General features: G+C 73.0%; 55 protein-coding genes (2 of these 55 running past the window's edge). 13 read left to right on the forward strand and 42 right to left on the reverse strand.

Annotated elements, in window-relative coordinates:
* From ACFO9I_RS19690 to ACFO9I_RS19705, 4 genes are all read left to right on the forward strand, one after another.
* On the forward strand, positions 1-108 hold the 3' portion of the coding sequence (locus tag ACFO9I_RS19690) for a YeeE/YedE family protein (protein ID WP_379183999.1). It extends 1,173 nt beyond the left edge of the window; 108 of the gene's 1,281 nt are visible here — the last part of the coding sequence; the start codon falls outside the window, past its left edge; it ends in the stop codon at positions 106-108.
* A gap of 175 nt (positions 109-283) precedes the next feature.
* Positions 284-1,198: a serine protein kinase RIO gene (locus tag ACFO9I_RS19695; protein ID WP_379184001.1), complete on the forward strand. Its 915-nt coding sequence runs from the start codon at positions 284-286 to the stop codon at positions 1,196-1,198.
* A 25-nt stretch (positions 1,199-1,223) separates the two neighbouring features.
* Positions 1,224-2,330, forward strand: a complete 1,107-nt coding sequence (locus tag ACFO9I_RS19700) for an LOG family protein (protein WP_379184002.1) — start codon at positions 1,224-1,226, stop codon at positions 2,328-2,330.
* A gap of 11 nt (positions 2,331-2,341) precedes the next feature.
* On the forward strand, positions 2,342-3,952 hold the full coding sequence (locus ACFO9I_RS19705; protein ID WP_379184004.1) for a TIGR03767 family metallophosphoesterase: 1,611 nt from the start codon (positions 2,342-2,344) through the stop codon (positions 3,950-3,952).
* 34 nt (positions 3,953-3,986) lie between these two features.
* Here the strand turns inward: ACFO9I_RS19705 and rlmN are convergent, their stop codons facing one another.
* Both rlmN and ACFO9I_RS19715 read right to left on the reverse strand, forming a co-directional pair.
* On the reverse strand, positions 3,987-5,141 hold the full coding sequence (gene rlmN / locus ACFO9I_RS19710; RefSeq protein WP_379184006.1) for a 23S rRNA (adenine(2503)-C(2))-methyltransferase RlmN: 1,155 nt from the start codon (positions 5,139-5,141) through the stop codon (positions 3,987-3,989).
* Between the two features lie 27 nt (positions 5,142-5,168).
* Positions 5,169-5,543 carry a hypothetical protein gene (locus ACFO9I_RS19715; RefSeq protein WP_379184008.1) on the reverse strand — a complete coding sequence of 125 codons (375 nt, stop codon included), beginning with the start codon at positions 5,541-5,543 and terminating at the stop codon, positions 5,169-5,171.
* 110 nt (positions 5,544-5,653) lie between these two features.
* Between ACFO9I_RS19715 and ACFO9I_RS19720 the strand changes: the two genes are divergently transcribed.
* Positions 5,654-6,634, forward strand: a complete 981-nt coding sequence (locus tag ACFO9I_RS19720) for a CorA family divalent cation transporter (RefSeq protein WP_379184010.1) — start codon at positions 5,654-5,656, stop codon at positions 6,632-6,634.
* 103 nt (positions 6,635-6,737) lie between these two features.
* The gene (locus ACFO9I_RS19725; protein ID WP_379184012.1) at positions 6,738-8,336 is read left to right on the forward strand and encodes a hypothetical protein; all 1,599 of its coding nucleotides are present in this window, start codon (positions 6,738-6,740) and stop codon (positions 8,334-8,336) included.
* A 15-nt stretch (positions 8,337-8,351) separates the two neighbouring features.
* On the opposite strand, the gene ACFO9I_RS19730 is transcribed toward ACFO9I_RS19725, so the two are convergent.
* From ACFO9I_RS19730 to rpsB, 6 genes are all read right to left on the reverse strand, one after another.
* Positions 8,352-8,867, reverse strand: a complete 516-nt coding sequence (locus tag ACFO9I_RS19730) for a histidine phosphatase family protein (protein ID WP_379184014.1) — start codon at positions 8,865-8,867, stop codon at positions 8,352-8,354.
* Between the two features lies 1 nt (position 8,868).
* On the reverse strand, positions 8,869-9,747 hold the full coding sequence (locus ACFO9I_RS19735) for a phosphatidate cytidylyltransferase (RefSeq protein WP_379184016.1): 879 nt from the start codon (positions 9,745-9,747) through the stop codon (positions 8,869-8,871).
* A gap of 20 nt (positions 9,748-9,767) precedes the next feature.
* Positions 9,768-10,322 (reverse strand): ribosome recycling factor, encoded by a 555-nt coding sequence (gene frr / locus ACFO9I_RS19740; RefSeq protein ID WP_379184423.1) that lies wholly within the window; start codon positions 10,320-10,322, stop codon positions 9,768-9,770.
* 82 nt (positions 10,323-10,404) lie between these two features.
* Complete coding sequence (gene pyrH / locus ACFO9I_RS19745; RefSeq protein ID WP_379184018.1) at positions 10,405-11,118, reverse strand: UMP kinase; 714 nt, start codon at positions 11,116-11,118, stop codon at positions 10,405-10,407.
* Positions 11,119-11,332: 214 nt separating this feature from the next.
* Complete coding sequence (gene tsf / locus ACFO9I_RS19750; RefSeq protein ID WP_379184020.1) at positions 11,333-12,145, reverse strand: translation elongation factor Ts; 813 nt, start codon at positions 12,143-12,145, stop codon at positions 11,333-11,335.
* 92 nt (positions 12,146-12,237) lie between these two features.
* A complete protein-coding gene (gene rpsB / locus ACFO9I_RS19755; protein WP_379184022.1) occupies positions 12,238-13,161 on the reverse strand; it encodes a 30S ribosomal protein S2 in 924 nt (307 codons plus the stop codon).
* 394 nt (positions 13,162-13,555) lie between these two features.
* Here rpsB and ACFO9I_RS19760 point away from each other — a divergent pair, with 394 nt between their 5' ends.
* Complete coding sequence (locus tag ACFO9I_RS19760) at positions 13,556-14,221, forward strand: M23 family metallopeptidase (protein WP_379184024.1); 666 nt, start codon at positions 13,556-13,558, stop codon at positions 14,219-14,221.
* Here ACFO9I_RS19760 and ACFO9I_RS19765 read toward each other — a convergent pair.
* The 5 genes from ACFO9I_RS19765 to ACFO9I_RS19785 form a co-directional block, all read right to left on the reverse strand.
* Complete coding sequence (locus ACFO9I_RS19765) at positions 14,197-15,096, reverse strand: tyrosine recombinase XerC (protein WP_379184425.1); 900 nt, start codon at positions 15,094-15,096, stop codon at positions 14,197-14,199. The two genes, ACFO9I_RS19760 and ACFO9I_RS19765, sit on opposite strands and share 25 nt — an antisense overlap.
* Positions 15,097-15,192: 96 nt before the next feature.
* Positions 15,193-16,329 (reverse strand): DNA-processing protein DprA, encoded by a 1,137-nt coding sequence (gene dprA / locus ACFO9I_RS19770; protein ID WP_379184025.1) that lies wholly within the window; start codon positions 16,327-16,329, stop codon positions 15,193-15,195.
* Positions 16,326-17,915, reverse strand: a complete 1,590-nt coding sequence (locus ACFO9I_RS19775; protein WP_379184027.1) for a YifB family Mg chelatase-like AAA ATPase — start codon at positions 17,913-17,915, stop codon at positions 16,326-16,328. Before ACFO9I_RS19775 ends, dprA begins: the two co-directional genes overlap by 4 nt.
* Positions 17,915-18,289: a YraN family protein gene (locus ACFO9I_RS19780; RefSeq protein WP_379184029.1), complete on the reverse strand. Its 375-nt coding sequence runs from the start codon at positions 18,287-18,289 to the stop codon at positions 17,915-17,917. The genes ACFO9I_RS19775 and ACFO9I_RS19780 overlap by 1 nt, the downstream gene beginning before the upstream one ends.
* A gap of 147 nt (positions 18,290-18,436) precedes the next feature.
* Entirely contained in the window at positions 18,437-18,745 is a 309-nt protein-coding gene (locus tag ACFO9I_RS19785) for a DUF2469 domain-containing protein (RefSeq protein WP_180933790.1), read from the reverse strand.
* Between the two features lie 69 nt (positions 18,746-18,814).
* Between ACFO9I_RS19785 and ACFO9I_RS19790 the strand changes: the two genes are divergently transcribed.
* Both ACFO9I_RS19790 and ACFO9I_RS19795 read left to right on the forward strand, forming a co-directional pair.
* On the forward strand, positions 18,815-20,053 hold the full coding sequence (locus ACFO9I_RS19790) for an NAD(P)/FAD-dependent oxidoreductase (RefSeq protein WP_379184031.1): 1,239 nt from the start codon (positions 18,815-18,817) through the stop codon (positions 20,051-20,053).
* A 10-nt stretch (positions 20,054-20,063) separates the two neighbouring features.
* Complete coding sequence (locus ACFO9I_RS19795) at positions 20,064-20,828, forward strand: YqjF family protein (RefSeq protein ID WP_379184033.1); 765 nt, start codon at positions 20,064-20,066, stop codon at positions 20,826-20,828.
* Here the strand turns inward: ACFO9I_RS19795 and ACFO9I_RS19800 are convergent.
* From ACFO9I_RS19800 to rpsP, 7 genes are all read right to left on the reverse strand, one after another.
* Positions 20,745-21,506, reverse strand: coding sequence for a ribonuclease HII (locus tag ACFO9I_RS19800; RefSeq protein ID WP_379184035.1), 762 nt, complete (start codon positions 21,504-21,506; stop codon positions 20,745-20,747). The two genes, ACFO9I_RS19795 and ACFO9I_RS19800, sit on opposite strands and share 84 nt — an antisense overlap.
* An 18-nt stretch (positions 21,507-21,524) precedes the next feature.
* Entirely contained in the window at positions 21,525-22,313 is a 789-nt protein-coding gene (gene lepB, locus ACFO9I_RS19805) for a signal peptidase I (RefSeq protein WP_379184037.1), read from the reverse strand.
* A 35-nt stretch (positions 22,314-22,348) separates the two neighbouring features.
* Positions 22,349-22,699, reverse strand: a complete 351-nt coding sequence (gene rplS, locus ACFO9I_RS19810) for a 50S ribosomal protein L19 (protein ID WP_379184039.1) — start codon at positions 22,697-22,699, stop codon at positions 22,349-22,351.
* 265 nt (positions 22,700-22,964) lie between these two features.
* A complete protein-coding gene (gene trmD, locus ACFO9I_RS19815; RefSeq protein WP_379184041.1) occupies positions 22,965-24,122 on the reverse strand; it encodes a tRNA (guanosine(37)-N1)-methyltransferase TrmD in 1,158 nt (385 codons plus the stop codon).
* Positions 24,122-24,700: a ribosome maturation factor RimM gene (rimM, locus tag ACFO9I_RS19820; protein ID WP_379184042.1), complete on the reverse strand. Its 579-nt coding sequence runs from the start codon at positions 24,698-24,700 to the stop codon at positions 24,122-24,124. The genes trmD and rimM overlap by 1 nt, the downstream gene beginning before the upstream one ends.
* A 105-nt stretch (positions 24,701-24,805) precedes the next feature.
* On the reverse strand, positions 24,806-25,048 hold the full coding sequence (locus ACFO9I_RS19825) for an RNA-binding protein (protein WP_379184044.1): 243 nt from the start codon (positions 25,046-25,048) through the stop codon (positions 24,806-24,808).
* A gap of 5 nt (positions 25,049-25,053) precedes the next feature.
* Positions 25,054-25,593 carry a 30S ribosomal protein S16 gene (gene rpsP / locus ACFO9I_RS19830; RefSeq protein ID WP_379184045.1) on the reverse strand — a complete coding sequence of 180 codons (540 nt, stop codon included), beginning with the start codon at positions 25,591-25,593 and terminating at the stop codon, positions 25,054-25,056.
* Between the two features lie 180 nt (positions 25,594-25,773).
* Here rpsP and ACFO9I_RS19835 point away from each other — a divergent pair, with 180 nt between their 5' ends.
* The gene (locus ACFO9I_RS19835) at positions 25,774-26,418 is read left to right on the forward strand and encodes a hypothetical protein (protein WP_379184047.1); all 645 of its coding nucleotides are present in this window, start codon (positions 25,774-25,776) and stop codon (positions 26,416-26,418) included.
* A 29-nt stretch (positions 26,419-26,447) separates the two neighbouring features.
* Here the strand turns inward: ACFO9I_RS19835 and ACFO9I_RS19840 are convergent, their stop codons facing one another.
* Positions 26,448-30,740 (reverse strand): BTAD domain-containing putative transcriptional regulator, encoded by a 4,293-nt coding sequence (locus ACFO9I_RS19840; protein ID WP_379184049.1) that lies wholly within the window; start codon positions 30,738-30,740, stop codon positions 26,448-26,450.
* A gap of 140 nt (positions 30,741-30,880) precedes the next feature.
* Between ACFO9I_RS19840 and ACFO9I_RS19845 the strand changes: the two genes are divergently transcribed.
* Positions 30,881-31,171 carry a hypothetical protein gene (locus ACFO9I_RS19845; RefSeq protein WP_379184051.1) on the forward strand — a complete coding sequence of 97 codons (291 nt, stop codon included), beginning with the start codon at positions 30,881-30,883 and terminating at the stop codon, positions 31,169-31,171.
* Between the two features lie 62 nt (positions 31,172-31,233).
* On the opposite strand, the gene ACFO9I_RS19850 is transcribed toward ACFO9I_RS19845, so the two are convergent.
* Positions 31,234-32,319, reverse strand: coding sequence for an amidohydrolase family protein (locus ACFO9I_RS19850; protein WP_379184053.1), 1,086 nt, complete (start codon positions 32,317-32,319; stop codon positions 31,234-31,236).
* A 70-nt stretch (positions 32,320-32,389) separates the two neighbouring features.
* Positions 32,390-34,390: a glycoside hydrolase family 3 protein gene (locus ACFO9I_RS19855; protein ID WP_379184055.1), complete on the reverse strand. Its 2,001-nt coding sequence runs from the start codon at positions 34,388-34,390 to the stop codon at positions 32,390-32,392.
* A 168-nt stretch (positions 34,391-34,558) separates the two neighbouring features.
* Here ACFO9I_RS19855 and ACFO9I_RS19860 point away from each other — a divergent pair, with 168 nt between their 5' ends.
* Positions 34,559-35,725 (forward strand): ROK family transcriptional regulator, encoded by a 1,167-nt coding sequence (locus ACFO9I_RS19860; RefSeq protein ID WP_379184057.1) that lies wholly within the window; start codon positions 34,559-34,561, stop codon positions 35,723-35,725.
* A gap of 35 nt (positions 35,726-35,760) precedes the next feature.
* Here ACFO9I_RS19860 and ACFO9I_RS19865 read toward each other — a convergent pair whose 3' ends face one another.
* The 12 genes from ACFO9I_RS19865 to ACFO9I_RS19920 all read right to left on the reverse strand — a co-directional run bounded on the left by ACFO9I_RS19865 (position 35,761) and on the right by ACFO9I_RS19920 (position 50,992).
* Positions 35,761-36,132 carry an NYN domain-containing protein gene (locus ACFO9I_RS19865; RefSeq protein ID WP_379184059.1) on the reverse strand — a complete coding sequence of 124 codons (372 nt, stop codon included), beginning with the start codon at positions 36,130-36,132 and terminating at the stop codon, positions 35,761-35,763.
* Between the two features lie 73 nt (positions 36,133-36,205).
* Positions 36,206-37,777, reverse strand: a complete 1,572-nt coding sequence (gene ffh, locus ACFO9I_RS19870; RefSeq protein WP_379184061.1) for a signal recognition particle protein — start codon at positions 37,775-37,777, stop codon at positions 36,206-36,208.
* Positions 37,778-37,831: 54 nt separating this feature from the next.
* Positions 37,832-40,054: a [protein-PII] uridylyltransferase gene (locus tag ACFO9I_RS19875; RefSeq protein WP_379184063.1), complete on the reverse strand. Its 2,223-nt coding sequence runs from the start codon at positions 40,052-40,054 to the stop codon at positions 37,832-37,834.
* A gap of 10 nt (positions 40,055-40,064) precedes the next feature.
* Positions 40,065-40,403, reverse strand: coding sequence for a P-II family nitrogen regulator (locus ACFO9I_RS19880; RefSeq protein WP_379184065.1), 339 nt, complete (start codon positions 40,401-40,403; stop codon positions 40,065-40,067).
* Positions 40,400-41,806 (reverse strand): ammonium transporter, encoded by a 1,407-nt coding sequence (locus ACFO9I_RS19885; protein ID WP_379184067.1) that lies wholly within the window; start codon positions 41,804-41,806, stop codon positions 40,400-40,402. The genes ACFO9I_RS19880 and ACFO9I_RS19885 overlap by 4 nt, the downstream gene beginning before the upstream one ends.
* Before the next feature lie 207 nt (positions 41,807-42,013).
* Positions 42,014-42,352, reverse strand: coding sequence for a P-II family nitrogen regulator (locus ACFO9I_RS19890; protein WP_379184069.1), 339 nt, complete (start codon positions 42,350-42,352; stop codon positions 42,014-42,016).
* Positions 42,349-43,653 carry an ammonium transporter gene (locus tag ACFO9I_RS19895; RefSeq protein WP_379184071.1) on the reverse strand — a complete coding sequence of 435 codons (1,305 nt, stop codon included), beginning with the start codon at positions 43,651-43,653 and terminating at the stop codon, positions 42,349-42,351. The genes ACFO9I_RS19890 and ACFO9I_RS19895 overlap by 4 nt, the downstream gene beginning before the upstream one ends.
* 296 nt (positions 43,654-43,949) lie before the next feature.
* Positions 43,950-45,110, reverse strand: a complete 1,161-nt coding sequence (gene ftsY, locus ACFO9I_RS19900) for a signal recognition particle-docking protein FtsY (RefSeq protein WP_379184073.1) — start codon at positions 45,108-45,110, stop codon at positions 43,950-43,952.
* Positions 45,111-45,174: 64 nt separating this feature from the next.
* Complete coding sequence (locus ACFO9I_RS19905; protein ID WP_379184075.1) at positions 45,175-45,411, reverse strand: hypothetical protein; 237 nt, start codon at positions 45,409-45,411, stop codon at positions 45,175-45,177.
* A gap of 118 nt (positions 45,412-45,529) precedes the next feature.
* A complete protein-coding gene (locus tag ACFO9I_RS19910; RefSeq protein WP_379184077.1) occupies positions 45,530-45,997 on the reverse strand; it encodes an acyl-CoA thioesterase in 468 nt (155 codons plus the stop codon).
* Complete coding sequence (gene smc, locus ACFO9I_RS19915) at positions 45,997-49,551, reverse strand: chromosome segregation protein SMC (protein WP_379184079.1); 3,555 nt, start codon at positions 49,549-49,551, stop codon at positions 45,997-45,999. Before smc ends, ACFO9I_RS19910 begins: the two co-directional genes overlap by 1 nt.
* A 193-nt stretch (positions 49,552-49,744) precedes the next feature.
* Positions 49,745-50,992 carry an MFS transporter gene (locus ACFO9I_RS19920; protein WP_379184081.1) on the reverse strand — a complete coding sequence of 416 codons (1,248 nt, stop codon included), beginning with the start codon at positions 50,990-50,992 and terminating at the stop codon, positions 49,745-49,747.
* Between the two features lie 103 nt (positions 50,993-51,095).
* Between ACFO9I_RS19920 and ACFO9I_RS19925 the strand changes: the two genes are divergently transcribed.
* The gene (locus tag ACFO9I_RS19925) at positions 51,096-51,518 is read left to right on the forward strand and encodes a hypothetical protein (RefSeq protein WP_379184083.1); all 423 of its coding nucleotides are present in this window, start codon (positions 51,096-51,098) and stop codon (positions 51,516-51,518) included.
* Positions 51,519-51,609: 91 nt separating this feature from the next.
* Here the strand turns inward: ACFO9I_RS19925 and ACFO9I_RS19930 are convergent, their stop codons facing one another.
* The 7 genes from ACFO9I_RS19930 to coaD form a co-directional block, all read right to left on the reverse strand.
* The gene (locus ACFO9I_RS19930) at positions 51,610-53,109 is read right to left on the reverse strand and encodes a hypothetical protein (RefSeq protein WP_379184085.1); all 1,500 of its coding nucleotides are present in this window, start codon (positions 53,107-53,109) and stop codon (positions 51,610-51,612) included.
* An 86-nt stretch (positions 53,110-53,195) separates the two neighbouring features.
* The gene (locus tag ACFO9I_RS19935; RefSeq protein WP_379184087.1) at positions 53,196-53,405 is read right to left on the reverse strand and encodes a hypothetical protein; all 210 of its coding nucleotides are present in this window, start codon (positions 53,403-53,405) and stop codon (positions 53,196-53,198) included.
* A 77-nt stretch (positions 53,406-53,482) separates the two neighbouring features.
* Positions 53,483-54,370 carry a bifunctional DNA-formamidopyrimidine glycosylase/DNA-(apurinic or apyrimidinic site) lyase gene (mutM, locus tag ACFO9I_RS19940; RefSeq protein WP_379184089.1) on the reverse strand — a complete coding sequence of 296 codons (888 nt, stop codon included), beginning with the start codon at positions 54,368-54,370 and terminating at the stop codon, positions 53,483-53,485.
* Between the two features lie 15 nt (positions 54,371-54,385).
* Positions 54,386-55,141 carry a ribonuclease III gene (rnc, locus tag ACFO9I_RS19945; RefSeq protein WP_379184427.1) on the reverse strand — a complete coding sequence of 252 codons (756 nt, stop codon included), beginning with the start codon at positions 55,139-55,141 and terminating at the stop codon, positions 54,386-54,388.
* Complete coding sequence (rpmF, locus tag ACFO9I_RS19950) at positions 55,138-55,323, reverse strand: 50S ribosomal protein L32 (RefSeq protein ID WP_135080093.1); 186 nt, start codon at positions 55,321-55,323, stop codon at positions 55,138-55,140. Before rpmF ends, rnc begins: the two co-directional genes overlap by 4 nt.
* Before the next feature lie 43 nt (positions 55,324-55,366).
* Positions 55,367-55,750, reverse strand: coding sequence for a YceD family protein (locus ACFO9I_RS19955; protein ID WP_379184091.1), 384 nt, complete (start codon positions 55,748-55,750; stop codon positions 55,367-55,369).
* Between the two features lie 263 nt (positions 55,751-56,013).
* Positions 56,014-56,467: the 3' portion of a pantetheine-phosphate adenylyltransferase gene (gene coaD, locus ACFO9I_RS19960; RefSeq protein ID WP_379184093.1), read on the reverse strand. It continues 44 nt past the right edge of the window; the window shows 454 of its 498 coding nt (coding positions 45-498); its start codon lies beyond the right edge, outside the window; its stop codon occupies positions 56,014-56,016.

Raw genomic sequence — 56,467 nt, forward strand, 5'->3', positions numbered from 1 at the left:
CACGGCTGGCTGTGGGGCGTGATGGCGATCGTCGGCACCGTCGCCGGCCTGGCCCTGCGTCCGCTGTTCGGGCTCACGAACCCCAGGCCGACGGACTCCGTCTGCTGACCGGCTCGCGTTAATTCGGTTGCAGCGCCCGGGCACTCGCCAGCACCATGGTCGGACCCGGGCGCTGCACCATCCGCAGCCGTGCCCATGACCGAGAGGAGCAGTGACATGACCACGACTGTCACCGGCCTGTCCGCAGACCGTTCTTCCCTCACCTCATGGAGCACCATCAGCGATGTCCCAGGACTTCACGCAGCACCAGCAGTACTTCTCTGACAACCTCGTCCGGCTCCCGCAGCAGGAGCTCGACGAACCCGATCTCGGCGGCATCGACCCGTCCTTCGTCTTCGACTTCACGGCGTACGACGAGATCGACGACGCCTCCCAGCGCTGGTCCACCTGGCTCAGCGTCGAGCCGCTGTGCCGTGGCCCGGAGCCGCGTCCGGACTGGGTCGTGACCTCGCAGGGCGCGATCGACACCGAGCTCGGCATCCTCAAGACCGGCAAGGAGGCCGACGTCTTCCTGCTCGAGCGGGCCGACCCAGCCGACCCGGAGGGCGGCGTGGTGATGGCCGCCAAGCGCTACCGCAGCACCGAGCACCGCAACTTCCACCGCGCCGCGTCCTACACCGAGGGTCGCAGCACCAAGCGCTCCCGCGACGAGCGCGCCCTCAAGCGCAAGAGCACCTGGGGCAAGGTCGTCGCGGCCGGCGAGTGGGCGGTCTCGGAGTGGGACGCGCTCAAGCGGTTCTGGGAGATCGGGCTCCCGGTCCCCTACCCAGTGCAGATCGACGGCACCGAGATCCTGATGGAGTGGATCACCGTCGACGGGGACAGCGCTCCCCGGTTGGCGCAGACCCGCCCGGAGCCCGCGCTGCTCGCGTCGTACTTCGAGCAGCTGCGGGACGCGATGGCCACCATGGTGCAGCACGGCGTCGTCCACGGTGACCTGTCGGCGTACAACATGCTCGCCGCCGGCGAGCGCCTGGTCATCATCGACCTGCCCCAGATCGTCGACCTGGCCGGCAACGCGGCGGGGATGGACTTCCTGCTGCGCGACTGCACCAACGTCTGCACGTGGTTCCGCTCGAAGGGGCTCGAGGTCGACGAGCACGCGCTGTTCGGGGAGCTGGTGGCGCACGCGTTCTGACCGGACGGGGCGCTAGGTTTCGGCTGTGAAGCGCACCCGGGGCCGCGTCGTCGAGGTCGAGTCGCTGGCGGAGCTCGACCGCCGCATCGCGTGTGGGGCGAGCAGCATGTCCGGCTGGTGGGTGCAGGGGGTCGACCTGTCCGGGCGCAGCGCGGAGCTCGGCCGCTGCGACGTCGCCGGCGCGTCGTTCCTGGGCTGCACCTTCGCCGAGGGCGACGCCGAGCGGATCGACGCCCGGGGTGGGACGGTCTTCCCGCCCATCCCGGGCGTCCCCGTCGACCCCTACCGCTCGGCGCTCTACACCGCCCCCGAGCTGTTCGACGCGCCGTCGTACCCCGCGACACTGGACGCGCGCGCCTTCGCCTGGTCGCGCGACCCGCAGGACCAGGAGGCGATGCTGGCCCGGGCCCTGCACGACCACGCGATCGACCAGGCGCTCGTCGACTGGGTCCGGAAGCGCACGCTGGTGGGGGTCATGGGCGGCCACGCCCTCCAGCGCGGCGAGCCGGGGTACGCCGACGCGGCCCGCCTCGGCCGGCTGCTGTCCGGGTCCCACACCGTCACCACCGGCGGCGGGCCCGGGGCGATGGAGGCCGCCAACCTCGGCGCCCGGCTCGCGGACCGGTCCACGGACGAGCACGACCAGGCGCTCGCGCTGCTCTCCGCGGTGCCGGGGTTCCGGCCGTCGGTGGGTGCGTGGGCGGCGGCCGCGTTCGAGGTCCTCGACCGCTGGCCCGGCAGCACCGAGTCGCTGGGCATCCCGACCTGGCACTACGGCCACGAGCCGCCCAACGTCTTCGCCACCGCGATCGCCAAGTACTTCCGCAACGCCACCCGCGAGGCGATCCTCGTGGAGGTCTGCGACGCCGGGATCGTGTTCCTGCCCGGCGTCGGCGGCACCGTGCAGGAGGTCTTCCAGGACGGCTGCGAGAACTTCTACGCCGACGAGTCCTCGATCGCGCCGATGGTGCTGGTGGGCCGGCGCTACTGGACCGAGACCGTCCCCGCCTGGCCGCTGCTGTCGTCACTCGCCCGGGGCCGGGTCATGGAGTCGCACGTGCACCTCGTCGACACGGTCGAGGAGGCCGCCAACCTGATCGAATCGACCACGCGGGACCGCGCCGGAGCCTAGGGTTTCGGCTCGTGAACCTCACTCGCCGCGACCTCTTCCGCTCCGCCGCTGCCGTCGGTGGCGCCACCGCCCTCACCGGGCTCGGCCTCGGCGGTCTCGCCGAGGCGGCCGTGGCAGGCACCACCACACGACCTGGCCGGACCACCCTCGACCGCGTCCTGGTCAAGGGCAGCGCGGGCCGGGACGGCTGGCGCCCGGTCGTCGCAGGGGCCGGCGAGCAGCACGCGGTGCGCACCGACCTGGGCCCTCGCGCCAAGGCCGGGCGGAAGTCGCGCCGCACTCCCCTGCTCGCCTTCGTGCAGCTGTCCGACGTGCACGTCGTCGACGCCCAGTCGCCGCTGCGCAAGGAGATGGCGGAGGTGCTGTCGAGCTCGGCCTACCGACCCCAGGAGATCCTCACTGCCCACATCGCCGAGGCCATGGTCCGCGAGATCAACCGCGTGGGCCGCGGCCCGGTGACGGGCAGGCCCCTGGCCTTCGCGATCCAGACCGGCGACAACTCCGACAACGGGCAGTACAACGAGACCCGCTGGAACATCGACCTGCTCGACGGCGGCGAGGTCCGGCAGGACTCCGGTGACCTGACCCGCTACGAGGGCGTCATGGACAGCGACCCGACGTTCTACGACCCGCGGTACTGGCACCCCCATGGCGCACCCGCCGGGTTGCCGATCGACGACTACCGCGCGAAGAGCGGATTTCCGCGGGTCCGCGGCCTCCTCGACGACTGCCGGCGCCCCTTCCGGGCCCACGGCCTCACCATGGAGTGGTTCACCGCCTTCGGCAACCACGACGGCCTGTGGCAGGGCAACTTCGTGCACACCGGGCCGGACAACGACATCGCGGTCGGCGACCGGAAGAACACCTCGAAGGGCGTTCGCACCGTCACGCCCGATCCCGACCGCCGCCTGCTCAGCCGCGCCGAGATGGTCGAGGAGCACTTCGTCACCACCGGGCAGCCGCTCGGACACGGGTTCACGGAGAGCAATCGACAGGCCGGCACGGCCTACTACGCCGTCGACCGCGGCGTGAACGACCTCGTGCGCTTCCTCGTCCTGGACTCCGTCAACGAGAACGGCGGCCAGAACGGGTCGCTGGACCAGGCGCAGTTCGCGTGGCTGCAGGAGCAGCTGGCGACGGCGACCGACCGGCTCGTGGTCGTGGCCTGCCACCACCCCTCGTGGTCGATGAACAACCCGACCGCCGGTGCGAGCGGCGCCCGCGTGCTCGGTGACGCGGTGGTGAGCGAGCTGCTGGCCCACGAGAACGTCATCGCGTGGATCAACGGCCACACCCACAGCAACGCCGTACGAGCGCACGTCCGGGAGACCGGTGGGGGTTTCTGGGAGATCAACACTGCCTCCCACATCGACTGGCCGCAGCAGTCGCGCATCATCGAGGTCGTCGACAACCACGACAAGACGCTGTCGATCTTCACCACGATGCTCGACCACGGGGCCCGGCTCGAGCCCGGCCCGGACCTCGACGGACCCGTGAAGCTGGCCTCGCTCGGACGCCTGCTCGCGGCCAACGACCCGCAGGAGCGGTCGGCGGCCCGGCGTGGCCGTCGCAAGGACCGCAACGTCGAGCTGCTGGTGCGCGCGCCGAAGTTCCTGCGCTGAGGGCGCCCGGGGGCGGTCGCGAGACCGCTCCCGGTCAGGCCTCCGTGGCCGCCAGCTGCCCGCAGGCCCCGTCGATCTCCCGGCCGCGGGTGTCGCGGACCGTGGTCGGGATGCCCTTGGCCGCGAGCCGGCGCACGAACTCGCGCTCGTCGGCCGGGTCGCTCGCCGTCCACTTGGAGCCAGGGGTGGGGTTCAGCGGGATCAGGTTGACGTGCACCCAGCCCCAGTCGCCGTAGGAGTTCAGGACGTCGGCGAGCAGGTCCGCGCGCCAGGCCTGGTCGTTGATGCCGCGCATCATGGCGTACTCGATGGAGACGCGGCGTTTGGTCGTGCGGGCGTAGTTCCACGCGGCCTCGACGGTCTCCGCGACGGAGAACCGCGTGTTGATCGGGACCAGCTCGTTGCGCAGCTCGTCGTCGGGGGCGTGCAGGCTCAGGGCCAGCGTGACGGGGATGCCCTCCTCGGCCAGCTGGTTGATCCGGGGCACCAGCCCGACCGTGGAGACGGTCACGCCGCGCGCCGACATGCCGAGCCCGGCCGGGGTGGGTTCGGTGAGGCGGCGTACGGCGCCGATGACCGCCCTGTAGTTGGCGAGCGGCTCCCCCATGCCCATGAAGACCACGTTGGAGACCCGGCCCGGGCCACCCGGCACCTCGCCACGGGCGAGCGCGCGGGCGCCGGCCACGACCTGCTCGACGATCTCGGCCGTCGACATGTTGCGCTGCAGGCCGCCCTGGCCGGTCGCGCAGAACGGGCAGGCCATGCCGCAGCCGGCCTGGCTGGAGACGCACATGGTGGCGCGGTCCGGGTAGCGCATCAGCACCGACTCGACGAGGGCGCCGTCGAACAGCTTCCACAGCGTCTTGCGGGTGGTGCCCTTGTCGGCCTCCATGGTGCGCAGGGGCGTCATCAGCTCGGGCAGCAGGGCCGCGACCAGGTCGTCGCGCTGGGCGGCGGGCAGGTCGGTCATCTGCGCCGGGTCGTCGACGAGGCGGGCGAAGTAGTGCGTGCTCAGCTGCCTGGCGCGGAAGCCGGGCAGCCCCTGCTCCTCGAGGAGCTGCTTGCGCTCGTCGGCGCTCAGGTCCGCGAGGTGACGCGGCGGCTTGCGGCGTCCTCGCGGCTCGTCGAACACCAGCGGCAGGCTGCGGGCGGCGTCGGCGGGCTCGGGCGTGGTGGCGGAGTCGGACATCAGACCCCGATCATCGCATCCCGGGGGCTACGGCTGCGAAAGCGCGACCCCGAGATCGTTCTCACGCCCGACCATGACCCACAGCACCAGCAACGCGACCCCGATGACGACCAGGGCGGTCGCGACCACCCCGATCAGCATGTAGAGGCCGAACCGGCGGGTGCGAGGCGCGACGACCAGGCCCAGCGGGACCGCCAGCGAGATCAGCACGAACGGGAACAGGTCCTCGGCGGTCTGGTCGTCGAAGAGCCAGCTCAGCACGGCGGCGTACAGGCCCGGCACCACGATCACGAAGGCGAGCCCGGTGAAGAACCCGCTGATCGCCGTGAACGTCGGGTGGTCGCGGTGCCACCAGTCCGGCTGTCGCACCGGACCGGCGTCCTGCTCGGTCTGCTCGCTCATCATCGGAACGATCCTTGCAGAACCGGCGTCCGGAGTCAGCCGCCTCGCCGTGCGGCGTCCGACGGCGGTTGTGTCTTGTGGCACCCCGTCCACACGGTCACGCTGTCCTCATGGAGGTGTGGTTCCTCGACGCCAGCGGCGCCCATCCTCGCGACGCGGACGACGTCGTGGAGCTCTTCGCCCACGAGGACGGGTTCTTCTGGATCGACGTGCCGCGGTGGGACGACGATGCCGAGGCCCTGTTGCGCGGCCTGGGTTGTCACCCGATGGTCCTCGAGGGGTGCCGCCAGCGGAACTACGTCCCCACGGTGCACGGGTACGACGACCACGTGTTCGTCACCACGCAGTCACCGTCCCTCGGGGCGGCCGGCCACGTCCACCTGCTCGAGCTCGACCAGATCATCGCCCACCACTACCTGGTCACCGTCCACGGCCCGATCAACCCCGAGGTGGACCCGGCCGTCGCACTGGTCGAGACCGCAGGCGTGCTGGAGCGGGTCCGGGGCGGCCGCTTCCACCCCCGCACCCCCGTCGAGCTGTCGTACGCCGTCACCTCCGCGGTCGCGCGGCGCCAGAGCGGGCTGGTCCGTGAGGTGGCCGCCAAGCTGCCCGGGCTCGAGCAGCAGGTGATTGCCTCACAGCTGCGCGACCCCGAGGCCCTGCTGGAGACGATGTTCCTGATCCGCCACGAGCTGATCACCACCCGGACCATGGCCGCCCAGTGCCACGACATCTGGGTGCGGCTGGCCGGCATCCACCGGATGGCCGACGACCCCGAGGCCGTCCGGATCCTCGACCTGGCCGACCAGTTCGACCGGGTGCGCTCTCTCGCCGACGGCGAGTCCCACTTCCTCTTCGGCGTGATCGAGCTCTACCAGACCAAGGTCCACACCAAGATGACGGTGGCCATGGAGCGTCTCGCCGTCATCGCCGCGGTCACCCTGCCCGTCACCGCCATCGCCTCGGTGTACGGCATGAACGTCATCGTCTCCGAGCAGACCCACTACACCGAGCTGGCGGTCGTCCTCGTCGTCATGCTCGCCGTCAGCCTCGCCCTGCTGCGCTGGGCCCGGCGGCAGGGCTGGTGGTGAGGGACCCCGGGACGGCGTAGCGTTCGAGGGGACGACCAAGCTCTGTGAGGTCCGTGGACCGCCGTCGACCCGGCGCGACGCGGGCCGGTCCCGGCGGTGAGTGATGGCGGATGCACGCGCGGCGCCCGACGAGGTGCGCATCAACGACGCCCCACGGGAGCCGGTGAGCGACCCGACGCTCGGGATCGACGTACCCCGCCCGGACGGCAGGGCGGCCAGCCACCGCCTCGTGACGGTGGGCGACTCACTCACCCACGGCTTCATGAGCGCCGCGATCCACCGCACCGACCTGTCCTGGCCCGCGATCGTGGCCTACGAGCTCGGCCTGACCGCCGAGCAGTTCACCTACCCGACCTACGAGTGGCCGACCGGTCCCGGCGGCCTCCCGCTCGACCTCGAACGGCTCGCGCGCGCGTTCGAGAAGCGGTACGGCGACCGCCTGGACTTCTGGGAGCTCGTCGGGGCCGCCGCCTGGCTGCGGTCCTACATGGACCAGGTCGAGGACTACTGGGAGCGGGGCGAGGGATCCGGGCCTCCTGCCACGGGGGCGCCGTTCCACAACATGGCCGTCTACGGCTGGGACCTGCTCGACCCCCAGCTGCAGACGGCGACCACGGTCGCGGCGCGGATCCGGCGGCCCACCGGCGACGACTTCCTCGCCCAGCTCGTGGAGCACCACCAGGACCGCGCCGCCTGGCCGGTCCTGCAGCGGGCGCGCAAGGGCAACCGGCCACGATCCGTCCTCGACGCCGTGACGGACCTGAGCCGGAGCGGCGGTGGCGTGGAGACCCTCGTCGTCGTCCTCGGCTCCAACAACGCCCTGGGCTCGGTGCTCAGCCTCAGCCCGGCGTGGACGCCTGCCGACTACCCGCGCCTGTCCCCGGAGGAGCGGCTGGAGGCGCGCATCGGCTGCAACGTCTGGCGGCCGAGCGCCTTCGCCGCCGACTGGGAGCTGCTCGTGCAGCGGCTGCGCGGCGTCGCGGCCCAGCACGTCGTGCTGGCGACCGTGCCCTCGGTCACCATCGCGCCGATCACCCGAGGCGTCTACCGCAAGGTCAGTCCCGACTCCCGCTACTTCCCGTTCTACACCCGACCCTGGATCAGCGACGACGACTTCGACCCCCGGCACGACCCGCACCTGACGGCCGCCGAGGCGCAGGGCATCGACTCCGCGATCGACGCCTACAACGAGTCGATCATCGCGTCGGTCGCTGCGGCCCGCGCCGACGGCCTCGACTGGTACCTGTTCGACATGGGCTCCCTCCTCGACCGGCTCGCCACCCGGCGCTACATCGAGAGCCCGTGGGCGCGCCCGGCCTGGTGGACGGCGTACCCCCTGCCTCCGGCGCTGCAGGCGCTGGACCCGGTCCCGTCGACCCGGTTCTTCCGCTCCGGACCCGAGGGTCGCACCGAAGGCGGGTTGTTCTCCCTCGACGGGGTCCACCCGACCACGGTCGGCTACGGGATCCTCGCGCAGGAGGTCATCAGGGTGATGGAGCTGGCCGGCGTCGAGTTCTCCCGTCGCGACGGCAGCCCTCGTGCCGGCCCGGTCACCGTGGACTTCGAGCGGCTGCTGCGTGCCGACACCCTGCTGAGCCGGCCGCCGGCCTCCGTCGGCAGCACGCTGAGCCTGCTCGGCTGGCTCGACGACCGGCTCGACTGGGTGCGCACGTTCCTGCCGTTCGTGCCCTCGCCGCTCTGATGCGGACGGGCCCGGTCAGGCCTCGACGACGATGACGTCCGGCATTCCCAGCGCGCGCCAACGCGCCAGGTCGGGCTCGCTGCCGGTCAGCTCGGCCACGAGGGCGGTCCAGGCGGTGCCGTGGCCGACCAGGACCACGTCCTCGCCCGCGTGGGCCGACAGGATCCCCCGGACCGCCCGGAGGACGCGGTCGCGGCAGGCGGCGAGCGGCTCCCAGCCGTCGTACGCCGGGACGTCCGGCGCGGCGAAGGCGCGGACCACAGTGCCGGTGAAGTCGTCGATCCAGTCGGGCGAGTCGCGGACGTGCTCGCGCAGCGCGTCGACCACCCCCACCTCGCCCTCGGTGAGCAGCTGGGCGGTGGCGGTCGCCTTCGGCTCCGGCGAGGAGAACCAGACCGCGCCGGCCGGCAGCCGGCCGGACTCCCGCAGCGCCCAGACGTCGTCGAAGCCGGCCGGGTCGAGCTCCCACTCGTGCGGGGGCACGCCCGGACGGGGGGCGGAGCGTCCGTGACGGACGAGGAAGAGGGTCACCTCAGAACACGAGGTAGTGCAGCAGCAGCCAGATCGGGGCGATCGTGGCCAGCAGCGAGTCGAGCCGGTCCATCAGGCCGCCGTGGCCCGGGATCACCTGGCTCATGTCCTTGATGCCGAGGTCGCGCTTCATGACGGACTCGCACAGGTCGCCGAGCGTCGCCATGACGACCGCGATCAGGCCGAGCAGGACGCCGACCCACCAGTCGCCGTCGAGGAGGTGGACGACCAGCGCCCACCCCACGACGACGCAGAAGAGCACCGACCCGGCGAAGCCCTCCCAGGACTTCTTCGGCGAGATGACCGGCGCCATGGGGTGCTTGCCGAACAGCACGCCGGCGACGTACCCGCCGATGTCCGAGGCGATGGTGACCAGGACGAACGCGATGATCCCCTTCACTCCGTCGTCGTCGAGACCGCCGCCGCCGGTGCCGCCCTCGGCGAGCATCAGCGCGACGAACGAGCCGAGGAACGGCACGTAGACCAGCGTGAAGACCGAGGCGGTGGAGTTCTTGACGTAGCCGTCGATGCCCCGGCGGAGCAGCCAGAGCATGATCACCAGCGCGCTGACCGCGGTCGCGGTGACCAGGGCGTCGGCACCCCAGACGTAGGCGACCACGACCATCACGACCCCGCCGAGCATCAGCGGCTGCTCGGGGATGTCGACGTCCTTGGCCAGCAGGCCCCGGTGCAGCTCCCACACCGCCACGACCACCGCCGCCGCGACGATGAACATGAACGCCGTCTTCCAGACGAGGAGCGACGCGGCGATGGCGGCCAGCAGCACGATCGCCGAGGCGACGGCCTTGCGGAGGTCGCGGCCGGCGCGGCCGTAGCCGGGCGCCGGCACGGGAGCCGGGCCGGGTGAGGTCTCGGTCATGGGCGGGAGCGTCGAGGCCGTCAGACCTCGAGCAGCTCGGCCTCCTTGCCCTTGAGCATCTCGTCGATCACGTCGGTGTGCTTCTTGGTGATCGAGTCCAGCCGCTTCTCGGCCCCCGTGACGTCGTCCTTGCCGACCTCGCCGTCCTTCTCGAGCTTCTCGAGGTTCTGCTTGGCGGTACGACGCAGGTTGCGCACGGCGACGCGGCCGTCCTCGGCCTTGGCGCGGGCGACCTTGATGTACTCCTTGCGGCGCTCCTCGGTGAGCTCGGGGAACACGCAGCGGATCACCTTGCCGTCGTCGGCCGGGTTCACGCCGAGGTCGGAGTCGCGGATCGCCTTCTCGATGTTCTTCATCGCGCCCTGGTCGTACGGCGCGATGAGGATGACCCGCGCCTCGGGCGCCGTGAAGGACGCCAGCTGCTGGAGCGGCGTCGGCGAGCCGTAGTAGTCGACGACGATCTTGCTGAACATGCTGGGGTGGGCCCGGCCGGCGCGGATCGCCGCGAACTCCTCGCGCGTCGCGTCGACCGACTTGTCCATCTTGCTGTCGGCCTCGTTGAGGATGTCGTTGATCACGGCTGCTCCTGGTTTCGTCACGTGCGTGGTTGTTCGGGTCGGGCTGCCGCCCGTTCGGCCGGCGGTGGAGCCCGGGGGATCAGCCTGCGCTGACCAGTGTTCCGATCTTCTCACCCTGCACGACACGCAGGATGTTGCCCTCGGGCTCCATGCCGAAGACCACCATCGGCAGCTTGTTCTCCCCGCACAGCGCGAAGGCGGTCTGGTCCATGATCCGCAGTCCCCGGCTGATGGCCTCGTCGTAGGTCAGCTCGTCGAACTTCGTCGCGGTCGGGTCGATCTTGGGGTCTGCGGTGTAGACGCCGTCCACCCCGCTCTTGGCCACCAGGACCACGTCGCACTTGCTCTCGAGCGCCCGCTGGACCGCGACGGTGTCGGTGGAGAAGAACGGCATGCCCATGCCGGCACCGAAGATCACGACGCGGCCCTTCTCCATGTGCCGGATCGCCCGCCGGGGGACGTACGGCTCCGCGACCTGCCCCATGGTGATGGCGGTCTGGACGCGGGTCTCCACGCCCATCTTCTCCAGGAAGTCCTGGAGGGCCAGGCAGTTCATCACGATGCCCAGCATGCCCATGTAGTCGGCGCGCACCCGGTCCATGCCGCGCTGCTGGAGCTCGGCGCCACGGAAGAAGTTGCCGCCCCCGGTGACCACGGCGATCTGGACGCCGTGCTGGGCCACCGAGGCGATCTCCCGAGCGATCTTCTGGACCACGTCGGGGTCGACGCCGACCTTCCCGCCCCCGAACACCTCGCCGGAGAGCTTGAGCAGGACTCGCTTGTACCCGGTCACGCTGGACCTCCCTGATCGTCCCTGGTCGTCGTCGCCAGGCAGAAACCTATCCGATGAGCCGCCCCGACCCCGATCCGGCGTCGATCGCCCACGGGGAGCCACTCGAGGACGTCACAGGGTCTCCGGTCCGCGGAGAGCGAGGACGGCCGGACATGGCACGAGGGCCGGCCGACGAGCTGTGCTCGTCGACCGGCCCTCGTGGGCGACACTGGGGTCAGGCGCCGACCTCGAAGCGGGCGAACCGCTTCAGGCTGGTGCCGGCCTCGTCGAGGACGGCCTTGACGGTCTTCTTATTCTCGGTGACCGACGGCTGCTCGAGCAGCACGACGTCCTTGAAGAAGCCGTTGAGGCGGCCCTCGGTGATCTTGGCGATCGCCTGCTCGGGCTTGCCCTCCTCGCGCGAGGTGGCCTCGGCGATCTCGCGCTCCTTGGCGACGATGTCGGCGGGGACCTCGTCCCGGGTGAGGTACTGCGGGCGCATCGCGGCAACCTGCATGGCCGCACCCTTGGCGGCGTCCTCGTTGCCGTCGTACTCGACCAGCACGCCCACGGCCGGCGGCAGGTCGGCGGCACGCTTGTGCATGTAGGCCACGACCGGGCCGTCGAAGTAGGCGACGCGGCCGAGCTCGATCTTCTCGCCGATGGTCATCGCGAGGTTCTCGACGACCTCCCCGACGGTCTTGTCGCCGAGCTGGACGGCCTTGAGCGCCTCGGCGTCGCCGGCCTTGGCCTCGGCGGCGGCGTCGGCGATCTGCTGGGCGGCGGCGACGAAGTCGTCACCCTTGGCCACGAAGTCGGTCTCGCACTTGAGCTCGACCAGGGCACCACCGGAGGTCGCGACCAGGCCGGCGGAGGCCTCGCGCTCGGCACCGCGCTCGGCCATCTTCTTGCCCAGCTTGATGCGGATCAGCTCGGCGGCCTTCTCGAAGTCGCCGTCGGCCTCGGTGAGCGCCTTCTTGCAGTCCATCATGCCGGCGCCGGTGAGCTCGCGGAGCTTCTTGACGTCGGCGGCGGAGATGTTCGCCATGTTCGTTCTTCCCTCTGACTGTGTGGGTGGTGGTCACGACGCCGTCGTACGCCGGCCCGCGGGCCGGCGTACGACGCGATGACGTGGGACCGTCAGGCCTTGGTCTCGTCGGCGGCCGGGGCGGCAGCCTCGGCGGCCTCGGTCGACTCGGCGGCCTCGGTGGAGGCGCCGGTGGCCTCGGACGCGGGGGTCTCGTCGGTGGCGGCGTCGCCACCGGTCGCCTCGACGGCGGCCTTCTCGGCGTCCCCACCCAGGAGCTCGCGCTCCCACTCGGCCAGGGGCTCCTCGGCGCCGGGCTCGGCGGTCTCGGCGCCGGCCTTGCCACCGGAGCGGGCGATCAGGCCCTCGGCGACGGCGTCGGCGACGACGCGGGTCAGCAGGCCGACGGCGCGGATCGCGTCGTCGTTGCCCGGGATCGGGAAGTCGACCAGGTCGGGGTCGCAGTTGGAGTCCAGGATGCCGATGATCGGGATGCGCAGCTTGCGCGCCTCCTCGACGGCGAGGTGCTCCTTGTTGGTGTCGACGATCCACACCGCGGAGGGGGTGCGGCTCATCTCGCGGATACCGCCCAGCGACTTGTTCAGCTTGTCGCGCTCGCGGCGCATCTGCAGCAGCTCCTTCTTGGTGCGGCTGCTGCCGGCGACGTCGTCGAAGTCGATCTCGTCGAGCTCCTTGAGGCGGTTGATCCGCTGGTGCACGGTCGAGAAGTTGGTGAGCATGCCGCCCAGCCAGCGCTGGTTGACGTAGGGCATGCCGACGCGGGTCGCCTGCTCGGCGATCGCCTCCTGGGCCTGCTTCTTCGTGCCCACGAACATCACGGTGCCGCCCTTGGCGACGGTCTCCTTGATGAAGGCGTACGAGCGGTCGATGTAGGCCAGCGACTGCTGCAGGTCGATGATGTAGATGCCGTTGCGCTCGGTCATGATGAAGCGCTTCATCTTCGGGTTCCAGCGCCGGGTCTGGTGCCCGAAGTGCACGCCGCTCTCGAGAAGCTGGCGCATGGTCACGACTGCCATGTGAATCTCCTGTTGTGAGGAGCGCACCACCGTGTGCCCGCCCTTGAAGCAGGACGAGCCGGGAGCACGCTCCGGGTTGTTTTCAGTTGCCGCACCCGACGGGAGTCGGCTGCCCTGACGCCCACACGAGACCCGACCCGCTCCGCTGCCGGAGAGGACTGAGGGGCTCGCCCACGGGTGGTCGGGGCCCAGAAGTCAGGCTCCGTCGTGGTCAGCGGGCGTGCGAAGTCAATCCGCAAGGATTGCGTCGACCAGAGTAGTCGACCGCGAGGCTCCCCGGCCAATCAGCGGCGCCGGGCCGGCTGTCGTCCACAGGCGCCCCTCCCGCGGCCCCTCTCCCCAGCTCCGCCCGGGGATCGTACGTCGGGCCCGTGGTCCCGGGCAGGCTGCCGCCATGCAGTCGTCCACCGCCCGCCCGACCCGGTGCCCCGGGCCCGCGCTCGTCGTCGTCCTGGGCGTCGTGCTGGGCCTCCTGTGGCCCTCCGCGGCGCTCGGCGCACCCGGGGCACCGGATCCGGTCGGCGTGTGGCCCCTGCGTCCCGACCCGGAGGTGGTCGCCGGCTTCGACCCGCCCACGTCGCCGTGGGGCGCGGGGCACCGCGGCGTGGACCTGCTGGGCTCCCCCGGCCAGCCCGTCCGCTCGGCGCTGCCCGGGGTGGTCGCCTTCGTCGGCTCCGTCGCCGGCCGGGGCGTGGTGGTCGTCGACCACGGGTCGACGCGCACCACCTACGAACCGGTCACCTCGACCGCCCGGGTCGGCGACACCGTGGCAGGCGGCGACCGGATCGGGCTGCTCGACCTGCCCGGGTCGCACTGCTTCCCCCGCGCGTGCCTGCATTGGGGGTGGATCGAGGGCGAGACCTACCTCGACCCCCTGCGCCTGGTCGGGTTCGGCCCGGTCCGGCTGCTGCCGCTCTCGGGAGTCCTGTCGCGTGCCCCGACGACTCGCGCGGGCCAGGCCTGGCCGGTGGGTCCCGGGACGCCGCCCTCGGCGTCCCTGCCGTACCTCGGGTGGCGGCCGCTGGTCGACCTGGTTCAAGCCCTCGGGTGCGCCTGCTGATACGCCCGCCGGAGCCGGTCGGTGGTGACGTGGGTGTAGAGCTGGGTCGTGGCCAGCGAGGCGTGCCCCAGCAGCTCCTGCACCGAGCGCAGGTCCGCGCCGCCCTCCAGCAGGTGGGTGGCTGCGGTGTGGCGCAGCCCGTGCGGGCCGATGTCGGGCGCGCCGGGGACCTCCGCGATCCGCCGGTGCACCAGGGTGCGCACCGCGCGCTGGTCGATCCGGCCCCCGCGCGCCCCGAGGAAGAGCGCGGCCGCGGACCCCTCGCGCGCCAGCAGCGGCCGGCCGTGCCGGAGCCAGAAGTCGAGGGCCCGCGCGGCCGGGCGCCCGAACGGCACCGAGCGCTCCTTGCGGCCCTTGCCGAAGACCCGGATGACGTAGCGGTCGCGGTCCACGTCGTCCACGTCGAGCCCGACCAGCTCGCCCACCCGGATCCCGGTCGCGTAGAGCAGCTCCAGCATCGCCACGTCGCGCAGCCCCACCGGGCTGCCGTCGTCGGCTCGCTCCGCGGCGGCCCGGATCAGCTCGTCGGCCTCGTCGACGCGCAGCACCGGCGGCAGCTCGTGGTGGGCCTTCGGCGACCCCAGGCTGGCGCCGGCGTCCAGCGGCGCGCGGCCGGTGCGGGCCAGCCAGGCCGTGAAGACGCGGGCGGCGGTGGCGCGGCGCGCGAGCGTCGTGCGCGAACGGCCGAGCGTCTGCTGCTTGGCCAGCCAGCTGCGCAGGGAGCGCAGGTCCAGGGTGTCGACACCCGTGTGCCCGAGGCGGGCGGCGTGCTCGAGCAGGCCTGCGACGTCGGTGAGGTAGGCGCGCACGCTGTGCGGGGCCAGGTCCCGCTCCGCGACGAGGTGGCGTTCGTACTCGCCCAGGACAGCTGCCATCGGCTCGGGCAGCACCTCGCGCTCGTCGGCCCCACCGGCCTCCCGCGCCTCGTCCGCCTCGTGCGTCACACCTCGAGTGTAGGCAGCCGTGCCGTGTCAGGTGTGCGCGAGCGCGGCGAGCCGCCAGCCGTCCTCGTCCTGCTCGACCAGGCCCTTGGCGAGCAGCCGCCCCAGGGCCGAGCCGACCTCCATCAGGCCGATCCCGGCGGCGCGGGAGACGGAGTCGGCGCCGACTCCGCGACCCACGGGCACGGCGTCCAGCACCTGCTGGTCGCGCAGGGTCAGCCGGTCGCGGGACCGGGCGCGGCCGCGGGGGACCTCGACCAGGTGGTCACCCGAGGCTCCCAGCATCTCGAGCACCTCGCTCCCCGAGGTCACCAACGTGGCCGCACCGGACCTGATCAGCTGGTGCACCCCCTGCGAGGGGGCGCTGGTCACCGGGCCGGGGACACCCATCAGCGGCCGGTTGAGCCGCGCCGCCCAGTTCGCGGTGTTCAGCGCGCCGCTGCGCACCGCCGCCTCGACCACGACCGTGCCCCGGGTCAGGGCGGCGATGAGCCGGTTGCGCGAGAGGAAGCGCAGCCGGGTGGGGGCGCAGCCGGGCGCCGCCTCCGAGACGACCGCGCCCTTCCTCGCGAGGTGGTCGATCAGCGGCCGGTGTGCGTCGGGGTAGGCCCGGTCCGCCCCGCACGCGAGGACGGCCACGCTCTGACCCTCGGCGGCCAGGGCACCCCGGTGTCCCGCCTGGTCGATCCCGAACGCCGCGCCGGACACCACCGTGAACCCCGCCCGGGCCGAGGCCGCGGCGATGTCGACGGCCTGGTCGGCGCCGTACGTCGTGGCCGAGCGCGAGCCCACCACGGCGACCGACTCGCCCAGCCCGTCGAGCCGCACCGGTCCGCGGACCCAGAGCCCCAGCGGGACCCCGCCCCGCTCCTGGACCGGGGTGGCGGCCGCGAGGTCGTCGAGCTGCGTCGGCCACTCCCCGTCGCCGGGCACCACGAACCGGACCCCGACCCGGTCGGCCAGCTCGAGGTCGCGCGCGGGGTCGATGGACGAGAGCCGCGCGGCGACGTCGGTGAGCACGCCGTTGACCTCGCGCTGCTCGCGCAGCAGGGAGTAGACCCTGGCCGCGCCGAGGTCCGCGACCAGCACGGCCAGCCGGGGGTCGCCGGGCTCGACCAGCCGGGAGAGTGCGGCCCGCGCCAGCAGCTCCTGCTCGGGGACGCTCATCCGGCCCGCCTCTCGATCGTGGCGAGCATCAGGGGCTCACCGGACCGCAGCCTCAGCGCCACCTCGACCTCCGCCCGCCCCGGTCGCGGGACGTCCCGCAGGTCCGCGACCGTCCACGCCAGCCGGTGCACCCGTGCGGCGCCCCGCTGGGTCAGCGTGCCGCCATAGGTCGCGTCGTCGACGGTGGCCTGCCCCTCGCGGTCCAGCGGCCAATGCTCGCGCAGCAGCGGGCCGGGCGCCTGGGCGTTGAGCCGCCAGCTGCGCCCGGAGTACCGCGCGGACTGGCGCGCCCGCGCAGCCTCCACCCGGATCCGGATCTCCGCGCTCGACTCCCGGGGGGCGAACAGGTCGTTGCGGTCCGTCGGCTTCAGCGGCGCGAGGTTCCGCAGGATGTCGATCCGGTCGGAGACCGGCCCGGTGATCCGCTGGCGGTAGTCGCGGCGCTGGACGTCGCGGCAGCTGCAGGTGTGACGGCCGAGGTGGGGCGCGTAGTCGCCGCAGGGACAGGGGTTGCAGGCCAGCACCACCATGCCACGGGCCGGCAGCGTCACCGACTCGTCGCGGCGGGCCACGGTCACCTCGCCGCTCTCGAGGGGCTGGCGGAGGGCGTCGATGACGTCCGACCGGAACAGCGGGAACTCGTCGAGGAAGAGCACACCGGCATGCGCCCTGCTGAGCTCGCCGGGCCGGACCGCCCCGAGGCCGCCGCCGAGCAGGCTGGTCTTGCTGGCGTCGTGGTGTGGCGCCGAGAAAGGTGGCCGTACCAGCATCCCGTCCCCGGGCTGGAGGGCACCCGCCAGCGAGTGGATGGCCGTCAGCTCGAGCGACTCCTCGGGGGTGAGGTCGGGCAGGATCCCGGGGATCCGCTCGGCGATGCTGGTCTTGCCGGACCCCTTCGGACCCGACAGCAGGAGGTGGTGACCACCCGCGGCGGCGACCTCCACGGCGTACCGCGTGTCGGGCATGCCGACCAGGTCGGCCATGTCGACCTCCTCGATCCGCTCCGAGCCGCGCCAGGACAACAGCCGGCTCCCCGACACCGGCGCGACCGGGGGCGCCTCCGGCACCTCCTCGCCCCGCAGCTCGGCGACCACCTGGGCCAGCGAGCGCATGCCGATGACGCTCATCCCGGGCACCATCGCGGCCTCCCGCGCCTGCGGCTCGGGCACGAAGACCCGGTGCAGGCCCCCACCGGCCGCCGCCAGGACCATGGGCAGCACACCGGGCACCGAGCGCAGCCCGCCGTCGAGGGTCAGCTCGCCGATGAAGGCGGCGCCGTCCAGCGCCGCCGTGGGCAGGCTCCCGGCTGCTCCCAGGACGGACACGGCGATCGCCAGGTCGAAGTGGCTGCCGCGCTTCACCAGGTCGGCCGGCGACAGCAGCACGGTGATCCGGCGGGTCGACGGCCAGTCCAGCCGGCTGTTGGTGACGGCCATGCGGCAGCGGTCCCGCGCCTCGTTCAGCGCGGGGTCCGGCCGGCCGACCAGGGTCAGGCCGACCTGGCCGGGCGAGACGTCGGTCTGCACGTCGATGAGGTGGCCCACCGCCCCGTGCAGGGACACGGTGCGCGCGGTCGCGAAGGCCATCAGACCAGCCCTCGAACGTGGTCGAGCCGGCAGGCACCGCGGGGTGGCAGCAGCACGGCGACCAGGTCGATCCGCACGTCCGGTGGCCGCAGGTCGTGGGCGGTGACCCAGCGCTCGGCGAGCCGTCGCAACCGGTCGAGCTTCTCGGTGGTGACCGCCTCGTGCGGCGTCCCGCAGCCCACACCGCGGCGGGTCTTCACCTCGCAGACGACCAGCACCCTGCCGTCGCGCAGCACCAGGTCGATCTCGCCCTCGTCGCAGCGCCAGTTCCGGTCGAGCACGACCATCCCCTGGGCGCACAGATGGCGCTCCGCGACCCGCTCGCCGTGGTCCCCGAGCGCCCGCCTGCTCTGCGCCGTTGTCGATCCCGTCATCATCCGACCTCCTGCGCCCAGCGTCGCCGCGGGCGGGGACGGTGTCGCGGCGCCGGGAAGGGCGCTGTGGACGAGGGAGGCGGGACGACGCCCTGTGGACGGCTCGTGGCCCCTCCGAAGGGCCCGGGGAGCCCGGAGGACCGGAGGTCAGGCCTTGGGCGGGTCGATGTCCGCGGGGCTCAGCTCCTCGACGTTGACGTCCTTGAAGGTGAGCACCTTGACGTTCTTGGCGAACCGGGCGGGTCGGTACATGTCCCAGACCCAGGCGTCGCTCATCGACACCTCGAAGAACACCTCGCCAGCCTCGGTGCGGGCCTTCACGTCGACCTGGTTGCACAGGTAGAAGCGACGGTCGGTCTCCACGACGTACTTGAAGATCGACACGACGTCGCGGTACTCGCGGTAGAGGGTGAGCTCCATCTCGGTCTCGTACTTCTCGAGATCCTCGGCACTCATCGGCTCTCCTCGTCGCGTCCGCCAGCGTGGTCGGGGACGGTGTTCCACCCCCACTGGCATCGTAGACGCGTGAGGGATGAAGCCGACGTCGTCGTGGTGGGTGGCGGGATCGCCGGACTGCTCTGCGCCCGCGAGCTGCAGCGCGCCGGCCTCGACGTCCTGGTCCTTGAGGCCGGTGACGCGCCGGGCGGCCGGGTCCGCACCGACGTCGTCGACGGCTTCCGCTGCGACCGCGGCTTCCAGCTGCTGAACCCCGCCTACCCCGCGGCCCGCCGCCACCTCGACCTCGACGCGCTCGACCTGCGTGTCTTCGGGCGCGGTGTCGAGGTGCGCACGACCGACGGGCTGGCCACCGTCGCCGACCCGCTCCGGCGGCCGGGCACCCTGCCGGAGACCCTGCGCAGCGGCTACCTCCGGCCGGCCGAGCTGGCGCGGACGGCCGGCTGGGTGGCGCCCGCCCTGGGCCCGGTCTCCCGGCTGCTCGCCGGCCGGGACCGCACCCTGACGGCCTCGCTGGACGCCGCGCACGTCGACGGCAGGCTGCGCCGCGAGGTGCTCGAACCGTTCCTGACCGGCGTGCTCGCCGACGACCGCGGGGACTCGTCGGCGACCTTCGTCAGGCTGCTGCTGCGCAGCTTCCTGCGGGCGACCCCGGGGGTGCCGGCGCTCGGCATGCAGGCGCTGCCCGACCAGCTCGCCGTGCTGCCCGGGCGCCAGGTCCGGCTCGGCACCCGGGTCGTGGAGGTCCGCGCCGACGACCGGGAGGTGGTGGCAGACGGGCTCACCGCGAGCGGGCGGGCGGTCGTCGTCGCCACCGACCCCGCCACCGCGTCCGACCTGCTCGGGCTCTCCCGGCCCACGCTGCGCGGGCTGCGGACCTGGTGGTTCACCGCCCCGGAGGCCCCCACCACGTCCACGCTGCTCCGCCTCGACGGGCGTGGCCGCGCCGCTGGACCGGTGGTCAACACGGTCGTGATGACCAACGTGGCACCGACGTACGCCCCTCGCGGACGACCCCTGGTCCAGGCCACCACACTGCTCCCGAGCGACGCCGGCGAGAGCGACGTACGCCGCCACCTCGCGGAGCTCTACGCAGCGCCGACGGACGACTGGGAGCTGGTCGTCCGCCACGACGTCCCGGAGGCCCTCCCCCTCGTCACGCCCCCGCTCGAGGTCCGCCGGCCCGTCGACCTGGGCGACGGCCTGTTCGTCGCCGGCGACCACCGCGACACCTCGTCCCTCCAGGGTGCACTGGTGTCGGGCGCACGCACCGCGGCCGCCGTGCGCCGTCACCTGGCGACCTCGTGACGGGCGCCCGGTGAACGACGGCGTGCTCGACCCCGAGGGTCCCCCGCTGCCCACCGCGCAGGTGATGGGCCAGTGGTGGTGCGACATCAGCTTCCTGCACTGGCGGGTCGCCCCTGAGGTGGTCGCCCCGCTGCTGCCCCGCGGCGTCCGCCCCGACCTGCACGACGGCAGCGCGTGGGTGGGGCTCATCCCGTTCCGCATGGTCGACGCCGGCCTGGGGCGGGGCCGGCCGGTCCCGTGGCTGGGCACGTTCCTCGAGACCAACGTGCGCCTCTACTCCGTCGACGAGGAGGGCCGACACGGCGTCGTCTTCCGCTCCCTGGACGCCGACCGGCTGCCCGTGGTCGTCGGTGCGAACGTCGTGTTCGGGGTGCCCTACCGCTGGGCGGCCATGGGCGTGTCGCCGCGCACCGCCGGCCCCGACCCCCGCGGATCCAGGCTGTCCTACCGGTCCCGCCGGCGCGGGTCCGGCGCCGGGGGCCGGATCGACGTCGAGGTGGGCGAGCCGATCGGCGACCCGTCCCCGCTCGAGGTCTTCCTCACCGCGCGCTTCGGGCTGCACACGAGCCTGTTCGGCCGGACGCTCTGGGTGCCGAACACCCACCGGGCCTGGCCGCTGCACCGGGCCCGGCTGACCCATCTCGAGGACACGCTCGTGGCCGCGGCGGGGCTGCCCGGCTCCCTGGTGTCGTCACGCCCCGAGTCGGTGCTGTTCTCCCCCGGCGTCCGGACGGTCTTCGGCCTCCCCCAGCTCGTCGGCCACGGGCGGCGCTGAGGTCACCTCGAGCGGCGCGGGGGGCTCGAGACCGGCCGCACGGCGTACGTTGACGAACCGCATCCGGTGCACCGGCGAGGGTCCGTGCTCGGTGAGGGCCGCCGTGTGCACGTCGGTGATGTAGCCCTTGTGGGTCCTGAAGTCGTACGCCGGCCACTCGGCGTCGAGGTCGCGCATGATGCGGTCCCTGGTCACCTTCGCGAGCACCGACGCAGCCGCGATGCAGGCGGCGACCCGGTCGCCCTTCCACACCGCCAGCCCCGGCACGCCCAGCCCGTCGACCGGGAAGCCGTCGGTGAGGACGTAGGCAGGGGGCAGGTCCAGCAGCGCGACGGCGCGGCGCAGCGCCTCCACGTTGGCCACGTGCATGCCCAGCCGGTCGCACTCCTCGGACCCGATGACCACGACCGACCAGGCCAGCGCCCGCTTGACGACCTGGTCGTAGCAGCGCTCGCGCGCCTTCTCGGTGAGCAGCTTGGAGTCGGCGAGGCCCGGGACGATGCCGGACCTCCCGGCGGGCAGGATCGCGGCGCCGGCCACCAGCGGCCCGGCGCACGCTCCGCGACCGGCCTCGTCGACGCCCGCGATCGGCTCGATGCCGTGGCGGCGCAGCGCGCGCTCGTAGCCGTAGAGCCCGGCGTCGCGCCGGACCGTCGAACCTCGGGGAAGCAGACTCATGAAGCACTCACGGCGGGCTCAGGAGGGGTCGGGCACGTCCGCGAAGGTGTCGGGACGGTGCACCCAGGCGAACCGGTCGCTGGGCCAGAGACGGACGAACACCTTGCCGACCACGAGGTCGGTGGCCACGAACTCGTCGCCGGGCACGCAGTCGGTCTCGTCGCTGCGGCACATGTGCGCGCTCGAGTCGGCGGAGTGGCCGCGGTTGTCGCCCATCACGAAGACGTGCCCCTTGGGCACCGGGCCGGCGGTCCAGTCCTTCTCGCAGCGGTAGACCATCGGCCCGTTGCAGTCGAGGCCCTTCTCCTTGACGTAGGAGGCCTCGTCGAGGGGCTGGCCGTTGACCGAGATCCGGCCCTGCTTGTCGCAGCAGGTGATGACGTCGCCCTCGACGCCGATGACCCGCTTCACCAGGTGGCCGCCCGAGGGGTAGAGGCCGACCTTGGCCATCAGCCGTGCCAGGCCGCTCTGGGGACCGGCGGACTCCTCGGGGCTCAGCCAGTCGCCGGGGTCCTTGAACACGACGACGTCGCCGCGCTCGGGGTGGCCGCCGCCCCAGTAGGACACCTTCTGGACCAGGATGCGGTCGTTCTTGACCAGTCCCGGCTCCATGGACTCCGAGGGGATGTAGAACGCCTGGACGAAGAGCGCCTTGATGACGATCGCGAGCACCAGCGCGATGCCGAGCAGGAGGACCGTCTCCTGCCAGACCGGCAGGTGCTTCTTCTTCTTGCGGGAACGCGAAGACCGCGACTCCCCTTCGTCAGGATCGACGACGGACGTGGAGTCGCGGTCTTCGTTGTTCACGCGCAGAGTCTAGGGAGCCGTTGGAAGGAACGGGCTCAGGCCTCGCGGCGCTCCTTGATCTTGGCGGCCTTGCCGCGCAGGTTGCGCAGGTAGTACAGCTTGGCCCGGCGGACGTCACCGCGGGTCACGACCTCGATCTGCTCGAAGATCGGGGAGTTCAGCGGGAAGGTGCGCTCGACACCGACGCCGAAGGAGACCTTGCGGACGGTGAAGGTGCGGCCGACACCGGAGCCGTGGACGCGGATCACGACGCCCTGGAAGACCTGGACGCGGGAGCGGTTGCCCTCGACGACCTTGACGTGGACCTTGACGGTGTCACCGGCGCGGAAGGCCGGGACGTCGTCGCGCTTGAGGGCGTTGCCGAGCTCGGCAATGACGTTGCTCATTGTCTCTCCTCGCGAGTGCCACAGGTCAGCCGCGGTACGGGGAACGGTTCTGTTGTGGGACCGTCGTGCTGGCCGGCGGCGTCACGCTCCCCCTGTGGCAGGAACTGACGCGGATCCCCCGCCCGGAACGAGTCCTCGAGGCGATCCCTGTTTGGCCGACGGGCCGAGGCGCAAGTCTGCCACAGTCGCGACGTACCCCAGAAATCCGGATAGTCCGGCACGTTCTGGGCCACATCGGTCCTCCGGACGTCCGAAACGTGCCGGACTATCCGTCGCGACGGGGCTTGACCAGCCGGACGACCCCGGGCTGGAGCTCGCCGCGGAGGCGGTAGCCGGCCTTCTTGTACATCCGCTGGTTGCGCAGGCTGCCGGCGCCGGTGAAGAGGGCGTACGACGTGGCCTGCGCAGGTGCCGCCGCCTCGATGCGGGACAGCAGGGTGCGACCCAGGCCGCGGCCCTGGAGGTCGGGGGCCACCATGAGGCGGCCGACGTGCCAGGCGTCGTCGTGCAGGCTCGCGCGGACCGCGCCGACCAGCCGCCCCGCCGACCGGGCGACCAGGACGGTGTCGCGGGCGATCCAGGCCCGCAGGTCCTCGAACGTCTCCAGCAGCGCCGGGATCTCGACGCCGGGGTTGTCCTGGGCCTCCTGGACCCAGCAGGCGCGCTGGAGGGTGTAGAGCTCCCCCGCATCGGCGGGCCGGACGAGGCGGACCTCGACGTCGTCGAGGAGCACCGCCGGGTGCGCCAGGTCGGGGCGCCGCTCGGCGGTGCGGCGGACCGCCTGCTCGTGCCGCCAGGTGCGGATCGCGGCGTGGTCGCCGGAGCGCAGCACCGCAGGCACCTCGCGGCCACGCCACTCGGCGGGCTTGGTGTAGACGGGGTACTCCAGCAGCCCGTCCTCGTGCGACTCCTCGGTCAGGGACTCGGGGTTGCCCATGAACCCCGGGATCAGCCGGACCACGGCCTCGGTGATCGCCAGGGCTGCGACCTCTCCCCCGTTGAGCACGTAGTCGCCGATCGAGATCTCCCGCACCTCGGCGCGGGTGCGTGCCTCGTCGAGGACCCGCTGGTCGATGCCCTCGTAGCGACCGCACGCGAAGACCAGGCGGTCCCGGGTCGCCAGCTCGCGGGCCAGCTCCTGGGTGAACGGCTCGCCGGACGGGGTCGTGAACACGACGGTCGCGCCGGACGAGCCAACCGGGACCAGCTCGTCGAGCGCCTCGCCCCACGGCTCGGGCTTCATGACCATGCCGGCGCCGCCGCCGTACGGCGAGTCGTCGACCGTGCGGTGCCGGTCGTGCGTCCAGCCGCGCAGGTCGTGGACCCGCACGTCGAGCAGGCCCTTGTCGCGCGCCTTGCCGGCCAGCGACAGCTCGAGGGGCTCGAGGTAGCCGGGGAAGATCGTGACGACGTCGACCTGCACTAGTCGTCCTCGGGCAGGGGCGTGACCAGACCCGGACGGTCGGCGACGACCACCCGGCCCCCGGCCACGTCGACCTCGGGCACGAGCGCCTGCACGAACGGCACCAGCGTGTCGCGGCCGTCGGGGGTGCGGATGGCGAGCAGGTCCTGGGCCCCGCCGTGCACCACCGCGGTGACCTCGCCGAGCGCGGTCCCCTCGAGGTCGTACGCCGCGAGGCCGATCAGCTGGTGGTCGTAGAACTCGTCGGGGTCCTCGGGGGACGCGTCGGCCGGGATCGAGGCGTGCAGGACGATGCCGCGGGCGGCCTCGGCAGCGGTGCGGTCCGGGATCTCCTCGAAGGTCACCAGCAGGGTGCTCTGGTGCCAGCGGGCGCGGGCCACGGTGACCGTGGTGAGCGGGCTGTGGGACCCGCGGGGCGCCTGCGCGCGCAGCGTCGCGCCGGCCGCGAACCGCCGCTCGGGCTCGTCGGTGCGCACGTCGACGGTGACCTCGCCCCGCACGCCGTGCGGCTTGCCGATCCGGCCGACGACGACCTCGATCGTGGCGTCACCTTCGTTGGTCGGGCTGGTGGGGACCACGGTTGCCTTCCTGCTCTGGGAACCACGAATGGGTGCCGCCCGAGGGCGGCACCCATTCGATCGCGATGCTGGTGGTGGTCACGACGGGCGCGACCACCGGTGGGCTCAGCGGCGCCGGTCGACGTCGACGAAGTCGATGCGAGCCCCACCACGGCCGGCCAGCCCGGAGATCACCGTGCGGAAGGCCGTGGCGGTGCGGCCGCCGCGGCCGATCACCTTGCCGAGGTCGTCGGGGTGCACCCGGACCTCGAGGATCGAGCCGCGGCGCAGCTGCTTGTCCCGGACGACGACGTCGTCCGGGTGCTCGACCACGCCGCGCACCAGGTGCTCGAGGGCCTCGGCGAGCATGGCGCTCAGGACTCGGCCTTGTCGCCGGCCTTCTCGGTGCCCTCGGCGGCCTCGGCCTCGGCGGCCGCACCCTCCGGGGTCTCCGAGGCGGGAACCTCGGCCGGGGTCTCCTCGGCCTTCGGCTCCTCGGCCTTGTCGGCCTTCGCGGCGTCGGACTTCTTGGAGGCGGCCTTCTTGGTCACGGCGTCGCCCCTGGGCTCGCTCGCGGCCTCCTTGAGCGCCTCGTTGAAGATCTCGAGCTTGTCGCGCTTGGGCTCGGCGTGGCGCAGGGTGCCCTCGGCGCCCGGCAGGCCCTTGAACTTCTGCCAGTCACCGGTGACCTTGAGGATGGCCTCGACGGCCTCGGTCGGCTGCGCGCCGACGCCCAGCCAGTACTGCGCCCGGTCGGAGGTGACGTCGATGTACGACGGGTCCTCCTTGGGGTGGTACTTGCCGATCTCCTCGAGGACGCGACCGTCGCGCTTCTTGCGCGAGTCGACGACGACGATGCGGTACTGCGGCACCCGGACCTTGCCGAGGCGCTTCAAACGGATCTTGACCGACACGTTGGTGGTGTCTCCTTGGACGTTTCGTGTGTGGTGAGGGCCGTTCACCTGAGTGGGGACACCGGTCCGGGCTCCTCGTGGGCTCTGCGGCGCCCGGCTGAGAGGGTCCGGGCGCACAGGACTCAGCGGGTGATTCTGCCAGATCGGTTGCATGCTGCCTAAATCGGGCAGGGTACGGCCATGAGCCAGTACCCACCGCCACCGTACGGCGCCGCCCCGCCCCCGCCGTACGGCGCCCCCGTCCCTCCTCCTCCCCCGCGCCGGCCCCGGCCCAGCGGCTGGTGGTTCGTGGTCGGCGGCGGGCTCATCCTGGCCGGCATCGCGATCGGGATCGGCATGTTCGTGTGGACGCTCAAGGGGTTCATGGCGACCGACGCGACGATCCCGGCCGACGGAGCCGCGCACGCCGTGCTGCTCGAGCCCGGTGAGGACAAGATGCTGTGGGTCCACGAGTACGACGCCGCTCGCTGCGCCCTGGTCGACCGCGCCACCGGCGAGGAGGTCACCTACTCGCCGGTCTCCGGCAGCTTCACCCGGTCGTCGGGCGGGAGCGGTGAGTGGGTCGGCGACCGGCGGTTCGACTCGGGGTCGGGGCAGCTCGAGGTGACCTGCGACCGGTCCGGCGGCCCGGCCCAGATCGGACCCGCACCCAGGATCGGCTCGTTCGTCGGCGGCATCCTCGCCACGATCCTCGTCCCGATGTTCCTGGGGGTGCTCGGCCTCATCGTCCTGATCGTGACCGGCGTCCGCTACTCGACCGGTGCCCCGCGCACGCCGCAGGCGGCTCCGTCGTACGGGCCGCCGCCGGGAGGTCCGCCGCGCTGACCGCCACGCCGTCGCACGGGCTGTGCCTGTCAGCCGCCGTCGGGGTACGCGGGGCAGGTCGCCCGGTAGGGCTCGCCGTTCCCGAGGTAGGTCGACCACTCGGTGCGGGTCAGGTTGCGCCCGGCCAGGACGCAGGCCGCCTGGGCCTGCAGCTCGGCGTCGAGGACCCACGCCACGACCCCGGACTGCCCGTTGACCGCGACGGTCGAGCCGTCGGGACGCAGCCAGCCCTCGGTCAGGCCGTCGTGGGCGGCCGACTCGATGGGTTCACCGAGGCGTGAGCGCGAGGCCATGTCGTAGACCTGGACGGTCTGGTCGGCACTCGTCACGACCAGCCTCGTCCCGCGGTCGCCGAACTGCAGCGACGACGTGCTCCCCCGGGCGCCGGGGAGCGTGGCAACGGGGCTGAGGTCCCGGGGGTCGAACTCGGTGATGGCGCCGGCCGAGTCCGCAGCGACCAGCCGACCCGTGGCGCTGATCGCGGTCCGGACCTGGCCGGGCATCCCGGTCGCGAGCCGGCGTCCGCTGGCCACGTCGAAGCGCGCGGTCGCCCAGTCCTCGGCGCCCGCGTACGTCACCAGCACGGACCCACCGTCCGGGGTGACCACCACCGACTGGACCTCGCCGGGCACCGTGAGCACCACCCCGCTCGGTGCCCCGGTCGCGAGGCTGAACCGACGCACGGTGCCCCGGGACCCGTGGGACGCCGTCGCCCAGGCGTCGGTCCCGCCGGGGTCGGGGTGGACCTGCCCGGTCGCGCCGCCCAGCGCCGTCGCGCTCCGGCTCCGGCCGGACTCCACGTCGACCAGACCGCCCTCGCCCCTCCCCCAGTAGGCGAGCGTCCCCGGCCCGGCCCAGGCGAGGTGGTCGGCGCGCGGTGCGTCGGCCACCCAGACGTCGTCGGCGGTCTGGATCACGGCCCCGGCGCCCCGGACTCCTGTCATGTCCCCGTGGGTGCCCACCGGCCCGAACCACCGGTACTGGTGCTGCAGCCGTGGGTCCGGCTCGGTCACCAGGTAGGAGCCGGACGGGTCGTAGCCGAGGACGGCGGCGTACCCGGGGGTGAGCAACCGGGCCATGAGCCCGGACCCGTCCAGCCGCCAGCGGGAGTAGGCCGCCTCGCCCGCCGCGAAGGCGACGAGCTCGCGGCCGTCCCCGCTGACCACGAGGTCCCCCACGCTCCCCAGCTGTGGATCGAGGCGGACACCGGTGCGCTGCCCGGTGGAGAGGCTGCGTTCCTCCAGCTGCCCGAAGTAGTTGCCGCAGTAGGTCCGGTCCACGGCGTCGGCGACCGCGAAGAACGGGCAGGGTTCCGACGACAGCTCGTCGCGCAGGTCCACCGTCCAGCGGCTCGCGCCGGTGCGGAGGTCGATCGCGACCTGGGCCCGGTCGCCGGCGCCGACCAGGACGTCGTCGTCGGTGATGACCAGGTCGTTGTGGGTGGACAGCGGTGGTGCCGGCAGGGTCCGCAGCACCCTGAGCGTGCGGCCGTCGACCTCGCGGACGGGCCCACGCAGCGAGCCGAGGTAGACGTGGTCGCCCAGGTCGATGGTGACGGCTCCCGTGTCACGCCACACGTCGACGCCCCCGGGCCGGGGCAGCCCGGACAGGGTGCCGAGCCGACGGCCGGCGCGCACGTCGTACGTCGCCAGGTCGCCGTCCATCCCTCCCGTCACCGCCACGAGCGTCCCGTCCTGGTTGATCGCGACGTCCCCGCCGCTGAACGGGACCACGAGGGGGCCGAGCAACCGCCGCCCCGTCGCGATGTCGTGCACCACCAGGACCGAGCAGCCGCGCCCGTCGTGGTGGCGCAGCGACCCGAGGCTGCCGCACCGGGACGGGTCGCGGGGCGCGAACGCCAGCTGGGCCACGCGCTGGCCGTCCCTGCTCACCCGGACGACGGAGTAGTCCAGCGCCCGCGGCAGCGGCGGGCCGAAGGGGTGCCGGATGACGCCGGTCGTGATGTCGAGCACCCCGAGGTGGCTGTGCCGACCCGAGACGACGGCACGCTGCGTCTGGGGGATCACCGCTCCGTTGAGGCTGGTGCCGCCGGAGAGGTACTGGTAACCGAGGAAGCCGGGGGACGCGGTGAAGGTACCCAGCAGCGCCGACTGGGCGAGCACGTCCGGCTGGCGCCGGTACGCCTCCACCGCCAGCAGGGCGGCGACGCTGCGGTTGGAGGCGCGCAGGGTGAGGGACCGACCGACCAGCGACTCGCGCTGGGCGGTGAGCTCGGCCGAGCGGGCGGTGTCGCGTTCCTGCCCGGCGGCCCTCCCCCGGTCGACGGCGACGATCCCGGCGACCACGGCCACCACCAGCAGGGCCACCACCCCGCCGAGCAGGGCGCGCAGCCGACGGTTCTGCACCCGCTGGCGGTGCGCCTGCAGCTCGAGCTGGCGCTGCTCGTCCCGCGCCCGCTCCTGCGACGCCGCCAGGAACTCGCTCTCCAGCGGGGTCAGGTCGGACCCGGGCCGTGACTGGAGCTCGAGCGCGGCGGCGAGCCGGGCACCCTGGTAGAGCTCGCTGTCCGGGCGGCCGAGCGAGTCCCACCCCCAGGCCGTGGTGGACAGGTGCCGCGCGATCCGCTGCCCCGCCTTGTCCTCGTCGAGCCAGGCCCGCAGCCGCGGCCAGGCCCGCACCAGCGCCTCGTGCGCGATCTCGCAGGACTCTCCTCCCGAGGTGACCAGGCGGGACCGGACCAGGAGGTCCAGGACCTTGCCTCGCTCCTCGCCGACCGCGGCGTGCGGCAGCGCCGTCCTGACCGGCTCACCGCCGTCGGCCAGGGTCACCATGCGCAGCATGAGCCACCGCAGCTGGGTCCGCTCGGCCGCCGACAGGCCCTCGTAGAGCCGGTCGGCGGACGTCGCCACGGCGCCGCGGATGCCCCCGCAGGCGCGGTACCCCTCCACGGTCAGCAGCGGACCCTCGCGTCGTTGCCAGGTCTCGGTCAGGGCGTGCGAGAGGAGCGGCAGCGCCCCCGGCTGGTGCTCGGCGTCCCGCATCACCAGGTCCACCAGCCCGGGCTCGAACCGCAGCCCGGACTGCCGCGCCGGCTCCTCGATCGCGTCGCGCAGCGCGTCACCGGCCAGGGGCGCGACCAGGTGCATGCCCCGCTCGGCCAGTCGCGAGAAGTCGGCGTCGAGGGTGAGGTGGGCGACGTGGTCGGCCCGCAGCGTGACGACCACCGGCGCCACGTGCTCGGCGTACGACGCCAGCTCGGCGAGCCACGCGGCGGCCTGCTCCTCCGGGCCCAGCGTGAACGCCTCCTCGAACTGGTCGACGAGCAGCACGGGTTCGCCCGGCACCGAGGACCGTGCCAGCGTCATGGCCGCGTGCCCGTCGGACCCCGGGGAGAACGTCGCGACGACGCGCCCCTGCCGACGCAGCGCCGGAGCCAGGCCGGCGTTGAGCAGGGAGGACTTGCCGCTGCCGGACGGCCCGGTGACCACCAGCAGCGGCGCGCCGCGCAGCCGGACGACCAGCTGCTCGATCTCCGCCCGCCTCCCGTGGAAGGTGTCCTCGTCCTCCGCGGTGTAGGAGGCCAGGCCCTTCCACGGGCACCGGGAGGCGGCGACGCGGGACTCGTGGTCGGCCGCCAGCGCCGGGTCCTGGCCCAGGATCGCGCGTTCGAGCATAACGAGGGTCGAGCCGGGGTCGAGCCCCAGCTCCCGACCGAGCACGCGGCGCGCCGCCCGGATGGAGGCGAGGGCGTCGGCCTGCCGCTCGCAGCGGTACTGCGCGAGAGCGAGCAGCGCCCAGCGGCGCTCCCGCAGCGGCTCCTCCCGGACGAGGACGGTGCCCTCCTCGGCGACCTCGCGGTGCTCGCCGGCCTCGAGCCGGGCCTCGAGCAGGTCCTCCTGCGCGGTCAGTCGCAGCTCGACGAGGCGGGATGCCTCGACCCGGCCCGGCATCCACTCCTCGAGCTCGGCGAAGGGGCGACCCCGCCAGAGGGTGAGCGCGTCGGCGAGCAGCCTGGCGGCCCGCTCGGGCGAACCGGTCGCGGAGCTCTCGCGGGCCCGGTCCACGAGGGCCTCGAACTCGTCGCGGTCGAGCTCGACGGCCTGGTCGCGCAGGCGGTACCCCGCCGGGGTGGTCTCGATCGCCGGCGCGCCCAGCACCCGGCGCAGGCGGCTCACGCAGCCCTGGACGACCTTGGTCCAGGAGGCCGGCGGCGACCCGGCCCACAGGGCGTCGGCCAGCTGCTCGGGGCTCACCGACTCGCCGCAGCGCAGGGCGAGGGCCGCCAGGACGACCCGGTCCCGGGGGCCGAGGGCGCCACCGTCCGCTCCGAGCTCCACCGGGCCGAGCAGCCGCACCCTCACCTCTCGAGTGTGGGAGCGGCCGGGACCGCGGTCAACGGCGTTGATACCGGGCTGATACCGCGGCGGCGGGGCGCTGACACCACCGGGGCCGACGTTGGTGGCGGGCCCGATCCCCGGACCCTTCACCGGAAGGAACCATCATGAACGCATCACGCCGGACCGCTCGGCACACCCTGGGTGTCGCTGCGCTCGTCCTCGTCTCGGGTTCCCTGGTCGCGTCAGGAGGCGCGGTCGCCGCTGCCTCCGCTCCGGCCCCGGGGTCCACCCCGTGCGTCATGTCGGCCGACGCCGTCGAGCACTGGACCGAGGCCGGGGCCGTCCTCCCCGCCTGCGTGCGCGAGGCCAACGAGCGCGCCTGGGCGGGCAGCACGCTCGGGCGCTGCACGGTGTCGGCGGAGGCGGCCGAACGCAGCAGCGCCGCCCGCCCCTGACCGTAGGACGTCATCCGCCCTGGTCGTCCGGGCGACCGGCACGGATGAGGTTCCCGACGGGGTCAGGCGACCACGCGACCCCGCAGCACCACCCGGGCCGGGGTCCGCAGCACGCCGAGGTCCTCGAGCGGGTCGCGGTCCAGGACGACGAAGTCCGCGGGGGCGCCCTCGTCGAGGGTGGCGTTCCAGCCGAGCCACTCCCGGGCCCGCCACGAGGCGGCGCCGAGGGCGTCCTCGGCGCTGAAGCCGTACGCCGCCAGCTCGAGGACCTCTCCCGCGATGCCGCCGTGCGGGAGGACCCCTCCGGCGTCGGTGCCGGCGTAGATCGGCACGCCCGCCTCGTAGGCGGACATGATCGTCTCCCGCCGGTGGGCGTGGAGGTCGCGCATGGTGGCGGCGTACGCCGGGAACCTGGCCTCGCCGGCGTCGGCGTACCCCGGGAAGTTGTTCAGCTGCATCACCGTGGGCACCAGGGCGGTGCCGCGCTCGACCATCGTGTCGATCAGGTCGGTGGTGAGCCCGGTGCCGTGCTCGATGCAGTCGATGCCGGCCTCGATCAGCGCCGGCAGCACGGTGGTCCCGAAGCAGTGGGCGGTGACCCGGGCGCCGTGCTCGTGGGCGGCCGCGATCGCCTCGGCGAACGCCTCCGGCGGGAACGACGGCGCGAGGTCACCCTCCTCGCGGGAGATCCAGTCCCCCACCAGCTTCACCCAGCCGTCGCCGCGCTGCGCCTCGCGGGCGACGTAGGACGCCAGCTCGACCGGCTCGACCTCATGGGCGTAGTTGCGGATGTAGCGCTTGGTCCGGGCGATGTGCCGGCCGGCCCGGATCAGCCGCGGCAGGTCCTCGCGGTCGTGCACCCACGCGGTGTCGGCCGCGGAGCCGCAGTCGCGCAGCAGCAGCGCCCCGGCGTCGCGGTCGGTGATCGCCTGCTGCTCGGTCGTGGCCTCGTCGACCGCGCCGTGGTTGTCGAGACCGACGTGGCAGTGCGCGTCGACCAGGCCCGGCACGATCCAGCCGCTCCCGGCGTCCTCGGCGCCGGCGACCCGTTCGTAGGTCACCCGGCCGTCGACGACGTACAGGTCCCGGGCCTCGCCCTCGGGAAGGACCGGACCGCTGAACTTCAGAGCAGGCTGGGAAGCAGTCATGCCCCGGACGCTACCGGCCGCGAGGGGCCGGGCGCCCGGGGCACGACGAGGGTGCCGGGTCAGGGGCTGGTCAGTGCCGCGACCCGTGCGTGCGCAGTCCCCAGCCGTAGGGGTAGAGCGGGTCGTAGTCCGCGTCCCCCACGTTGATCGGCTCCTGGTCCACGCTGCGCGGCCAGCTCACCGACAGCTTGCCGGTGAAGGGACGTCGACCGAAGAGCACGTCCGCGACGCCGGCACCATCGCTTCCCGGGAGCCAGGACGCGACCACCGCGTCGGCCTCGTCGAGCAGCGACGGCGGCAGGATCATCGGCCGGCCCGACACGACGAGCACGGTGCAGCTCGCCGCCTGCGAGCAGACCTCGTCGACCGCCTGCTGGTCGGCCTCGGAGAGCTGCATGGTCTTCGCGGGACGCTGCACGCCGTTGTCGCCCGGGTCGTAGCCCCAGCGCGGGCCGCCCACGTCGCCGAACCCCTCGGCGTACGGCGTCTCGCCGACCACCACGATGCCGGCGGCCCTGGCCGGGACCGGCTTGGAGGCCGTCTCGCTGAACGTGACGTTCTTGGTCGCCGCGTCGCGGATGCCGTCGAGGATCGTCTGACCGGGGATCACGTTGGTCGATCCGCCCTGCCAGGTCAGCGTCCAGCCGCCGGCCTGGTTGCCGATGTTGTCGGCGTTGCTGCCGGCGACGTAGACCGGCTGGCGGCCGCGGTCGAGCGGCAGCGCCCGGCCCCGGTTCTGCAGCAGGACCTGCGACTCGGCGACCGCCCGGCGGGCCACCTTGCGGTGGCCGGTGCTGCCGATGTCCTTGATGTGGGTGCGGTCGGTCATCGGGTGCTCGAAGAGGCCGAGCTCGAACTTGGCGGTGAGGATGCGCGAGACGGCGTCGTCGATGCGGTCCTGGGAGACCTTGCCGTCCTGCACCAGCTGGGTGAGCGTGGTGACGAAGTCCTGCCAGTCGGTCTCGTCGCCCGAGCCCGGCTCCATGAACATGTCGACGCCGGCGTCGACCGAGGTCTCGACCTGGGTGGCGTAGTCGCCGGGGATCTGGTGGATGGCCCGCCAGTCGGAGATGACGAAGCCGTCGAAGCCCATCTCGCCCTTGAGCTCGTCGGTGAGGAGCTCCTTGTTCGCGTGCATCTTGATCGGGTTGCCCAGGCCGTCCTCGGTCCAGTCGACGCTGGAGAACGACGGCATCACCGAGCCGACGTGGTGCTCCTGCACCGCCGGGAGGTACGGCGCCAGCGCCAGCCGGTCGAACTCCTCGCGCGAGACCCGGTCGATGCCCTGGTCGACCGTGTAGTCGCCCTCGCCGGTGTCCCAGGAGGTGAGCCCGTCACCCGCGAAGTGCTTCGCGCTCGCGAGCACCCGGTCGGGGTGGTCGAGCTGGCCGGGCTTGCCCTGCAAGCCGTCGATCGCGGTCTCCATCGAGATGACCAGCCCCGGCTTCTCGCCGAAGCTCTCGTAGGTGCGGCCCCAGCGGTCGTCGCGGGCGACGCACACGCAGGGGGCGAAGGCCCACTGCGGCCCCGAGGCCCGGGTCTCCATCGCGGTGATGTGGCCGATCCGCTTCACGAGCGCGGGGTCGCGGGTGGCCCCGAGGCCGATGTTGTGCGGGAAGACCGTGGCACCGAGCAGGTTGCCGTGCCCGTGCACGGAGTCCACGCCGTACAGCAGCGGGATCCCCAGGCGCGTGTCGAGGGCTGCCTGCTGGAAGGTGTCCACGGTGTCGGCCCAGGCCTCCGCGGTGTTCGGGTCGGGCACCGACCCGCCGCCGGACAGCACGCTGCCCAGGCCGTACGTCGTGACCAGCGACGGGTCGGCGACGACGTCGAGCCGCTCGGCCTGCGTCATCTGGCCGACCTTCTCGGCCAGTGTCATCCGGCCCAGCAGGTCCTCGACCCGCTGCTGCGTGGGGAGCGACGGGTCCTGGTACGGCAGCGTCCCGTCGGCGGACGAGGCGCCGGAGGTGGCCTCCGACGCCTGGAACGGCAGCAGCGCCGCGACCAGGACGCCGGCCACGGCACTGCCGAGGACGACGCCGCGGCGTCGTCGTGGGGGGTGGTTCGACATGGGTTCGTTCTCCTTGCCCGAGCAAGTGGGTCCGGCCGTCGTCGGCCGGGTCGCGCGGTGCGCGTGCGGCTCAACCTAGGAATGACGAAACCGCAGCGTCAATGAGAAAAGATCGCCCTGAACGGTCTTTTTAGTGCGGGGTCCGCACAAACCACCTAGTCTGCCGCCATGGGCACTTCCGGCTCGCTGGAGCGACTGCGCGCGACCAACCGGCGCGCGGTCACCGGCCTGCTCGCGACCGAGGGACCGATGAGCCGGGCCGACCTGGCCCGGGGCACCGGGCTGTCGCGCACCACCGTCTCGAGCCTGGTCGCGGAGCTCATCGACAGCGGACAGGTCAGCGAGACCTCCGACCGGGGCCGTCCCCACAAGGGCGGCAGCGGCCGGCCGCCGCTGCTGGTGACGCTCAGCGCGACCAGCGGCGGGGTCGGCGGCGTCGACATCGGGCACCGGCACGTCCGCGCGGCCGTGGCCGACCGCACCGGACGCGTGCTGGCCGAGGAGGTCCACCCCGTGGACGTCGACGCCGACGGGGCGACGACCCTCGACCGCGCCGCCGCGATGCTGCGCTCCGCGCTGCGTGCGGCCGGGCTCGAGCGCGGCGACCTCCAGGGGGTCGGCATGTGCGTGCCGGCGCCCCTCAACCGCCGCTCGGCCAGGGTCAGCGCCGGGCTCCTGCCCGGCTGGCGGGGTCTGCAGCCCGGCGAGGAGCTCGGTCGCCGCCTCGACGTCCCCGTCTTCCCCGACAACGACGCCAACCTCGGTGCGCTGGCCGAGCTGAGCCAGGGCGCCGCCCGCGGGCTCTCCGACGTGGTGTACGTGAAGGCGGCCAGCGGCCTGGGCGCCGGCATCGTGCTCGGCGGGCGCCTGCACCGCGGCGCCACCGGCACCGCCGGCGAGCTCGGCCACGTGCAGGTCGGCGAGGACGGCCAGGTCTGCCGCTGCGGCAACCGGGGCTGCCTCGAGACGCTGGTGGCCGCCCCGCGGCTGCTCGGCCTGCTGCAGCCGGCGTACGACGAGCCGTTGTCGGTCGAGCGGATCCTCGAGCTCGACGGGCTCGGTGACGCCGGGGTGCGCCGGGTGCTGAGCGACGCCGGCCGCACGATCGGACGGGCGCTGGGCGACCTCTGCAACAGCCTCAACCCCGAGGCGGTCGTCCTGGGCGGGTCGCTGGGCGCCTCCCCGTCGCTGGCCGAGGGCATCCGGCTCTCGATCGACCGCTACGCCCAGCCGGACACGGCGGCGGCGGTGCGGGTGGTGCCGGGCGAGCTCGGGGACCGGGCCGAGGTGGTGGGTGCCATCTCGCTCGCCGTCTCGCGGGTCGCGGTCGCCTGAGCCCGGGGTCGGTCACGGGCACCGGGCGGGCTCGCTCAGGGCAGCTGGTCCAGCAGCCACGAGGGGCTGAGGGACATCGCGCCCACCGCCTGCACGCGGGCCTGCAGCATCCGGTCGGCGGTGACCACGGTGACCCGGCTGCCGCGCTCGGCGGCGGCCCGGGCCTCCGCGACGATCGTGTCGTCCCCGCTGCGGGGCGCGTGCACGGTGCGCAGGTGGGCGTCGCGCCCCGGCCGGACCCCGCCCTTGGCCGCACCCTCGAGGACCAGCACGACCTCGTCGTACGCCGTGTCGGCGACCGCGAGCCCCTCGTGCAGGCGCCGTGCGGCACCGGCGCGGTCCTTCCACCACCCGTCGGGGCGGCTGCCGACGACGTTGGCGCCGTCGACGACGAGGACCGTGCTCATGCCGCCCCTCGGGGCGTCATGCGTTCGGTGGCCTTGGGGCCACGATTCGCATGACGTCCGCTCGGCTCGGGCCTCACTTCAGGAACTTGGAGAAGTCCTTGGGCAGGTCGAGCGCGGCGGCGGCCTTCTCGTAGTCGATCTCCTCGCCGGCCGGCGCACCGAAGGGGTTGCCGCCGGAGGCAGCCTTCTCCTTCTGGGCCGCGGCCTGCTGGGCCGCCTTCGCGGGGTTGCCGGAGACGCGCTTGCCCTTGCCCTTCTTGGGCTGCTGCTTGGCCTTGCCGCGCTTGCCGCCACCCATGCCGGGCATCCCCGGCATCCCGGGCATGCCCGGGATCCCGCCGCCACGCGCCATCGACTGCATCATCTTGCGCGCCTCGAAGAAGCGGTCCACGAGGCTGTTGACGTCGGACACCTGGCGACCCGAGCCCCTGGCGATGCGGGCGCGGCGCGAGCCGTCGATCATCTTGGGGTTGGCGCGCTCGGCCGGCGTCATCGACTGGATGATCGCCTGGATGCGGTCGATCTCGCGCTCGTCGAAGTTCTCGAGCTGCTCGCGGAACTGCCCCATCCCGGGCAGCATCCCCATGATCTTCGACATCGAGCCGAGCTTGCGGACCTGCTGCATCTGCTCGAGGAAGTCGTCGAGGGTGAACTCGCCGCCCTGGCCGGTCAGCTTGGCGGCCGCCTTGGCGGCCTGCTCCTGGTCGAAGGCCTTCTCGGCCTGCTCGATCAGGGTCATCATGTCGCCCATGTCCAGGATGCGCGACGCCATCCGGTCCGGGTGGAAGAGGTCGAAGTCGGTCATCTTCTCGCCCGCGGAGGCGAACATGACCGGCTTGCCGGTGATCGACGCGATGGACAGCGCAGCACCACCGCGGGCGTCGCCGTCGAGCTTGGTGAGGACCACGCCGTCGTAGCCGACGCCCTCGAGGAACGCCTGGGCCGTGGTGACCGCGTCCTGGCCGATCATCGCGTCGACCACGAAGAGGACCTCGTCGGGGTCGACGGCGTCGCGGATGTCGGCGGCCTGGCGCATCATCTCGGCGTCGATGCCGAGGCGGCCGGCGGTGTCGACGATGACGACGTCGTGGAGCTTGCGCTTGGCCTCCTCGATCGAGGCCCGGGCCACGCTCACGGGGTCACCGACGCCGTTGCCCGGCTCGGGGGCGAAGACCGGCACCCCCACGCGCTCGCCGTTGACCTCGAGCTGCTTGACCGCGTTGGGACGCTGCAGGTCACAGGCGACCAGCATCGGGGTCTTGCCCTGCTCCTTGAGCCACAGCGCGAGCTTGGCGGCCAGCGTCGTCTTGCCGGCACCCTGGAGGCCGGCCAGCATGATGACGGTCGGCCCGGTCTTGGCGTAGCGCAGCCGGCGGGTCTCGCCGCCGAGGATCGTGACGAGCTCCTCGTTGACGATCTTGACGATCTGCTGGGCCGGGTTGAGGGCCTGGCTGACCTCCTCGCCGCGGGCCCGCTCCTTGACCGCGCCCACGAACTCCTTGACCACGGGCAGGGCGACGTCGGCCTCGAGCAGCGCGATCCGGATCTCCCGGGCGGTCGCGTCGATGTCGGCCTCGGACAGCCGGCCCTTGCCGCGGAGGTTCTTGAAGGTGTCGGCGAGCCGGTCGGAGAGTGTGGCGAACAAGTCGGTCCTCGTCAGTCGTACGTCGGCCGGGTGACGGCCAGTCGAGGGTCAAGCCTAACGGGGGTCACCCGAGAGCGCCGCCCTGACGGCGTGAGCAGCCTCCGCGGCCCGCCCGTCACCGAGCGCGGCGGCCGAGTCCTCCTGCAGGTAGAACACGTCCACGGCCTGCGGCCCGAGCGTGTCCACGTGCGCGGATCGGACCGCGATGCCCAGCCGGGCGAGGGCCGCACAGGTCAGGTAGACCACCCCGGGGCGGTCGGCCGCGCGGACCTCCAGGACGGTGGCCTGCCGCGACGCCTCGGGACGTACGGCGACCGCCGGCGCGAGCACCTGCGCGTCGGCCGGGCGGAGCCGGCCGGCCGGGTCGACCCTGCCGTCGACGACCGCGTCGTACCGCTGCCGGAGCACCGCCTCGTCGAGGTGCTGCTCGGCGACCTCCCACACCGAGACGGCGTACTGGTCCTGCTGCCAGGCACGGGCCGCGCGCACCGGCACCCGTTGCAGGGCCAGCACGGCGGCCGCGTCGGCGAGCAGGCCGACCCGGTCGGGGGCGACGACCGTGACCCGCGAGCCGTCGTCGGTCGCCTCGACGCGGACCGCGGCCCCGCCGGCGCGGACCTCGGGCGGGATCGGCACGTCGTCGGCCACCACGGGCGGCGGGGTCGCGCCCGCGTCGAGCGACGCGGCGGCGCGGCGCGCCAGGTCGCGCACCAGGCCGGCCCGCCAGCTCGACCAGGCCTTGGGGGCGGTGGCGCGGGCGTCGGCCTCGGTCAGCGCGAGGAGCAGCGAGAGCGCCTCGGCGCTGCCGACGCCCCCCGTGACCAGGTCCACGGTGGCGGGGTCGTCGGGGTCGCGGGTGGTGGCGGTCTCGGCGAGCAGCAGGTGGCGGCGTACGAGCCGGGCCACCAGCTCGACTCCCTCGGGGTCGAAACCCATCCGGGTCGCGATGTCGCGGGCGACGGGCTCCCCCGCGACGCTGTGCTCGGTCAGGCCGCCCTTGCCGATGTCGTGCAGCAGCGCGGCCACCATCAAGACGTCGGGGCGCCGGACGTCGCGGATGAGCGACGAGGCCTCGATGCAGGTCTCGACCACGTGCCGGTCCACGGTGAACCGGTGGATCGGCGAGGCGTGCGGCAGCAACCGGACCCGGTCCCACTCGGGGAGGATCCCGGCCAGTGCGCCGGTCTCCTCCAGCGTCTCCCACACCGGCAGCAGGCCGCGCCCGGACGCGAGCAGCCGCACCAGCAGCTGGCGGGCCTCCGCGGGCCAGGGATCGGGCAGCGGCGGGCACTCGCGGACCAGCCGGGCGGCGGTGGGCGGCGCCAGCACGGCGTCGTGCTCGGCGGCGGCGGCGCAGGCGCGCAGCAGCAGCAGCGGGTCCTCGGCCGGCCGGGCCCTCCCGTCCAGCACGACCTCCCCCGAGGACAGCGCGACACCGGGAGCGAGCGGGGTCAGCGAGGGCTTGCGGGCGCCGCGCACGGTGGCGGGCCGCGTGAGGACGCCGTCGACCCGCCGCCAGGTGAGCCGCGAGAGGTGGGTGATGCGCCGGCCGAGCTCGCGGACGTGCACCTGTGCGGTCCCGGCGTCCGGCAGGTGCAGGCGCTCGGCCAGCCCGTCCCACGCCTCGGGGGCGATCCGGTCGGTGGCGCGGCCGGCCAGGCCCTGGACCACGTCCCGCACGTCGAGCAGCGCGAGCCGGGTGCGCTCGAGGTCGGCGTGCGGCACGTCCACCAGCCAGGTGGCCACCAGCGCCTTGAGCACGGTCGCGTCGCGCAGGCCGCCCTCCGCCTCCTTGAGGTCCGGGACGGAGAGGTGGGCCAGCTCCCCCACCAGCTCGTGGCGCGAGCGCACCAGGTCGCGCAGCGCGGGCAGCTGGGCGCGGGCCTGGCGCCGCCAGTGCGCGAGCATCGTCGTGCGCAGCCGGAGCGTCAGGTTGGGGTCGCCCACGAGGTGGCGCAGGTCCAGGAGCCCGAGCGCCACCCGCAGGTCTCCCCCGGCCGCGGCGACCATCTCCGGCAGCGTGCGCACCGAGTGGTCGAGCTTGGAGCCGGAGTCCCACAGCGGGTACCACACCTGCGCGGCCAGCTCCCCCAGCTCGACTCCCTCGTCGGCGACCAGCACCACGTCGAGGTCGGAGTGCGGCGCCAGCTCCGAGCGCCCGTAGCCCCCGACCGCCACCAGCGCCACGCCCACCTGGGGGCCGCCGCAGCCGTCGTACGCCGCGGCGCACAGCGCGTCCGCCGCGGCGGCACGCTCTGCGCGTTCGGGAGCCGTCATCGCCTGCCGGTCAGATCGCGGCGTCGTCGCGGTCGCCGGTGCGGACCCGCACCACCGACTCGATCGGGGCGACCCAGACCTTGCCGTCGCCGATCCGGCCGGTGGCCGCGCTGGTCAGGATCGCGTCCACCACGGCGTCGGCGTCCTCGTCGCCGACGACGATCTCGACCCGGATCTTGGGAACCAGCGCGATGTCGTACTCCGCACCCCGGTAGACCTCCGTGTGCCCCTTCTGCCGGCCGTAGCCGCTGACCTCGCTCACCGTCATGCCGGTGACGCCGACGGTCTCGAGGGCGGCGCGGGTGTCCTCCCACTTGTGCGGCTTGATGACCGCGGTGACCAGCTTCATGGACGTGGTTCCTCTCGCTGCTGGGTGCTGCGCTGACTTCTGGGCTGGCTGCCGGGCCGGCTGCCGGGCTGGGTGATGGCGCCCAGGATCCCGTGTCCCGACGACCGGGCGCCGGCGGTGGCGTGCAGGTCGTACGCCGTCTCGGCGTGCACGACGAGGTCGATCCCGCTGACCTCGTGCTCCTCGTCGATCCGGAAGCCCATCAGCCGGTCGATGACGAGGCCGATGATGCCCGACACGACGAACGCGTAGACGAGCACGACGCCGCCGCCGAGGAGCTGGCGCCCGAGCTGGTCGACCCCGCCGCCGTGGAGCAGTCCGTCGACACCGGTGGGCGCGGCCGACGTGGCGAGCAGCCCGATGCCGAAGGTGCCGACCAGTCCCCCGACCAGGTGCACGCCGACGACGTCGAGCGAGTCGTCGTACCCGAAGCGGTACTTCAGCCCGACCGCCCAGGCGCAGACGACGCCGGCGACGGCGCCCATCACGATCGCGCCCATCGGGGACAGCGAGCCGCAGGAGGGAGTGATCGCGACCAGGCCGGCCACCATCCCGGACGCCGCGCCCAGTGACGTGGCGTGGCCGTCGCGGAGCCGCTCGAGGGCGAGCCAGCCGAGGGCCCCGGCTGCGCCGGCCACCAGCGTGGTGGTGAAGACGACGGCCGCGGCCTGGTCGGCGCCCAGGGCGGATCCGGCGTTGAAGCCGAACCAGCCGAACCACAGCAGGCCCGCGCCGAGCATCACGAGGGTGAGGTTGTGCGGACGCATCGGGTCCTTGCCGAAGCCGACCCGGTGGCCGAGGACCAGCGCGAGGGCGAGCCCCGAGGCTCCCGAGCAGATCTCGACGGCCGTGCCACCCGCGAAGTCGACGAGGCCGACCCGGTTGGCCAGCCAGCCGCCGACGTGGTCTCCGCCGGAGAAGTCGAAGACCCAGTGCGCGACGGGTGCGTAGACCAGCAGCGTCCAGACCGAGACGAAGACGATCCAGGCGCCGAAGCGGGCCCGGTCCGCGATCGCGCCGGACACCAGTGCGCCGGTGATGACGCAGAAGAGCCCCTGGAAGACCGCGAACAGGATCAGCGGGACCGTCGAGCCGCGGTTGCTGTCGGGCGACATCAACCGGCCGAGGCCGGCGTACTGCGTCGGGTCGCCGAGCAGGCCGGCGCCGAGGTCGTCGCCGAAGGCCAGCGAGTAGCCGACCAGCACCCACAGCACCGTGATCACCGCGAGCGACCCGAACGTCATCATCATCATGTTCAGCACGCTCTTGGAGCGGACCATGCCGCCGTAGAAGAGCGCGAGGCCCGGGGCCATCAGCAGCACCAGCGCGGAGGCCGCCAGCAACCAGGCGGTGTCACCGGTGTCGAGGGCTGCGGTGGCGGCGAGGGCGAGCGGGGCGGTCATGGGCCCCCACCCTCGCCAGCGCCTGTTACGCGCGCCCGCCGGTTGTGTTTCAGGCGCGTAAACGAGCGCTCGACGACCCATGTAACGCGGTGTCCACGGCTCTGGTGCGGCGCCGCAGCACCAGAGCCGTGGACACCGCGTTACATGCGAGAAGAGCGATGCCCCCGGCGTACGCGCGGCGTACGCGCGACGCGCCGGGGGCCTCACTCAGAGCGCGGCTTCGTCGCGGTCGCCGGTGCGGACCCGGACGACGGTCTCGACGGGGCTCAGCCACACCTTCCCGTCACCGATCCGGCCGGTCTGGGCGGTCTTGACGACGATGCCGACGACGTCCTCAGCGTCCCCGTCGTCCACCACGATCTCGATGCGGATCTTGGGGACCAGCGCGATGTCGTACTCCGCGCCGCGGTAGACCTCGGTGTGGCCCTTCTGGCGGCCGTAGCCGCTGACCTCGCTGACGGTCATGCCCGTCACGCCGAAGGTCTCGAGGGCCTCGCGGACGTCCTCCCACTTGTGCGGCTTGATGACCGCGGTCACGAGCTTCATGCGTTCGCCCCTTCCGTGACGGTGCTCTTGGCCAGGACCGACGTGGACGGCAGGCCGCCGCTCATGCTGGTCCCGAGGTCGTACGCCGCCTCGCCGTGCTGGTCGGCGTCGATGCCCTCGACCTCGGCCTCGTCGCTGATCCGCCAGCCGAGCGTGTACTTGATCGCCAGGCCGATGAGGGCCGTGAAGAAGGCCGACCACACGATCGCGATGGCCGCCGCGCCGACCTGGTCGCCCAGCGGGCCGAGGCCGCCGCCGTAGAACAGGCCGTCGATGCCGCCGGGGGCGGACGCGGTGGACAGGAAGCCGATCAGCACGGTGCCGACGACACCGCCGACGAGGTGGACGCCCACGACGTCCAGCGAGTCATCGAGGCCGAACCGGTACTTCAGGCCGACCGCGTAGGCGCAGGCCGCGCCGGCGATGGCGCCGATCGCGATGGCACCCGTCGTGTCGACAGCCCCGCAGGAGGGCGTGATCGCGACGAGGCCGGCGACGATGCCCGACGCGGCACCGAGCGAGGTGGCCTTGCCGTGCAGGACCCGCTCGACCGCCAGCCAGGCCAGCATCGCGGCACAGGTGGCGACCGTGGTGTTGAGGAAGGTCACCCCGGTCTCGGACATGAACTGGGCGACGTCCTTCTCCTCGCTCGCGCCGGTGAGCACGATCGAGCCGACGTTGAAGCCGTACCAGCCGAACCACAGCAGACCCGCGCCGACCATGGTCAGCGTCAGGTTGTGCGGCTTCATCGGCTCCTTGGCGAAGCCGATCCGCTTGCCGATGATCAGCGCGAGCACGCCGCCCGCCACACCGGCGTTGATGTGCACGACCGTGCCGCCCGCGTAGTCCTGGGCACCGAGGTGCTCGGAGATGAACCCGCCGCCCCACACCATGTGGCCGAGCGGGAAGTAGCTCAGCGTGACCCACAGCGGGAGGAAGACCACCCACGCGGAGAGCTTGACGCGGTCGGCGATCGCCCCCGAGATCAGCGCCGCGGTGATCACCGCGAACGTCATCTGGAAGCAGACCGCGATGTAGGAGTCCCAGCCCACGTCCTTGAGGCCCCACAGCGAGAACGGGTTGGCGAAGACGCCGCCGACGTCGCTCGGGCCGAAGGACATCGACCAACCCCACAGGACGTAGACGATGCCGACGATCCCGAGGGAGACGTACGACATCATCATCATGTTCAGCACGGACTTCGAGCGGCTCATGCCGCCGTAGAACAGCGCCAGCGCGGGAGTCGTCATCATCAGGACGAGGGCTGTCGCCACGATCATCCAGGCGTAGTAGCCGTCCACAGAACCTCCAGGGATTTCGATCCTTCGAGGACGGAGCACTTGTGCGCCGAGCCCGTGATCTCGACCGCCGACCGCGCTGTCGGCCAGGGCTCCCGCCCCATTGGCAGAAACCCTGCGGCCCGGAGGTTTCGACGTACGCCGCGCTGTGTTGCGGTCAGGAAACGAGTTCCCGCGTCGTGTTACTTCCGTGTGAACGACGCCCCGGATGAATCACCGGTGCACCGGCGATTCCTGACGTTCCCAGCCGGTGCACCGGCTGGGAACGTCAGGAATCGGCTGAGAAGTGCGGGCGGTGGTCAGCCCAGGAGGGCGTCGACGAAGGCGCCCGCGTCGAACGGCGCGAGGTCGTCGGCCCCCTCGCCGAGGCCGACCAGCTTCACCGGGACGCCCAGCTCGCGCTGCACGGCGACCACGATGCCGCCCTTGGCGGAGCCGTCGAGCTTGGTCAGCACGATGCCGGTGACGTCGACGACCTCGCTGAACACGCGGGCCTGGATCATGCCGTTCTGGCCGGTGGTCGCGTCGAGCACCAGCAGCACCTCGGTGACCGGGGCCTGCTTCTCGATGACCCGCTTGACCTTGCCGAGCTCGTCCATCAGGCCGGCCTTGTTCTGCAGCCGCCCGGCGGTGTCAACGATGACGGTGTCGGCGCCGGTGTCGACGCCCTCCTTGACCGCCTCGAAGGCAACGCTGGCCGGGTCGGTGCCCTCGGGACCGCGGACGACGTCGACGCCGACCCGCTCCCCCCACGTGGCCAGCTGCTCGACGGCGGCGGCACGGAAGGTGTCGGCCGCCCCGAGGACCACGCTGCGGTCCTCGGCGACGAGGATGCGGGCGATCTTGCCGACCGAGGTGGTCTTGCCGGCACCGTTGACGCCGACCACGAGCACGACGCCCGGCTTGCCGTCCGCGCCGCTGACCTGGAGGCGACGGTCCATGGTGGGGTCGACCAGGGCGAGCAGCTCCTCGCGGAGCACGGCGCGGGCGTCGGCGCCCTGGCCGCCGTCGACGCGCATCCGGGTGCGCAGCTTCTCGACCAGCTCCTGGGTGGGCGCCACGCCGACGTCGGCGGTCAGCAGGGTGTCCTCGATCGACTCCCAGGTGTCCTCGTCGAGCCGGTCGCGCGAGAGCAGGGCGAGCAGGCCGCGGCCCAGGCCGCTCTGCGAGCCGGCGAGGCGCTGGCGCAGCCGCACCAGGCGGGACGCGGTGCCCTCGGGGCGCTCGAGGACCGGCGCCTCCGGTGCGGCGGGCTCGGTCGGCGCCTCGGGCGCGACGACCGCCGGTTCCTGCGTCGGCGCCTCGACGTCGGCCTCGGTCGGCGGCGGCACGATGACGTCGGTGCCACCTCCGGCCGGGGGCGTCTGGCGGCGGCGGCCACCGACCAGCAGGCCGACGCCGAGGCCCACGACGAGCAGGGCGACCAGCGCGATGACGACGATCAGGGCGAGCAGATCCATGGGGTCAATCCAACCAGAGGGGCCCGGGGGCCGGACGAATCAGGGAACCAGTCGGGAGGAGGGGTCAGGCCGAGCGGCGGGCGTCACCACGACGGGCCGTGAGGCCCGACGCGTGCGCGTCGCCGTCGGGGACGCCGTCGACGTTCTCCACGATGGGCAGCGCCTCCACCGCCTTCGTCATCGCGTCGCCGAGCCACGGTGCGGCGGGCAGCTCCTCGCCCCGGTGCGGGAATGCCACGAAGGCCACGACGAGCCCGGCGAGCACGAGGATGACGAGCATCACGAGGACGATCACGAGCATGGGTGGGTTCCTCCCGGAAGGTGGTCGATGGTGGGCGTACCCCCTTCTCCACCGTCGCACACACCCGTACGCCGACCCGCGTCGGCGCCCCGGGCCGCCGCCGTGGGGGTGGCCGACGTCACTCGGCGGGCCGGCCCCCGTCGGGTGCGACCCGGAGCAGCGGCTCGACGGCGCGGCGGACGAGGACGGGCATCGGGGTCACGGGGCGGGCCGGGTCGACGTTGTCGACGTAGACGTGCACGAAGCGCCCCTCGGCCGCGGCCTCGTCGCCCTCGCCCTGGAAGAGCCCGACGCGGTAGACGACCGAGGAGGTGCCGACCTTGTCCGCCACCACGCCCACGTCCACCGGCTCGGGGTAGCCCACCTCCGCGAAGTAGCGGCAGGAGACCTCGGCCACCACGCCGATGGCCGGCAGCTGACGGATGTCGACGCCGGTGGCCTCGGCGAGGTGGTTGTTGACCACGGTGTCGATCAGCTCGAAGTAGCGGGCGTTGTTCATGTGGCCGTAGACGTCGATGTCGGCCCAGCGGGTGGTGACCCGCTCCCAGTGGACGTACTCGTCGCGGGTCGGTCGCGCTCGCGCCACTACGCGGGCTCCGTCTCGCGCAGCCGCTGGCTGATCACCGCGGAGACGCCGTCGCCGCGCATGGTGACGCCGTACAGCGCGTCGCCGACCTCCATGGTCCGCTTCTGGTGGGTGATGACGAGCAGCTGGGAGTTCTCCCGGAGCTCCTCGTAGATCTCCAGCAGCCGGCCGAGGTTGGTGTCGTCGAGGGCGGCCTCGACCTCGTCGAGGATGTAGAACGGCGACGGTCGGGCCTTGAAGAGCGCGACCAGGAAGGCCACCGCGACCAGGGACCGCTCGCCACCGGAGAGCAGCGAGAGCCGCTTGACCTTCTTGCCCGGCGGCCGCGCCTCGACCTCCACGCCGGTGGTCAGCATGTTGGCGGGATCGGTGAGCACGAGCCGCCCCTCGCCGCCGGGGAACAGCCGGGCGAAGGTGGAGTCGAAGGCGCGCTCGACGTCGGCGTACGCCTCGGTGAACACCTGCTCGACCCGGGTGTCGACCTCCTTGACGATGTCGAGCAGGTCCTTGCGGGTCTTGCGGAGGTCCTCGAGCTGCTCGGTGAGGAACTTGTGCCGCTCCTCCATCGCCGAGAACTCCTCGAGCGCGAGCGGGTTGACCTTCCCGAGCATCGACAGCGCCCGCTCGGCGGCCCGCAGCCGCTTCTGCTGCTCCTCCCGGACGAACGGCACCGGCTCGGGGACCGTGCCGTCCTCGTTCTCGCTGGTCGCCGGGACCGGCTGATCGGGGCCGTAGTCGGCGACCAGCCCGGCCGCGTCGAGACCGAGCTCCTCGAGCGCCTTCTCCTCCAGCTGCTCGATGCGCATCCGCTGCTGGGCGCGCGCCATCTCGTCGCGGTGGACGGAGTTCACGAGCTCGTCGTGCTCGCGCCCCAGGTCGCGCAGGCGGGCGCGGACGTCCATCAGCTCCTGCTCGCGACCCCGACGGGCCTGCTCCACGGCGGCCCGCACCTCCGCGGCCCGGTGCACCGAGACCTCGAGGCGGCCGAGCACGAACGTCGCCGCGGCGCCGACGGCCTCGGCGGCCCTGCCCTCGCGCAGCAGGCGCTCGCGGCGTTCGGCGGCGCGGGCCCGGGCCTCGCGCTCGGCCCGGGCCGCACGGACCAGCGAGTCGGCGCGACCGTGCATGGCACGGGCCCGCTCCTCGGAGGTGCGCAGTGCCAGCCGGGCGTCCATCTCGCCCTGGCGGGCGGTCCGGGCCTCCTCGGCGAGCCGCTCCCGCGCCTCGGTGTCGGGCTCCTCCTCGGGCGCCTCCTCCGCCCGGGCCAGCCGGGCCTCGAGCTCGGCCAGCCCCGCCAGGTCCTGGTCCCGGGCGGCCTCGGCCTTCTCGATCGCCTGGGTGACCCGCTCGGCCTCACCGCGGGCGGCGCGCGCCTGGGAGCCGTACTGCCCGAGCTCCTCGGCGACCGCCGCGAGCGTGGCGTCGGACTCGTGCAGCTTCGCGAGCGCGACGTCGGCGCGCTTCTGCGCCTCGAGCCGCTCGTTCTCCAGGCGGGACATGTCGAAGCCCAGCCGCTCCGAGGAGGCGATCGCCTCGGCCAGCTGCGCGGCGCACTCGTCGACGGCCGCCTGGATCTCGATCAGGCTCGGCTGGCTCGAGGAGCCGCCCGACGCGAAGTGGGCGCCGAGGACGTCGCCCTCGCGGGTGACGGCGGTGACGTCGGGCAGGTCGGCGACCAGGCTGCGCGCGGCGGCCAGGTCGTCGACGACCGCGACCTTGAACAGCAGCCGGGCCAGGCCCGGCCGGAGCTCGTCGGGGCACTCGACGACGTCCACGGCGTACGTCGCGTGGCCGGGCAGGCCGGGCCAGCTGCCGGGCTCCTCCCCGGGAGCGCCGCCGAGCAGCATGCCGGCGCGGCCGAGGTCGTCGTCCTTCAGCAGCCCGATCGCCCGCACGGCGGCGTCCGCGTCGGTCACCGCGACGGCGTCGGCTGCGGACCCGAGGGCCCCGGCGACGGCGGCCTCGTAGCCGGCGCGCACGGTGAGCAGCGCGGCCACCGAGCCGAGCAGCCCCGAGACCGAGTCGGAGGCGGCCAGCAGGGCGCCGGCGCCGTCCTTGCGGTTGAGGCCCATCTCGAGGGCGTCCTTGCGAGCCAGCAGGCCGGTGCGCTCGCGCTCGGCCTGCTGGGCCTCGTCGCGAGCCTTGGCCAGCCGCTCCTCGATGTCGTCGAGCAGGGCGCTGGCGGCCTCGTGCTCGGCGTCGAGACCCTCCTCGCCGGCGTCCAGCCCGGCCACCTTCGTCTCCAGCGAGGTGAAGTCGCGCTGCGCGCGCTCGGCGCGAGCGAGCGCGTCCTGGCGGGCCAGGGTGAGTCGCCCCACCTCGTCGTCGGCGGCCGCGGCGCGGGACTTCAGCGCGTTGACCTGGCCGTGCAGGCGGGCCAGGCCCTCCCGCCGGTCGGCCGCGGCACGCTGGAGGGCGGCCACACGGCGCTCCTCCTCGGCCGCGGCGTCCTCGGCCGCCTTGCGGGCCGCGACCGCCTGCTCGAGGGCGGTGCGGTGGCCGTCGACCTCGGCCGCGATCCGCTGCTCCTGCTCGCGGACCCGCTCCGCCTCGGCCTCGAGCTGCTCCGGGTCGCGGCCGGTGCGCTCCTGGTCGGACTCGGCGGTGCCGGCCGCGTTGCGGACCCGCTCCGCGGCCAGGGACTGGGTGCCGCGCAGGCGCTCCCGGAGACCCGACAGGGCGAACCAGGTCTCCTGTGCGGCGGAGAGCGCCGGCAGGTCCTCGCGGAGGGCCGCCTCGAGCGCGGCCTCGGCCTCGCGGGCGGCCGCGATCGCGGCCTCGACCTGCTCGCGGCGCTCGAGCAGCACCGACTCGTCGGCCAGCTCCTGCTCCAGCGCGGTGCGCGCGGTGACCAGGTCGTCGGCCATCAGCCTGGCCCGGGCGTCCCGGACGTCGGCCTGCACGGCGGCGGCCTTGCGGGCCACCTCGGCCTGCCGGCCCAGCGGCTTGAGCTGGCGCCGGATCTCGGTCAGCAGGTCGTTGAGCCGGGTGAGGTTGCCCTCGGTGGAGTCGAGCTTGCGGAGCGCCTTCTCCTTGCGCTTGCGGTGCTTCAGGACGCCCGCGGCCTCCTCGATGAAGCCGCGGCGGTCCTCCGGGGTCGCGTGCAGGATCGTGTCGAGCTGTCCCTGCCCAACGATCACGTGCATCTCGCGGCCGATGCCGGAGTCCGAGAGCAGCTCCTGCACGTCCAGCAGCCGGCACGAGCTGCCGTTGATGGCGTACTCGGACCCGCCGCTGCGGAACATCGTGCGACTGATCGTGACCTCGGCGTACTCGATCGGCAACGCGCCGTCGGAGTTGTCGATGGTGAGCAGCACCTCGGCGCGACCCAGCGGGGGTCGGCCGGAGGTCCCGGCGAAGATGACGTCGTCCATCTTGCCGCCGCGCAGCGACTTCGCGCTGGCCTCGCCCATCACCCAGGCCAGCGCGTCGACCACGTTGGACTTGCCGGACCCGTTGGGGCCGACGATGCAGGTGATGCCGGGCTCGAGCTGGAGGGTGGTCGAGGAGGCGAAGGACTTGAACCCCTTCAGGGTCAGGCTCTTCAGGTACACCGCGCGGCTCCTCACCATCGTCGGGCCGGCGGGAGGTCCGCAGGCCCATCAAGGGCTCCCGATCAAGGGCACTGAGACGCGGCTGCGTCGTCGCAGCACGCCGAGGGGGAAGCTCAGCGCGACTCACCCTACCGGCCGCCTCCCCCCGTTCCCCGCATCTCGGCGCGTCCGCCCGACCGCGCCGGTACGCCGCTCAGGCGGGTGCGGGCGCCGGCTCCTCGTCCGCGTGGGCGATGTGGGACAGCTGGCCCCAGATCAGCACGACGAACACCGCGGAACCGACGAACGCGAACCAGAACGGCCCGGTGACGCCCCAGTGCCGTGCCACGAGGCCGCCGATGGCGGAGCCGACCACGAGGCCGCCGTAGACGCCCACCATGTTGACGCCGCTCACCCTGCCCTGGAGCTCGGAGGGCACCGCCCTCTGGCGCACCGTGATCGACGTGGTGCCCCAGATGAACGCATGGGCACCGAAGACGAAGAAGATGCCCATGGCCACCCACGGCCGCGTGGTCAGGGCCAGCGCCAGGTGCGTGAGGGTCTCGATGACGAGCCCCACGCGCATGATGTTGCCGAGGGAGACCCGGCGGGTGATCCAGCCGTAGGACAGCGTGCCGAGCAGGCCGCCGACGGCCGAGATCGTCGTGAGCAGCCCGAAGCCGACCGCACCCATCCCGAGGTGCCGGGTGGCGTACAGGACGAGCACCGACCACGCCGCTCCGAAGGTCACGTTGAAGACCAGGATGGTCAGCACCAGGGTCCGGACCGCGGCGTGGTTGCGCACCCAGCGGAACCCCTCGGCGATGTCGCGGCGGATGTGGCTCTGCACGCCGGGCTCGCGGCCGTGCGGCGGGAGCACGATGCGCGACACCAGCACGGCACCGAGCGCGACCAGCACGGCCTGGGTCAGGAACGGCAGCGCCATCGCGGTCGCGAACAGCGCGGCGCCGATCGGCGGGCCGGCCAGCTGGTTGACGGTGATGAAGCCCGTCTGCAACCGGGAGTTGGCCAGCGCGAGGTCGGCGCGGTCCACGAGCATCGGCAGCAGCGTGCTCGAGGTGTTGTCCGCGAACACCTCGGCCGTGCCGAGCAGGAACATCGCCACGAGCACGAGCGTGATCGACACGGTGTCCGTGAGCACCGCGAAGGACAGCAGCACCAGCACCACGGCGCGGAGGAGGTCGACAGTGACCACGATCAGCCGTCGGTCGAGCCGGTCCGCGATCGCCCCCGCGTGCAGGGCGAAGAGCAGCGGCGGCAGCCACTGCAGGAGCGCGGCGAGCGCGACCAGGAACGCGTCGTGCGTCTGCGAGGCGACCAGCAGCGGCCCCGCCGCGAGCGCGATGCCGTCACCGAGGTTGGACACCCACGACGAGGCCAGGAGCCAGCGGAAGCCGCGCCCCAGGCGCTGGGGCACGACGGTCTCGAGGAGGCGGCTCACAAGGAGGGAACGCTAGTCGCCGCCATCACCGCGCGTCACCGGGATTAGTGCGGCCGCGACGGGGCAGCATGCGGGTCCACGACCACCCATCTCGAGGAGACTCATGCACAAGCGAACCATGGCCGCCGTCGTCGCAGCGGTGCTGACGTGCTCGACGGTCGGCGCAGCAGAGGCCGCGCCGGCACCCGCACGAAGCGCGACGAGCATCACCGGCCAGTGGAAGGGCGCCGTCCAGGGCGACGACGGCGGCCCCGCCGGCTACACCGCGAAGGTGACCATCACCAGGAAGGACGGGAAGCTCCACGGGAAGGTCGTCTACCCCGACCTGTGCTCGGGCAATTGGGTCTACAAGGGGAAGAAGAACGGCTGGTTCCGGTTCCGCGAGGTCATCACCAAGGACCCGGGCGCCGCCACCTGCGTCTCCCCGGTGGCCGTGAAGACCCGCCGCAAGGGCGAGAAGCTGCGGGTCGTCTGGCGTGAGCCCGAGTCCGGCGACACCGGGTACATGACCGCCCACCGACGCTGACCCGCGCCGGCGCCGACGCCGGCGAGCACCGGTCGACCCGGACGTCGCACGACCCGCCCTGCGGTGCAGGGCGGGTCGTGCCGTGTCGGGGTCAGCGGCGCCGGGTCCGGCGACGTGCGGCGAGCGCGAGCGCCACGGCGCCCCCGACCAGGCCGAGCGGCACCGCGCCCTCCCGGGCGCGGTCCGCGGTCGAGCTCGACGGGACGGAGCCCGGCTCGGGCTCGGCCCCGACCCCGTCGCCCGGCACGTCGACGGCGTAGACGTCCAGGCCGCGCACGAGGTCGATCGAGTAGACGACGTTGGTCTTCTGGCCGGTCTGCCGGCCCCGGGCGTCGTACGCCGGCACCCACATGCTGTCCCACACCTCCGAGGCACCCCAGACCGCGTGCCCGTAGGACCTCAGGTGGCGCGGATGGCGGGCGTCGACGAGCTGCGTGCCGCCGCCGTAGTACCCGACGGCGACGATCCCGCCCGGACGGAAGTCGAACCAGTGCGAGGAGCAGAAGGCACCCCGCGGCAGCGGGAACGTGCCGAGGTCGGCGAGCTCGACCTTGTCCAGCGGCACGATGGCCGACCTCGTCCCGTCGAGGCGCTTGACCCACCAGGTCTGGAACGAGCCCGCCCGGGAGCAGTCGGTCTGCTCGTAGTCCTCCTCGGTGGTGAGCAGCACGTTGCCGTGCGCGAACGACGGCTTGGCACCCGGCCGGAATGCCTTGGCATGCGGGCGGAACGAGTTGTGCAGGATGAAGTCGTTCCAGCCCGGGTGGCGTGGATCGGTGCCACGCCCGGCCCGGCCGGTGGTCGTGATCAGCCGCGGGTGTGCCGGGCGGTCGGTGCGCCACATCGACGCACCGTTCCAGCCGGTGTGGGTGCCGATGCCGGCGGCGTCGAAGTTCCACTTGTGCCCGGCGGTGGGTGACCAGAACGGCTGCGTGCCGGGCTCCCCGGGCGTGGCGTCGACCTCCCGCGGGTGGTCGAGGTCGCGCAGGTCGAAGATCGAGAAGTGGTCGCCCTCCCCCGCCGAGTAGGCGTAGGTGCAGTTCGCCGACGTCACGCAGGCGACGGTGTGGGTGCTGGTGGTGCCGGGCGCCCGGGACGCGATCACCGGGTCGCGCGGGTCGGTCACGTCCACCACGATCAGCTCGCCGCCCCCGACGTTGGCGTGCTGGACGTCGCCGGGCGACGCCTGCACGCTGTCCACGCCGATGAGCGCGAAGCGTCGGACGCCGTCGGCGGTCCTGCGCTCACCGCAGTTCATCGCCTCGTTCTCGAACAGTGCGTTCGGCAGGACGCCGATCACACTCGGGTGCGCGGCGTCGCTCACGTCCCAGACCCGCACGGAGTCGACCCCGCTGGTCACGAGGATCGGCGCCGTCCGCATGAAGCACCCGGAGATCCCGACCTGGGAGGGGTTCGAGGACAGGTGTGCGACGTTGGGGCTGGCCAGCAGCCCGCCACCGGATCCGCCGGCGAGCACCGCCTGAGCCGGTCGTGGGCCCCCGTGGTCGCCGTGGGCGAGGGCGGGCGGGGCCGCGCCGAGAGCGGCGCCGAGGGCGAGGACGGCGCCGGTGAGCGCGACAACGGGACGCATGGCGGCTCAACGAGCCACCGCGACCGTGGTCACGGACGGTTGCTGCGTCCGCGGTCAGGCGGGCGCAGGCGAGGGTGCAGGGCCGCTCAGGCGGGCTGCATCTCCTGCATCGAGGCGGACTCGAGGTCGAGCAGCACGGCGGCGTGGTCGGCCGCGAGCCGGTCGTTCTCCTCGGAGAGCCGGCGGACGAGAGTCTCCAGCTCACCCACCCTCGCGCGCAGCCGGTCGTTCTCGGCCACGAGTCGGGCGGGGGTCCGCAGGTCGCTGTTCATGTATCCGATCAGCGCCTTGGCCATGGATAAGCCTTCCGGGTGGGAGGGAAGCCCGTGGGTGTCCGGGCCGTCTTCAAGAGTCCCACCGGATCCGCGTGCGGTCAATCTGCCGAAGGCAAAGCCTGACGGGCCACCCGGCGGGCGCGCGGGGCCGGCTGGCAGACGGGGCAGAAGTACGACGACCGGTTCATGAACGCCACCCGGCGGATCGGGGTGCCGCACCGCTCGCAGGGCTCACCCTCGCGGCCGTAGGCGCGCAGCGACCGGTCGAAGTAGCCGGACTCGCCGTTGACGTTGACGTAGAGCGCGTCGAACGACGTGCCGCCCTGGCCGAGCGCGTCGGTCATCACCGCACGGGCGTGGCCCAGCAGCTCGCGGACCTGGGCTGCGGTCAGCCGCTCCCCCGGTCGCTCGCCGTGGATGCGGGCGCGCCACAGGGCCTCGTCGGCGTAGATGTTGCCGACGCCCGAGACGAGGTTCTGGTCCAGCAGCTGCCGCTTGACGCCCGAGGCGCGCCGGCGGACGCGGCGTACGAACTCGTCGTCGTCGAAGTCCGGGTCGAGCGGGTCGCGGGCGATGTGGGCGATCTCGGACGGCAGCTCGGCGCCACCAGCGGAGACGGAGAGGCCGCCGAACATCCGCTGGTCGACGAAGCGCATCTCCCGGCCCTCGTCGGCGCCCTCGAGGGCGAGGCGCACCCGCAGGTGGCGCTCGGCGGGAGCGTCCGGCGGCTGGACCAGGATCTGGCCGCTCATGCCGAGGTGCCCCAGCAGGGCGTCCCCGTTGTCGAGCGGGAGCCAGAGGTACTTGCCGCGGCGACGGGCCGCCTCGATGCGGCGTCCGGTGAGGGCCGCGGCAAAGCCGGCCGGACCACGCAGGTCGCGGCGGACGGGACGGGGGTGCAGGACGTCGACCCGGGTGATGGTGGCGCCGAGGACGTGGCGCTCGAGACCGGCCCGGACGACCTCGACCTCGGGGAGCTCGGGCACGTCAGCTCGGGTGCGTCAGCTGTCGCGCGCGGCGGACTGCGCCGCGCCGATGGCGGGGTCCTCCACACCGAGGTCGGCGGCGATCTCTCCGTACGCCGTCTCGGCGGCGGCCTGCTCGGCCTCCTTCTTGGAGCGGCCCACGCCGTTGCCGTAGAGCCCCTCGCCGACCCTGACCTTGGCGGTGAAGGTCTTCATGTGGTCGGGCCCGTCGTCCTCGATGACGTACTCGGGGACGCCGAGGCCGTGCTCGGCGGAGAGCTCCTGCAGGGAGGTCTTCCAGTCCAGGCCGGCACCCATGGCGGAGGCGGCCTCGATGAGCGGGTCGAACAGCCGGTGCACGACCTCGGCGGAGACGACGAAGCCGCCGCTGAGGTGGACCGCACCGAGCACCGCCTCGACGGTGTCGGACAGGATCGACGCCTTGTTGCGGCCGCCCGTGGACTCCTCGCCGCGGCCGAGCTTGACGTGCTCGCCGAGCCCGATGCCGCGACCCACCTCGGCGAGCGCGCGGGCGTTCACGACCGCGGCACGCAGCTTGGCCAGCCGACCCTCGGAGAGATCGGGGTGCGTCCGGTACAGCGTCTCGGTGACGACGACGCCGAGCACCGAGTCGCCGAGGAACTCCAGGCGCTCGTTGGTCGGCAGTCCGCCGTTCTCGTAGGCGAAGGACCGGTGGGTGAGGGCTCGCTCGAGCAGCTCGGGATCCAGCTCAGGGTTCCCGAGCGCTGCTCGTAGCTCGCCGTAGTTGGTCAGTGGACCGGGTCTGGTCAGAGGACCTGACGACGGTCGGCCCGCGCGCCGTACTGGCCGCACTCGCCGCACGCACGGTGCGGGAGGTGCTTGGCACCGCAGGCGGGGTTCGCGCAGGTCACCAGGGACGGCGCGACGGCCTTCCACTGCGAGCGACGGTGACGCGTGTTGCTGCGCGACATCTTCCGCTTCGGGACAGCCACTGTTCTCTCCTCTTACCTTGACCGGGACGTCCGGCCGCACGTGTTACTCGGGTTGTTCGTGGTCTTGCTCGAGCTTGGTCAGCTTCGCCCACCGCGGGTCGATCGCCGCCTCGTGCCCGTGGTCCGGGTCGTCTGCCAGACGGGCCCCGCACTCGGGGCACAGTCCGGGACAGTCGTCCTGGCACAACGGCTGGAACGGCAGTGCGAGCACCACCGCGTCCCGCAGCAGCGGCTCGAGGTCGAGCAGGTCGCCCTCCAGCTTGCTGACCTCGTCGTCCTCCTCGGAGTGGGACCGGTCGTGAGGGTCGTCGTAGACGAACAGCTCCTGGAACGTCGCGGACAGGTCGTCCGTGATGGGCTCCAGGCACCGCACGCACTCGCCCTCGAGCGCGGCTGTCGCCGTGCCCGTGACCAGCACCCCCTCCATGACCGCCTCCAGCCGCAGGTCCAGTTCGACCGGCGAGCCTTCGGGGACACGAAGGACTTCGATGCCCAGATCTGCCGGTGCCGGAACCGAACGTGTCACCCCGCGCTGGGACCCCGGGCGGCGGCCGAGCTCGCGGGTGTCGAGCACGAGCGGCGCTCTCGGGTCCAGTTTGCTCAGGGGATTCACTTCCAGGTCCGGACAGGACAGATCGCGAAGAATGTTAACGGTCGAGGGCTCGGGACGGCAAAACAGGCCCCCACGGATCAGTCCTCCCCGGACGCCGAGCGTTCGTGGAGGCGCTCGACGAGGCGCCGGTGGACGGAGGCGGGGAGCAGCCCGGACACGTCACCGCCGAACGTCGCCACCTCCTTGACCAGGCTGGAGGCCAGGAAGGAGTACTCGGGGCTGGTCGGCACGAACACCGTCTCCACGTCGGCCAGCGAGGCGTTCATCTGGGCCATCTGCAGCTCGTAGTCGAAGTCGCTGACCGCGCGCAGACCCTTGACGATCGCGTGGATGTCCCGCTCCGCGCAGAACGTCGTCAGCAGGCCCTCGAAGCCGGCGACCTCCACGTTGTCGAAGCCGCTGCAGACGTCCTGGAGCATCTCCATGCGCTCCTCGGCGCTGAACAACCGACGCTTGGACTTGTTGACCCCCACGGCGACCACGACCTCGTCGAAGAGCCGCGAGGCGCGGGAGATGATGTCGAGGTGTCCG

Source organism: Nocardioides sp. GCM10023255 (genome assembly GCF_042653125.1).
Classification (GTDB): domain Bacteria; phylum Actinomycetota; class Actinomycetes; order Propionibacteriales; family Nocardioidaceae; genus Nocardioides.

Coding starts and splice junctions, on each gene's coding strand:
- ACFO9I_RS19780 (WP_379184029.1), bottom strand. CDS start 18,289: ATGACGGGATCGACAACGGCGCAGAGCAGGCGGGCGCTCGGGGACCAC.
- ACFO9I_RS19800 (WP_379184035.1), bottom strand. CDS start 21,506: ATGAGTCTGCTTCCCCGAGGTTCGACGGTCCGGCGCGACGCCGGGCTC.
- ACFO9I_RS19875 (WP_379184063.1), bottom strand. CDS start 40,054: ATGACGGCTCCCGAACGCGCAGAGCGTGCCGCCGCGGCGGACGCGCTG.
- ACFO9I_RS19850 (WP_379184053.1), bottom strand. CDS start 32,319: ATGACTGCTTCCCAGCCTGCTCTGAAGTTCAGCGGTCCGGTCCTTCCC.
- ACFO9I_RS19760 (WP_379184024.1), top strand. CDS start 13,556: ATGCAGTCGTCCACCGCCCGCCCGACCCGGTGCCCCGGGCCCGCGCTC.
- ACFO9I_RS19695 (WP_379184001.1), top strand. CDS start 284: ATGTCCCAGGACTTCACGCAGCACCAGCAGTACTTCTCTGACAACCTC.
- ACFO9I_RS19930 (WP_379184085.1), bottom strand. CDS start 53,109: ATGCGTCCCGTTGTCGCGCTCACCGGCGCCGTCCTCGCCCTCGGCGCC.
- rlmN (WP_379184006.1), bottom strand. CDS start 5,141: ATGTCCGACTCCGCCACCACGCCCGAGCCCGCCGACGCCGCCCGCAGC.
- ACFO9I_RS19720 (WP_379184010.1), top strand. CDS start 5,654: ATGGAGGTGTGGTTCCTCGACGCCAGCGGCGCCCATCCTCGCGACGCG.
- ACFO9I_RS19735 (WP_379184016.1), bottom strand. CDS start 9,747: ATGACCGAGACCTCACCCGGCCCGGCTCCCGTGCCGGCGCCCGGCTAC.
- ACFO9I_RS19765 (WP_379184425.1), bottom strand. CDS start 15,096: ATGGCAGCTGTCCTGGGCGAGTACGAACGCCACCTCGTCGCGGAGCGG.
- ACFO9I_RS19715 (WP_379184008.1), bottom strand. CDS start 5,543: ATGAGCGAGCAGACCGAGCAGGACGCCGGTCCGGTGCGACAGCCGGAC.
- ACFO9I_RS19855 (WP_379184055.1), bottom strand. CDS start 34,390: ATGTCGAACCACCCCCCACGACGACGCCGCGGCGTCGTCCTCGGCAGT.
- ACFO9I_RS19835 (WP_379184047.1), top strand. CDS start 25,774: ATGAGCCAGTACCCACCGCCACCGTACGGCGCCGCCCCGCCCCCGCCG.
- ACFO9I_RS19925 (WP_379184083.1), top strand. CDS start 51,096: ATGCACAAGCGAACCATGGCCGCCGTCGTCGCAGCGGTGCTGACGTGC.
- ACFO9I_RS19785 (WP_180933790.1), bottom strand. CDS start 18,745: ATGAGTGCCGAGGATCTCGAGAAGTACGAGACCGAGATGGAGCTCACC.
- ACFO9I_RS19860 (WP_379184057.1), top strand. CDS start 34,559: ATGGGCACTTCCGGCTCGCTGGAGCGACTGCGCGCGACCAACCGGCGC.
- ACFO9I_RS19775 (WP_379184027.1), bottom strand. CDS start 17,915: ATGGCCTTCGCGACCGCGCGCACCGTGTCCCTGCACGGGGCGGTGGGC.
- ACFO9I_RS19845 (WP_379184051.1), top strand. CDS start 30,881: ATGAACGCATCACGCCGGACCGCTCGGCACACCCTGGGTGTCGCTGCG.
- dprA (WP_379184025.1), bottom strand. CDS start 16,329: ATGAGCGTCCCCGAGCAGGAGCTGCTGGCGCGGGCCGCACTCTCCCGG.
- ACFO9I_RS19905 (WP_379184075.1), bottom strand. CDS start 45,411: ATGCTCGTGATCGTCCTCGTGATGCTCGTCATCCTCGTGCTCGCCGGG.
- ACFO9I_RS19955 (WP_379184091.1), bottom strand. CDS start 55,750: ATGGAGGGGGTGCTGGTCACGGGCACGGCGACAGCCGCGCTCGAGGGC.
- rpsB (WP_379184022.1), bottom strand. CDS start 13,161: ATGGCAGTCGTGACCATGCGCCAGCTTCTCGAGAGCGGCGTGCACTTC.
- ACFO9I_RS19725 (WP_379184012.1), top strand. CDS start 6,738: ATGGCGGATGCACGCGCGGCGCCCGACGAGGTGCGCATCAACGACGCC.
- ACFO9I_RS19865 (WP_379184059.1), bottom strand. CDS start 36,132: ATGAGCACGGTCCTCGTCGTCGACGGCGCCAACGTCGTCGGCAGCCGC.
- tsf (WP_379184020.1), bottom strand. CDS start 12,145: ATGGCGAACATCTCCGCCGCCGACGTCAAGAAGCTCCGCGAGCTCACC.
- rplS (WP_379184039.1), bottom strand. CDS start 22,699: ATGAGCAACGTCATTGCCGAGCTCGGCAACGCCCTCAAGCGCGACGAC.
- ACFO9I_RS19890 (WP_379184069.1), bottom strand. CDS start 42,352: ATGAAGCTCGTGACCGCGGTCATCAAGCCGCACAAGTGGGAGGACGTC.
- ACFO9I_RS19880 (WP_379184065.1), bottom strand. CDS start 40,403: ATGAAGCTGGTCACCGCGGTCATCAAGCCGCACAAGTGGGAGGACACC.
- ACFO9I_RS19935 (WP_379184087.1), bottom strand. CDS start 53,405: ATGGCCAAGGCGCTGATCGGATACATGAACAGCGACCTGCGGACCCCC.
- ACFO9I_RS19825 (WP_379184044.1), bottom strand. CDS start 25,048: ATGCTCGCCGAGGCCCTCGAGCACCTGGTGCGCGGCGTGGTCGAGCAC.
- ftsY (WP_379184073.1), bottom strand. CDS start 45,110: ATGGATCTGCTCGCCCTGATCGTCGTCATCGCGCTGGTCGCCCTGCTC.
- ACFO9I_RS19885 (WP_379184067.1), bottom strand. CDS start 41,806: ATGACCGCCCCGCTCGCCCTCGCCGCCACCGCAGCCCTCGACACCGGT.